General features: G+C 70.8%; 60 protein-coding genes and 1 pseudogene (2 of these 61 running past the window's edge). 32 read left to right on the top strand and 29 right to left on the bottom strand.

All coding sequences use genetic code 11. The features are described 5' to 3' along the window. The 3 genes from OG462_RS19610 to OG462_RS19620 form a co-directional block, all read left to right on the top strand. Positions 1–308 carry the 3' portion of a thiolase C-terminal domain-containing protein gene (locus OG462_RS19610; protein ID WP_406059260.1) on the top strand. Its footprint begins 868 nt before the window's first position, so the window shows 308 of its 1,176 coding nt (coding positions 869–1,176); the start codon falls outside the window, past its left edge; it ends in the stop codon at positions 306–308. A 108-nt stretch (positions 309–416) separates the two neighbouring features. Continuing rightward, positions 417–1,724 carry an FAD-dependent monooxygenase gene (locus OG462_RS19615; RefSeq protein ID WP_406059262.1) on the top strand — a complete coding sequence of 436 codons (1,308 nt, stop codon included), beginning with the start codon at positions 417–419 and terminating at the stop codon, positions 1,722–1,724. After that, complete coding sequence (locus OG462_RS19620) at positions 1,721–2,374, top strand: pyridoxal 5'-phosphate synthase (protein WP_406059264.1); 654 nt, start codon at positions 1,721–1,723, stop codon at positions 2,372–2,374. Before OG462_RS19615 ends, OG462_RS19620 begins: the two co-directional genes overlap by 4 nt. A gap of 3 nt (positions 2,375–2,377) precedes the next feature. Here OG462_RS19620 and OG462_RS19625 read toward each other — a convergent pair whose 3' ends face one another. The 5 genes from OG462_RS19625 to OG462_RS19645 form a co-directional block, all read right to left on the bottom strand. Then, the gene (locus OG462_RS19625) at positions 2,378–4,261 is read right to left on the bottom strand and encodes an AMP-dependent synthetase/ligase (RefSeq protein WP_406059265.1); all 1,884 of its coding nucleotides are present in this window, start codon (positions 4,259–4,261) and stop codon (positions 2,378–2,380) included. Between the two features lie 120 nt (positions 4,262–4,381). Next, the gene (locus OG462_RS19630) at positions 4,382–5,026 is read right to left on the bottom strand and encodes a TetR/AcrR family transcriptional regulator (RefSeq protein WP_406059267.1); all 645 of its coding nucleotides are present in this window, start codon (positions 5,024–5,026) and stop codon (positions 4,382–4,384) included. 221 nt (positions 5,027–5,247) lie between these two features. Beyond that, complete coding sequence (locus OG462_RS19635; RefSeq protein WP_406059269.1) at positions 5,248–5,556, bottom strand: hypothetical protein; 309 nt, start codon at positions 5,554–5,556, stop codon at positions 5,248–5,250. A 174-nt stretch (positions 5,557–5,730) separates the two neighbouring features. Continuing rightward, positions 5,731–7,050: a dicarboxylate/amino acid:cation symporter gene (locus OG462_RS19640; protein ID WP_406059270.1), complete on the bottom strand. Its 1,320-nt coding sequence runs from the start codon at positions 7,048–7,050 to the stop codon at positions 5,731–5,733. Positions 7,051–7,470: 420 nt separating this feature from the next. After that, positions 7,471–7,737 (bottom strand): DUF4229 domain-containing protein, encoded by a 267-nt coding sequence (locus OG462_RS19645; RefSeq protein WP_406059272.1) that lies wholly within the window; start codon positions 7,735–7,737, stop codon positions 7,471–7,473. Between the two features lie 144 nt (positions 7,738–7,881). Between OG462_RS19645 and OG462_RS19650 the strand changes: the two genes are divergently transcribed. Next, positions 7,882–8,415 (top strand): GNAT family N-acetyltransferase, encoded by a 534-nt coding sequence (locus tag OG462_RS19650; protein WP_406059274.1) that lies wholly within the window; start codon positions 7,882–7,884, stop codon positions 8,413–8,415. 80 nt (positions 8,416–8,495) lie between these two features. Further along, on the top strand, positions 8,496–9,377 hold the full coding sequence (locus tag OG462_RS19655; protein ID WP_406059276.1) for a helix-turn-helix domain-containing protein: 882 nt from the start codon (positions 8,496–8,498) through the stop codon (positions 9,375–9,377). Between the two features lie 61 nt (positions 9,378–9,438). On the opposite strand, the gene mqnE is transcribed toward OG462_RS19655, so the two are convergent. Together mqnE and OG462_RS19665 are read right to left on the bottom strand one after the other, a co-directional pair. After that, on the bottom strand, positions 9,439–10,617 hold the full coding sequence (gene mqnE / locus OG462_RS19660) for an aminofutalosine synthase MqnE (RefSeq protein WP_406059278.1): 1,179 nt from the start codon (positions 10,615–10,617) through the stop codon (positions 9,439–9,441). A gap of 62 nt (positions 10,618–10,679) precedes the next feature. Next, positions 10,680–11,135 (bottom strand): Lrp/AsnC family transcriptional regulator, encoded by a 456-nt coding sequence (locus OG462_RS19665; RefSeq protein ID WP_266893047.1) that lies wholly within the window; start codon positions 11,133–11,135, stop codon positions 10,680–10,682. 133 nt (positions 11,136–11,268) lie between these two features. Here OG462_RS19665 and OG462_RS19670 point away from each other — a divergent pair, with 133 nt between their 5' ends. Further along, positions 11,269–11,406 carry a hypothetical protein gene (locus tag OG462_RS19670; protein ID WP_406059280.1) on the top strand — a complete coding sequence of 46 codons (138 nt, stop codon included), beginning with the start codon at positions 11,269–11,271 and terminating at the stop codon, positions 11,404–11,406. Here the strand turns inward: OG462_RS19670 and OG462_RS19675 are convergent. The 3 genes from OG462_RS19675 to OG462_RS19685 are packed head-to-tail and all read right to left on the bottom strand — an operon-like array spanning position 11,403 to position 14,468. Beyond that, positions 11,403–12,080, bottom strand: a complete 678-nt coding sequence (locus OG462_RS19675; RefSeq protein WP_406066618.1) for a UbiX family flavin prenyltransferase — start codon at positions 12,078–12,080, stop codon at positions 11,403–11,405. The two genes, OG462_RS19670 and OG462_RS19675, sit on opposite strands and share 4 nt — an antisense overlap. A 31-nt stretch (positions 12,081–12,111) precedes the next feature. Beyond that, a complete protein-coding gene (gene mqnP / locus OG462_RS19680) occupies positions 12,112–13,014 on the bottom strand; it encodes a menaquinone biosynthesis prenyltransferase MqnP (RefSeq protein WP_406059282.1) in 903 nt (300 codons plus the stop codon). Further along, positions 13,011–14,468, bottom strand: a complete 1,458-nt coding sequence (locus OG462_RS19685) for a menaquinone biosynthesis decarboxylase (protein WP_406059284.1) — start codon at positions 14,466–14,468, stop codon at positions 13,011–13,013. The genes mqnP and OG462_RS19685 overlap by 4 nt, the downstream gene beginning before the upstream one ends. An 89-nt stretch (positions 14,469–14,557) precedes the next feature. Here OG462_RS19685 and OG462_RS19690 point away from each other — a divergent pair, with 89 nt between their 5' ends. Together OG462_RS19690 and OG462_RS19695 are read left to right on the top strand one after the other, a co-directional pair. Then, positions 14,558–14,956 (top strand): PLD nuclease N-terminal domain-containing protein, encoded by a 399-nt coding sequence (locus OG462_RS19690; RefSeq protein WP_406059285.1) that lies wholly within the window; start codon positions 14,558–14,560, stop codon positions 14,954–14,956. 1 nt (position 14,957) lies between these two features. Then, positions 14,958–15,842, top strand: a complete 885-nt coding sequence (locus tag OG462_RS19695; RefSeq protein ID WP_406059287.1) for a LysR family transcriptional regulator — start codon at positions 14,958–14,960, stop codon at positions 15,840–15,842. Here the strand turns inward: OG462_RS19695 and OG462_RS19700 are convergent. Continuing rightward, on the bottom strand, positions 15,745–16,674 hold the full coding sequence (locus tag OG462_RS19700) for a DMT family transporter (protein ID WP_406059288.1): 930 nt from the start codon (positions 16,672–16,674) through the stop codon (positions 15,745–15,747). The two genes, OG462_RS19695 and OG462_RS19700, sit on opposite strands and share 98 nt — an antisense overlap. Before the next feature lie 244 nt (positions 16,675–16,918). Here OG462_RS19700 and OG462_RS19705 point away from each other — a divergent pair, with 244 nt between their 5' ends. Then, positions 16,919–17,434: a cupin domain-containing protein gene (locus tag OG462_RS19705; RefSeq protein WP_406059290.1), complete on the top strand. Its 516-nt coding sequence runs from the start codon at positions 16,919–16,921 to the stop codon at positions 17,432–17,434. Between the two features lie 223 nt (positions 17,435–17,657). Here the strand turns inward: OG462_RS19705 and OG462_RS19710 are convergent, their stop codons facing one another. Continuing rightward, positions 17,658–17,852 (bottom strand): hypothetical protein, encoded by a 195-nt coding sequence (locus OG462_RS19710; RefSeq protein ID WP_406059292.1) that lies wholly within the window; start codon positions 17,850–17,852, stop codon positions 17,658–17,660. A 170-nt stretch (positions 17,853–18,022) separates the two neighbouring features. Here OG462_RS19710 and OG462_RS19715 point away from each other — a divergent pair, with 170 nt between their 5' ends. The 3 genes and pseudogenes from OG462_RS19715 to OG462_RS19725 all read left to right on the top strand — a co-directional run bounded on the left by OG462_RS19715 (position 18,023) and on the right by OG462_RS19725 (position 20,124). After that, complete coding sequence (locus OG462_RS19715) at positions 18,023–18,775, top strand: DUF6879 family protein (RefSeq protein ID WP_406059293.1); 753 nt, start codon at positions 18,023–18,025, stop codon at positions 18,773–18,775. 16 nt (positions 18,776–18,791) lie between these two features. Beyond that, positions 18,792–19,416, top strand: a pseudogene (locus OG462_RS19720) (Scr1 family TA system antitoxin-like transcriptional regulator). Positions 19,417–19,452: 36 nt separating this feature from the next. Next, positions 19,453–20,124: a class I SAM-dependent methyltransferase gene (locus OG462_RS19725; RefSeq protein ID WP_406059294.1), complete on the top strand. Its 672-nt coding sequence runs from the start codon at positions 19,453–19,455 to the stop codon at positions 20,122–20,124. Here the strand turns inward: OG462_RS19725 and OG462_RS19730 are convergent. Then, entirely contained in the window at positions 20,111–20,461 is a 351-nt protein-coding gene (locus tag OG462_RS19730) for a hypothetical protein (RefSeq protein ID WP_406059295.1), read from the bottom strand. The genes OG462_RS19725 and OG462_RS19730 overlap by 14 nt on opposite strands. A gap of 494 nt (positions 20,462–20,955) precedes the next feature. Between OG462_RS19730 and OG462_RS19735 the strand changes: the two genes are divergently transcribed. From OG462_RS19735 to OG462_RS19765, 7 genes are all read left to right on the top strand, one after another. Then, on the top strand, positions 20,956–21,258 hold the full coding sequence (locus OG462_RS19735) for a GntR family transcriptional regulator (protein WP_406059297.1): 303 nt from the start codon (positions 20,956–20,958) through the stop codon (positions 21,256–21,258). A gap of 374 nt (positions 21,259–21,632) precedes the next feature. Then, entirely contained in the window at positions 21,633–21,836 is a 204-nt protein-coding gene (locus OG462_RS19740) for a hypothetical protein (protein WP_406059298.1), read from the top strand. Continuing rightward, positions 21,833–22,051, top strand: a complete 219-nt coding sequence (locus OG462_RS19745; RefSeq protein ID WP_406059299.1) for a hypothetical protein — start codon at positions 21,833–21,835, stop codon at positions 22,049–22,051. Before OG462_RS19740 ends, OG462_RS19745 begins: the two co-directional genes overlap by 4 nt. Before the next feature lie 253 nt (positions 22,052–22,304). Next, complete coding sequence (locus OG462_RS19750) at positions 22,305–22,769, top strand: nucleoside deaminase (RefSeq protein WP_406059301.1); 465 nt, start codon at positions 22,305–22,307, stop codon at positions 22,767–22,769. Continuing rightward, complete coding sequence (locus OG462_RS19755; RefSeq protein WP_406059303.1) at positions 22,762–23,670, top strand: isopenicillin N synthase family dioxygenase; 909 nt, start codon at positions 22,762–22,764, stop codon at positions 23,668–23,670. The genes OG462_RS19750 and OG462_RS19755 overlap by 8 nt, the downstream gene beginning before the upstream one ends. A 107-nt stretch (positions 23,671–23,777) precedes the next feature. Beyond that, complete coding sequence (locus OG462_RS19760) at positions 23,778–25,838, top strand: hypothetical protein (RefSeq protein WP_406059304.1); 2,061 nt, start codon at positions 23,778–23,780, stop codon at positions 25,836–25,838. A 4-nt stretch (positions 25,839–25,842) separates the two neighbouring features. After that, positions 25,843–27,402 carry an ABC transporter substrate-binding protein gene (locus OG462_RS19765; protein ID WP_406059306.1) on the top strand — a complete coding sequence of 520 codons (1,560 nt, stop codon included), beginning with the start codon at positions 25,843–25,845 and terminating at the stop codon, positions 27,400–27,402. An 18-nt stretch (positions 27,403–27,420) separates the two neighbouring features. Here the strand turns inward: OG462_RS19765 and OG462_RS19770 are convergent, their stop codons facing one another. From OG462_RS19770 to hemL, 8 genes are all read right to left on the bottom strand, one after another. Further along, positions 27,421–27,954, bottom strand: coding sequence for an SRPBCC domain-containing protein (locus tag OG462_RS19770; protein WP_406059307.1), 534 nt, complete (start codon positions 27,952–27,954; stop codon positions 27,421–27,423). A 37-nt stretch (positions 27,955–27,991) separates the two neighbouring features. Further along, a complete protein-coding gene (ccsB, locus tag OG462_RS19775; RefSeq protein WP_406059309.1) occupies positions 27,992–29,074 on the bottom strand; it encodes a c-type cytochrome biogenesis protein CcsB in 1,083 nt (360 codons plus the stop codon). After that, a complete protein-coding gene (locus tag OG462_RS19780) occupies positions 29,071–30,942 on the bottom strand; it encodes a cytochrome c biogenesis protein ResB (protein ID WP_406066620.1) in 1,872 nt (623 codons plus the stop codon). Before OG462_RS19780 ends, ccsB begins: the two co-directional genes overlap by 4 nt. Beyond that, positions 30,939–31,676 carry a cytochrome c biogenesis CcdA family protein gene (locus OG462_RS19785; protein ID WP_406059311.1) on the bottom strand — a complete coding sequence of 246 codons (738 nt, stop codon included), beginning with the start codon at positions 31,674–31,676 and terminating at the stop codon, positions 30,939–30,941. The genes OG462_RS19780 and OG462_RS19785 overlap by 4 nt, the downstream gene beginning before the upstream one ends. Positions 31,677–31,680: 4 nt before the next feature. Next, complete coding sequence (locus tag OG462_RS19790; protein ID WP_406059313.1) at positions 31,681–32,286, bottom strand: TlpA family protein disulfide reductase; 606 nt, start codon at positions 32,284–32,286, stop codon at positions 31,681–31,683. A 77-nt stretch (positions 32,287–32,363) separates the two neighbouring features. Beyond that, positions 32,364–33,653, bottom strand: coding sequence for a hypothetical protein (locus OG462_RS19795; RefSeq protein ID WP_406066621.1), 1,290 nt, complete (start codon positions 33,651–33,653; stop codon positions 32,364–32,366). A 274-nt stretch (positions 33,654–33,927) separates the two neighbouring features. Then, positions 33,928–34,632: a histidine phosphatase family protein gene (locus tag OG462_RS19800; RefSeq protein WP_406059315.1), complete on the bottom strand. Its 705-nt coding sequence runs from the start codon at positions 34,630–34,632 to the stop codon at positions 33,928–33,930. Then, positions 34,629–35,975 carry a glutamate-1-semialdehyde 2,1-aminomutase gene (gene hemL / locus OG462_RS19805; protein WP_406059317.1) on the bottom strand — a complete coding sequence of 449 codons (1,347 nt, stop codon included), beginning with the start codon at positions 35,973–35,975 and terminating at the stop codon, positions 34,629–34,631. Before hemL ends, OG462_RS19800 begins: the two co-directional genes overlap by 4 nt. Before the next feature lie 230 nt (positions 35,976–36,205). Here hemL and OG462_RS19810 point away from each other — a divergent pair, with 230 nt between their 5' ends. Further along, on the top strand, positions 36,206–36,832 hold the full coding sequence (locus OG462_RS19810; protein WP_406059319.1) for a hypothetical protein: 627 nt from the start codon (positions 36,206–36,208) through the stop codon (positions 36,830–36,832). A 79-nt stretch (positions 36,833–36,911) separates the two neighbouring features. On the opposite strand, the gene OG462_RS19815 is transcribed toward OG462_RS19810, so the two are convergent. Beyond that, positions 36,912–38,885: an APC family permease gene (locus OG462_RS19815; protein WP_406059321.1), complete on the bottom strand. Its 1,974-nt coding sequence runs from the start codon at positions 38,883–38,885 to the stop codon at positions 36,912–36,914. Between the two features lie 127 nt (positions 38,886–39,012). On the opposite strand from OG462_RS19815, the gene OG462_RS19820 reads away from it, so the two are divergent. Beyond that, on the top strand, positions 39,013–39,432 hold the full coding sequence (locus OG462_RS19820) for a MerR family transcriptional regulator (protein ID WP_406059323.1): 420 nt from the start codon (positions 39,013–39,015) through the stop codon (positions 39,430–39,432). Positions 39,433–39,538: 106 nt separating this feature from the next. Here the strand turns inward: OG462_RS19820 and OG462_RS19825 are convergent, their stop codons facing one another. After that, positions 39,539–40,414 (bottom strand): ABC transporter substrate-binding protein, encoded by an 876-nt coding sequence (locus tag OG462_RS19825; RefSeq protein ID WP_406059324.1) that lies wholly within the window; start codon positions 40,412–40,414, stop codon positions 39,539–39,541. Between the two features lie 266 nt (positions 40,415–40,680). Between OG462_RS19825 and OG462_RS19830 the strand changes: the two genes are divergently transcribed. After that, a complete protein-coding gene (locus OG462_RS19830) occupies positions 40,681–40,929 on the top strand; it encodes a hypothetical protein (RefSeq protein WP_406059326.1) in 249 nt (82 codons plus the stop codon). Positions 40,930–41,083: 154 nt separating this feature from the next. On the opposite strand, the gene OG462_RS19835 is transcribed toward OG462_RS19830, so the two are convergent. Next, complete coding sequence (locus OG462_RS19835; RefSeq protein WP_406059327.1) at positions 41,084–41,686, bottom strand: TIGR03086 family metal-binding protein; 603 nt, start codon at positions 41,684–41,686, stop codon at positions 41,084–41,086. A gap of 84 nt (positions 41,687–41,770) precedes the next feature. On the opposite strand from OG462_RS19835, the gene OG462_RS19840 reads away from it, so the two are divergent. After that, positions 41,771–42,739 (top strand): DUF6597 domain-containing transcriptional factor, encoded by a 969-nt coding sequence (locus OG462_RS19840; RefSeq protein WP_406059328.1) that lies wholly within the window; start codon positions 41,771–41,773, stop codon positions 42,737–42,739. Positions 42,740–42,753: 14 nt separating this feature from the next. Then, positions 42,754–43,284 (top strand): GNAT family N-acetyltransferase, encoded by a 531-nt coding sequence (locus OG462_RS19845; protein ID WP_406059330.1) that lies wholly within the window; start codon positions 42,754–42,756, stop codon positions 43,282–43,284. Here the strand turns inward: OG462_RS19845 and OG462_RS19850 are convergent. Continuing rightward, positions 43,281–43,730, bottom strand: coding sequence for a GNAT family N-acetyltransferase (locus OG462_RS19850; RefSeq protein WP_406059332.1), 450 nt, complete (start codon positions 43,728–43,730; stop codon positions 43,281–43,283). The genes OG462_RS19845 and OG462_RS19850 overlap by 4 nt on opposite strands. Positions 43,731–43,853: 123 nt before the next feature. Between OG462_RS19850 and OG462_RS19855 the strand changes: the two genes are divergently transcribed. Both OG462_RS19855 and OG462_RS19860 read left to right on the top strand, forming a co-directional pair. Next, positions 43,854–44,705 carry an NAD(P)H-binding protein gene (locus OG462_RS19855; protein WP_406059334.1) on the top strand — a complete coding sequence of 284 codons (852 nt, stop codon included), beginning with the start codon at positions 43,854–43,856 and terminating at the stop codon, positions 44,703–44,705. 266 nt (positions 44,706–44,971) lie between these two features. After that, complete coding sequence (locus tag OG462_RS19860; protein WP_406059336.1) at positions 44,972–45,712, top strand: Mut7-C RNAse domain-containing protein; 741 nt, start codon at positions 44,972–44,974, stop codon at positions 45,710–45,712. Positions 45,713–45,798: 86 nt separating this feature from the next. On the opposite strand, the gene OG462_RS19865 is transcribed toward OG462_RS19860, so the two are convergent. Next, a complete protein-coding gene (locus OG462_RS19865) occupies positions 45,799–46,284 on the bottom strand; it encodes a MarR family winged helix-turn-helix transcriptional regulator (RefSeq protein ID WP_406059338.1) in 486 nt (161 codons plus the stop codon). 55 nt (positions 46,285–46,339) lie between these two features. Continuing rightward, positions 46,340–46,900, bottom strand: a complete 561-nt coding sequence (locus OG462_RS19870) for a TetR family transcriptional regulator (protein ID WP_406059340.1) — start codon at positions 46,898–46,900, stop codon at positions 46,340–46,342. A 115-nt stretch (positions 46,901–47,015) separates the two neighbouring features. On the opposite strand from OG462_RS19870, the gene OG462_RS19875 reads away from it, so the two are divergent. Then, the gene (locus OG462_RS19875; RefSeq protein WP_406059342.1) at positions 47,016–48,467 is read left to right on the top strand and encodes an FAD-dependent monooxygenase; all 1,452 of its coding nucleotides are present in this window, start codon (positions 47,016–47,018) and stop codon (positions 48,465–48,467) included. Between the two features lie 30 nt (positions 48,468–48,497). Here the strand turns inward: OG462_RS19875 and OG462_RS19880 are convergent, their stop codons facing one another. Then, positions 48,498–48,980: a hypothetical protein gene (locus OG462_RS19880; RefSeq protein WP_406059343.1), complete on the bottom strand. Its 483-nt coding sequence runs from the start codon at positions 48,978–48,980 to the stop codon at positions 48,498–48,500. Positions 48,981–49,056: 76 nt separating this feature from the next. On the opposite strand from OG462_RS19880, the gene OG462_RS19885 reads away from it, so the two are divergent. Both OG462_RS19885 and OG462_RS19890 read left to right on the top strand, forming a co-directional pair. After that, entirely contained in the window at positions 49,057–49,392 is a 336-nt protein-coding gene (locus tag OG462_RS19885) for a YnfA family protein (RefSeq protein ID WP_406059345.1), read from the top strand. A 65-nt stretch (positions 49,393–49,457) separates the two neighbouring features. Beyond that, on the top strand, positions 49,458–50,222 hold the full coding sequence (locus tag OG462_RS19890; protein WP_406059347.1) for an SDR family NAD(P)-dependent oxidoreductase: 765 nt from the start codon (positions 49,458–49,460) through the stop codon (positions 50,220–50,222). A gap of 70 nt (positions 50,223–50,292) precedes the next feature. Here the strand turns inward: OG462_RS19890 and OG462_RS19895 are convergent, their stop codons facing one another. Continuing rightward, on the bottom strand, positions 50,293–51,486 hold the full coding sequence (locus tag OG462_RS19895; protein ID WP_406059349.1) for an RtcB family protein: 1,194 nt from the start codon (positions 51,484–51,486) through the stop codon (positions 50,293–50,295). Between the two features lie 174 nt (positions 51,487–51,660). Here OG462_RS19895 and OG462_RS19900 point away from each other — a divergent pair, with 174 nt between their 5' ends. From OG462_RS19900 to OG462_RS19910, 3 genes are all read left to right on the top strand, one after another. Further along, positions 51,661–52,596, top strand: coding sequence for a DUF3558 domain-containing protein (locus OG462_RS19900; protein WP_406059351.1), 936 nt, complete (start codon positions 51,661–51,663; stop codon positions 52,594–52,596). 130 nt (positions 52,597–52,726) lie between these two features. Next, the gene (locus tag OG462_RS19905; protein ID WP_406059352.1) at positions 52,727–53,464 is read left to right on the top strand and encodes a DUF3558 domain-containing protein; all 738 of its coding nucleotides are present in this window, start codon (positions 52,727–52,729) and stop codon (positions 53,462–53,464) included. 155 nt (positions 53,465–53,619) lie between these two features. Further along, positions 53,620–54,575: the 5' portion of a DUF2637 domain-containing protein gene (locus OG462_RS19910; protein WP_406059354.1), read on the top strand. Its footprint extends 280 nt past the window's final position; 956 of the gene's 1,236 nt are visible here — the first part of the coding sequence; it begins with the start codon at positions 53,620–53,622; its stop codon lies off the right edge, out of view.

The raw sequence follows: 54,575 nt of genomic DNA on the forward strand, positions 1-54,575 counted from the left end.
ACGACGCCTTCACCTACATGACCCTGGTGACCCTGGAGGACCTGGGCTTCTGCGCGAAGGGCGAGGGCGGGGCGTTCTTCCGGGAGAAGGACCGGCTGCCGGTGAACACGGACGGCGGCGGACTCTCGGCCTGCCACCCGGGGATGCGCGGGCTCTTCCTCCTCGTCGAGGCGGTACGTCAGCTGCGCGGGGAGGCGCCGGGACTCCAGGTGCGGCGGCCGGACGGGAGCCTGCCGGAGGTGGCGGTGGCGTCGGGGACGGGGGGCTGGTTCTGCTCCTCGGGGACGGTGGTGCTGGGCCGCGGCTGAGCCCCATCCCGAGATCTATACAAGCGTCATAGACAAGCGTGTAGGACATCCGTATAGTCATGGCTGTGGGCAGGGGAAGGCCCACACCACCCGACAAGGAGTCCTGCCATGAGCACCGAGAACACCGCCGCCCGGAGCACCGCCGCCCGTACCGCGAAGACCGCCCGGACCGCCCGGACCGTCCTGATCTCCGGCGCCTCGGTCGCCGGCCCCGCCCTCGCCCTCTGGCTCCACCGCTACGGCTTCACCCCCACCGTCGTCGAGCGCGCCCCCGAACTCCGCGCCGGCGGCTACAAGGTGGACATCCGCGGCACCGCGATCGAGGTCTGCCGCCGGATGGGGATCCTCGACGAGATCCGCGCCAACTCCACGGACATGCGCGGTGGTTCGTACGTCGACGACCGCGGCCGCACCATCGGCGAACTGTCCGCCGACATCTTCGGCGGCCGCGTCGAGGAGGACGACGAGCTCATGCGCGGCGACCTCGCCCGCATCCTCTACGAGCGGACCCGCGACGACGTCGAGTACCTCTTCGACGACTCGATCGCCGCCCTCGACGAGGACGCCGACGGCGTCACGGTCACCTTCGAGAGCGGCACCGTACGCCGCTTCGACCTGGTCGTCGGCGCCGACGGACTCCACTCGCACACCCGGCGGCTGGTCTTCGGCGAGGAGAGCCGCTTCAAGCGCCACCTCGGCGCGTACATCTCCATCTTCACCGCCCCCAACCACCTGGGCCTCGACCGCTGGGAGACGTACCACGCGCTCCCCGGGAAGCTGGTCTGCGTCTACAGCTCGGCCGGCGAGACCGACGCGAAGAACCTCTTCATCTTCTCCTCGCCCGAGGAACTCCCGTACCACCACCGGGACATCACCACCCAGCGGCGCCACCTCACCGAGGCCTTCACCGGCGACGGCTGGGAGATCCCCCGGCTCCTCGGCCACGCCGCCGACGCCGACGACCTCTACTTCGACTCGATCTCCCTCATCGAGATGGACCGCTGGTCGAAGGGGCGCGTCGTCCTCCTCGGCGACGCCGCCCACTGCTCCTCCCCCGCCTCCGGCCAGGGCACCGGACTCGCCCTCACCGGCGCGTACGTCCTGGCGGGCGAACTGGCCCGGGCCGGCGGCGACCACCGCGTCGCCTTCGACCGCTACGAGGCGCACATGCGGCCGGGCGTGGAGCGGAACCAGAAGATGGCCGAGGGCTTCGTCAAGGAGATGACCGTCGGCTCGAAGTGGAAGATCGCCCTGCGCATGTTCATGGTGCGGACGCTGCCGAAGACCCCGTGGAAGAACCTCATCGCGAAGAAGATCCGCGACGAGATCCAGGCGGCGGCGAACGCGGTCCCGCTGGTCGACTACACCGTGCCGACGACCGCCGGCACCACCGCACGCCCTACCGTGAGCGCATGACCGACTTCCACCGAGCCCTCCACTCCCTCCGGGTCTGGGACACCGAGCTGCCCGCCTTCGACCCGGCGGGCGCTCCGCCCGAGCCGCTCCCCCTCTTCCACCACTGGTTCACGGCGGCGGTAGAGGCCGGCCAGACCGAGCCGCACACCCTCTCGCTGGCCACCGTGGACGAGGACGGCAGGCCCGACGTCCGTACGGTGATGCTGCACGACGCCGATGCGCGCGGCTGGCACTTCGCCTCGCACGCCACCAGCGCGAAGGGCCGCCAGCTCGCCGCCCGCCCCGAAGCCGCGCTCGGCTTCTACTGGCCGGTCCAGGGCCGCCAGGTCCGGATCCGGGGCCACGTCACCCTCGGGACTCCGGAGGAGGCGTACGAGGACCTCCACGCCCGCAGCACCGGCGCCCTCGCCTCGGCCCTGGTGGGCCGGCAGAGCGAGGTCCTGGACTCCCCGGAGACCCTGGCGGAGGCGAGCGCGAAGGCCTGGCTCCGGGCACAGGAGGAACCGGACGCCGACGCCCCCACCTGGACGCTCTACATCGTCGAACCGACCGAGGTCGAGTTCTTCCAGGGCGACGGACAACGCCGCCACCGCCGCCTCCGCTACCACCGCACGAACGGCACCTGGACCCGCGAACTCCTGTGGCCCTAGCGGCTATTCGTCCACCCCGGAGCCGTACATCTCGTCGACCTCCCGGGCGAAGTCCCGGAGCACCGCCCGTCGTTTGAGCTTGAGGGACGGGGTCAGGTGGCCGGAGTTCTCCGAGAACTCGGCGGTCAGGACCCGGAAGGCACGGATCGACTCCGCCCGCGAGACAAGCCGGTTGGCGTCGTCCACCGCACGCTGGAGGGCCCCGAGCAGCTCCTCGTCCCGGGTCAGCTCCCAGAGGGCGAGGTGGTCCTTGTGCCGCATCCGCCGCCAGTGCGTCAGGCCCTCGTGGTCGAGGGTGATCAGGGCCGTGACGTACGGGCGGTTGTCGCCGAGGACCACGCACTGCGCGACCAGCGGGTGGGCGCGCAGCCAGTCCTCCAGCGGGGCCGGGGCCACGTTCTTGCCGGCCGAGGTGATGAGGATGTCCTTCTTGCGGCCGGTGATCCGCAGATAGCCGTCGGTGTCGAGGGAGCCCAGGTCCCCGGTGGGGAACCAGCCTTCGTCGGTGTACGGCACGGCCGCCCCGCGCTGGGCGTCCCAGTAACCGGCGAAGACATGACCGCCCTTGAGCCAGACCTCGCCGTCGTCGGCGATCCGGACGGCCGTACCGGGCAGCGGCCAGCCGACGGTGCCGGTGCGGGGCCGCCGCGGCGGGGTGACCGTCGACGCGGCCGTGGTCTCCGTCAGGCCGTACCCCTCGAAGACCTCGACGCCCGCGCCGGCGAAGAACTCGGCGAGCTGCACGCCGAGCGGGGAGCCGCCGGAGATCACGTACCTGACCCGGCCTCCGAGCGCGGCCCGGATGCGCCGGTAGACGAGCGGGTCGTAGAGCGCCCGCGCGGCCCGCAGCGAGAGCGAGGGGGTGGCCTCCTGCCCGTACCGGCGGGCGACCCGGGCGGCCCGGTCGAAGGAGGCGGCCTTGCCGCCGCGTTCGGCGGTGGCGCGGGCGGAGTTGAAGACCTTCTCCAGGACGTACGGGATGGCCAGGAGGAAGGTGGGGCGGAACGCGGCGAGGTCGGTGAGGAGTTCCTCGCCCTCGACCGAGGGGGCGTGTCCGACGCGGACCCGGGCCCGCATGCAGCCGATGGCGACCATCCGCCCGAAGACATGGGAGAGCGGAAGGAAGAGCAGGGTGGCGGCGGGGTCCTTGCTCTCCGAGACGAAGACGGGGTGCAGGAGCCGGACGGCGTTGTCGACCTCGGCGAAGAAGTTGGCGTGGGTGAGGGCGCAGCCCTTGGGCCGGCCGGTGGTGCCGGAGGTGTAGATGAGGGTGGCGAGGGTCTCGGGGGTGAGCAGCCCCCGGCGGACGGTGACGGCCTCGTCGGCGACCCGGGCACCCGCCGTACGGAGTTGGTCGACGGCGCCGGTGTCGAGGACCCAGAGGTGGGCGAGACCGGGCAGCTGCCGCCGCTCGGCGGAGACCAGCCGGGCCTGGGCCGGGTCCTCGACGACACAGGCGGCGGCGCCGGAGTCCTGGAGGATCCAGCGGGTCTGGAAGGCGGAGGAGGTCGGATAGACGGGGACGGTGACGAGTCCGGCGGCCCAGGCGGCGAAGTCGAGCAGGGTCCACTCGTAGGTGGTCCGGGCCATGAGGGCGAGCCGGTCACCGGGCCGGAGGCCGTGGGCGATGAGGCCCTTGGCGACGGAGTGCACCTGGGCGGCGAAGGCGGAGGCGGTGACGTCCCCCCACTCCCCCTGCGGCCCCTTGCGGGAGAAGAGGACGGCCTCGGGGTCCTGACGGGCGTTGTCGTACGGCAGGTCGGCGAGCGAACCACGGCGGATCACGGGCACGAGCGCGGGCACGGAGACCTCCCGCACCACCCCGTCCACCAGCGTCTTCCGCGGCTCGACCGGTTCGCTCTCGGACAGTGCGGTGACGACGGACACGTGCGGCTCCTCGGTCTTCGCGATGAACTGAGGTCGTGCGTCGGTGAACTGCGGTGGCACGGAGGCGCGTTGACGTCTCGCATGGCGTAACTAGCCGGTAACCTTACTGTGAAGTAAGAGTCAACGGGGAGACCAGCGCTCGCTTTTCATGAGGTTCCCGAGCCCGGACCACGCGAAGTTCATGAGCGTCGCGGCCGCCTCCTTCGCCGTCACCCCCGGCGTCTCGTTGGCCCAGCTCGCCAGCGACTCGGCGGACCCGACGAGCGCCTGCGCGAGCGCGGCCACGTCCCGCTCGGTGATGTCGGCACCGACCCGCGCCTCCAGCGCCGCCTCACCGATCAGCCCGGCGACGAACGCCGTGATCTCGTCCCGCATCCGCGCCGCCTCCCCGGCGAACGGCTCCCCCTGCGTCCGCGCCTGCCGGCTGAGCACCGCCCAGGAGTCCGGGTGCTCGGCGGCGAACGTGAAGAAGGCCATGAGCCCCGCCCACAACCGCTCGTCGGGCGGCGCACTCCGGTCGACGACCGCCTCGGCCACCACCGCGAGCAACGCCTGCGCCTCCCGCCGGATCACGGCGGTGAAGAGCTCCTCCTTGGAGTTCAGATACAGATAGACGAGCGGCTTGGACACCCCGGCCAGCTCGGCGATCTCGTCCATGGAAGCCGCCTGGTACCCGTGCCGCGCGAAGCTCCGCACGGCCGCGTCCACCATCTGCCGCTCCCGCACCGCCCGCGGCAACCTCCGCGCCTTCGCCCCGTCGGCCATGGCGACCCACCCCTGCTTCCAAGATCCACTGGATGCCCCGCGAAAGCCTACGTGGCCCCGATCGCCGTCCACGCAGAACGCCCGGCCGGGAAACCCCGGCCGGGCGTCCGTCCACACGCCCGCCCGATCGATCGGATCAGAGCTGGCTGGTGGTGTAGCAGGGGAACCAGTTGCTGGCCTGCGATTCCGGCACGTCGCAGTAGGCCTCCCGCCAGGGGTTCTCACCCGGCCGGTGCGTCGTTCCGGTGGCCGATGATCTTCACGCGCCCGTGGAACCACCAGCCGGAGAAGTAGGTCCACGTCTCCGGGGTGTCCGTCCAGGGAGTGCAGACGTTCTCGCCGTTCTGGTTGAACCCGCACACGAAGATCATGTCGGAGTACGTGGTACCGATGGCCAGTTGCTGCCCGTAGCTGCCGGCGGCAGCCGGTGCGGCACCGGCCGCCAGGCCGGCACCGGCCATGGCGAACGCCGCTGCGAGGGCGCCCACCTTCCTCCTCAGGCCGCTGGGCGCGGCATTGCTCCCGAACATGGGCATGATTCCCCCCCTGTTGTCCGTGCGCTCCGCGAACTCGGAACGCACGCCGGGCCATTAAATACGATCTTGCCGCCGGAGCGTCCGACGTCCTCGCCTCCCGGGCCGCACGCCGAAGCGCCCCGGACCGTCGTGGGTCCGGGGCGCTTCCGTCGAGGCGACGTGCGGGTCCTACGCGGCGACGGCCACCGGCTCGCGGTCGTCGATCGGCGAGGAGGACGCCTCGTTGTACTTGTCGAGGTCGAGGATCTTCTCGCGGGCGGAGACGATCACCGGGACGAGCGCCTGGCCGGCGACGTTGGTGGCGGTCCGCATCATGTCGAGGATCGGGTCGATCGCCATGAGCAGGCCGACGCCTTCCAGGGGCAGGCCCAGGGTGGAGAGGGTCAGGGTCAGCATGACCGTCGCGCCGGTGAGACCGGCGGTGGCCGCCGAGCCGATGACCGAGACGAAGGCGATGAGCAGGTAGTCACCGATGCCGAGCTGCACGTCGAAGATCTGCGCGATGAAGATCGCGGCGAGCGCCGGGTAGATCGCGGCGCAGCCGTCCATCTTGGTGGTGGCGCCGAACGGGACGGAGAAGGAGGCGTACTCCTTCGGGACGCCGAGGCGCTCGGTGACCTTCTGGGTGACCGGCATCGTGCCGACCGAGGAGCGGGAGACGAACGCCAGCTGGATGGCCGGCCAGGCGCCCTTGTAGAACTGCACCGGGTTGACCTTGGCGACCGTCGCGAGCAGCAGCGGGTAGACGCCGAACATGACCAGGGCGCAGCCGATGTAGACGTCGGCGGTGAAGGTCGCGTACTTGCCGATCAGGTCCCAGCCGTAGTCGGCGATGGCGAAGCCGATGAGGCCGATGGTGCCGATCGGGGCGAGGCGGATGACCCACCACAGGGCCTTCTGGAGGAGCTCCAGGATCGACTCGGAGAGGGTGAGGATCGGCTTCGCCTTGTCGCCGAGCTTGAGGGCGGCGATACCGGCGACGGCGGCCATGAAGACGATCTGGAGGACGTTCAGCTCGGTGAACGGCGTGATGACGTCCGTCGGGATGATGCCGGTCAGGAAGTCGATCCAGGAGCCCTCGCGCTTCGGCAGCTTGCCGTCCTGCGGGGTGAGGCCGGTGCCGGCGCCCGGGTTGGTGATCAGGCCGATGGCGAGGCCGATGGCCACCGCGATCAGCGAGGTGATCATGAACCAGAGCAGGGTGCGGGTGGCGAGCCGGGCGGCGTTGTTCACCTTCCGCAGGTTGGTGATCGAGACCAGGATCGCGAAGAACACGAGCGGGGCGACGGCCAGCTTCAGCAGCTGGACGAAGATGTCGCCGACCTGACCGAGGGTCTCCTTCAGCCAGGAGACGTCCTGGCTGCGGGCGATCCATCCGAGCAGGGCGCCGAGGACCAGACCGGCGATGATCTGGGCCCAGAAGGGAATCTTCGGTATGCGCGAGGAAGCCGGGGACTGCTTCTCGGGCGCGGACGCGGACGCGGACACAGGCACACTCCACAGGTGCGTATCGGGCAATACGGGACGGGGGTGCGGCACACACGCGTTTTCACGCGGGCCGCTGCATGATGCCGGGTCAGAGCTCGCGGCAACAGACCGCGGACATACAGGGGGTCCCCCCTGCACGAGCGAAGCGAAGCGCTTGGGGGAGGCACAGATCGACGTGCAGGCGCGCCACGAGCGGGGGGCTCGCGGCAAGAGAGAGGCGCACTGCTGTCGTCATGTCGAACACGTTAACACTTGAACTTTGAGATCCTCAAAGCCCTTCTTTGAGGCGTACGGACACCTCTCCGCCTCCGAAACGCAGAACACCCCAGGCGGGAGCCTTGGAAGCTCCGGCTGGGGTGTCCGGGGTTGTACGGGTCTGTGACGAAGCTTACGCAGCCTTTACGGGGCCGCGGCGGCCTCCTACAGCGCGTCCTCCTGGGACTGGTTCGCGGCCAGGCGGCCCTTGGCGCGGTCGACCTTCGCCACGACCTCGGCGCTCGCCTCGTCGCGCACCTTGCGCAGGAAGACGAAGCTCAGCGGGGCGGAGATGACGATGGAGAGGACGAGGACCCAGAGCAGGTTCGAGTCGCCGAGTCCACGCGGCAGCGCGCCGACGTAGACGAGGCCCCACAGGGCGAGGAAGCATCCGGCGAAGATGCCGAGACGCATCAGCGTGTAGCGGAGCATGTCAGCCCACTCTTCCGTTCCGAGGTTCCGAAAAGTTCCCAAGATCCCATACGGGACAAGAGCCCCTCCAGTGAAGCACGGGGCACCGGACGCCTCGGGCCCGGGCCCCTTGAGCACCTCGAAAGTAATAGATACCCTACGCTCATGACCCTTACCTTCGAGGTGGATCCGGCGATCGACCCCGCCCTGCGCGACGGCGTGCTCTCCCTCTGGGCCGATGTCTCCAACGCCGGCGGCGCGGTCGGCTTCGTCCCGCCCGTCACTCCGGACGAGATCCGCCCCGCGCTGCTCAAGCACTTCGTCGCGATGAGCGAGGGCGGCACGCGTCTGCTCGTCGGCCGCGACGAGAACGGCGAGATCGCCGCCACCGCGTTCTTCACCTTCAACACCCACCCCCTGATGAAGCACTGGGTGTGGCTCTACACGGTCATGGTCGGCCCCCGTCACCAGGGCAGGGGATACGGCCGCGACCTCATGGCGGCGGTCGAGCACACCGCCCGTACCGCCGAGGGCTTCGAGGCGATCGAGGCGGTCCGGCTGACCTGCCGGGGCGGCACCGGCGTCGACGGCTTCTACGCCAAGTCCGGCTACAAGGAGGTCGGCCGCGTCCCCGACGCGATCCGGGTCGCCCCCGGCGACGACCGCGACGACATCATCATGCTGCTGCCGTTGACCTGACCGGAACGGGCACAGGATGTCGGGTGCGCGACTGCCCGCCCTTCCTACGGTGAGGACAGGAAAAGGGAAGGACGGACCACGTGCTGGAGCGGCTCAACCAGGCACTCGGCCACATCGAGGAGCATCTCGTCACCGAGCTCCACGGCGACCTCGACCCGGCCGAGCTGGCCCGGATCGCCGCGACCTCGGAGTATCACTTCCGGCGCATGTTCTCGGCGCTGGCCGGCATGCCCCTCTCCGAGTACGTACGGCGCCGGCGGCTCACCGTCGCGGGCGCCGAGGTGCTCGCGGGGGAGCGGACGCTCCTGGAGATCGCGGTCCGGTACGGCTACGGCTCCGGGGAGGCCTTCGCCCGCGCGTTCCGCGCGGTGCACGGGGTCGGCCCCGGGGAGGCCCGCCGCACCGGAGCGGCACTGCGCTCCCAGCCGCGGATGTCCTTCCGCCTCGTCGTCGAAGGGAACAGCAGCATGAAGTACCGCACCGTGGCCAAGGACGCCTTCCGGATCGTCGGCAGCAGGGCCCGGGTCCCGCTCGTGCACGAGGGCGAGAACCCGGCGATCGCCGCCCAGATCCGGGGCCTCGGCCAGGAGACCCTGGACCGGCTCGCGGGCCTGTCGGCCGGGGCGCCCGCCGGGCTCGTCTCGGCCGTCGTCCACCTCACCTGCAGTCGCGAGGAGGGCGCCGAGCTCGACCACTGGTACGGCGTGACCGGCGCGCCGGACGCCGCCCCGGAGGGCTTCGAGACCCTCGACCTCCCGGCCGGGACCTGGGCGGTCTTCGAGAACGAGGGCCCCTACCCGCAGGCGCTCCAGTACCTGTGGCGGGACGTCTTCACCCGGTGGTTCCCGTCCAACCCGTACGAGAGCCGGCCCGGCCCGGAGATCCTCTCGGTCCGGCCCTCGGCGGACTGGACGACCGCAGCGGCGGAGCTGTGGATCCCGGTGGAGCACACCGGAGCGTGACAGGAACGGGTGAAGGGCCGGTGGGAACTCCCACCGGCCCTTCACCGTGCCAAAGGCAGCGTCAGAACCGCATCGCCTGCGGCGACTCCCGCCGGTCCGCGTCCGGCCCCGGGTACTCGCGGATGATCTCGTACCGCGTGTTCCGCTCGACCGGCCGGAAGCCGGCGTCACGGATCAGCTCCAGCAGGTCCTCGCGGCCCAGCTTGTTCGGCGTGCCGTAGTTGTCGGCGTCATGCGTGATCTTGTACTCGACGACCGAGCCGTCCATGTCGTCGGCGCCGTGCTGCAGCGCGAGCTGCGCCGTCTGGACGCCGTGCATGACCCAGAAGACCTTGACGTGCGGCACGTTGTCGAAGAGGAGCCGGGAGACCGCGAAGGTCTTCAGGGCCTCGGCGCCGGTCGCCATCGTGGTGCGCGCCTGGAGCTTGTTGCGGACCTTGCCGTCCTGCATGTCCACGAAGTCGTGCTGGTAGCGCAGCGGGATGAAGACCTGGAAGCCGCCGGTCTCGTCCTGGAGCTCACGCAGCCGCAGCACGTGGTCCACGCGGTGACGGGGCTCCTCGATGTGCCCGTACAGCATGGTCGAGGGGGTCTTGAGCCCCTTCTCGTGGGCGAGCCGGTGGATCCGCGACCAGTCCTCCCAGTGGGTGCGGTGGTCCACGATGTGCTGCCGGACCTCCCAGTCGAAGATCTCGGCGCCGCCGCCGGTCAGCGACTCCAGACCGGCCTCGATGAGCTCGTCGAGGATGTCGGAGGCGGACATCCCGGAGATCGTCTCGAAGTGGTGGATCTCGGTGGCGGTGAACGCCTTGAGGGAGACGTTCGGCAGGGCCTTCTTGAGCTCGGAGAGGGAGCGCGGGTAGTACCGCCAGGGCAGGTTGGGGTGCAGCCCGTTGACGATGTGCAGCTCGGTGAGGTTCTCGTTCTCCATCGCCTTCGCGAGGCGCACGGCCTCCTCGATGCGCATGGTGTACGCGTCCTTCTCGCCCGGCTTGCGCTGGAAGGAGCAGTAGGCGCAGGAGGCGGTGCAGACGTTGGTCATGTTCAGATGCCGGTTGACATTGAAATGCACCACGTCGCCGTTCTTGCGGGTCCGGACCTCGTGGGCCAGACCGCCGAGCCAGGCGAGGTCGTCGGACTCGTACAGGGCGATGCCGTCCTCACGGCTCAGCCGCTCACCGTCCCGGACCTTCTGCTCAAGTTCGCGCTTGAGGCCCACATCTTTGATAGATGCAGTCATGTACGGCCGCCTCCCAGGTCTGACAAGTTCAAAGCTCCCCAACCGTACTCTCAGCCGATCCGTCAGCCTTCCTCGGGCAGCTCTCCGACGCGGTTCTCCCACTTCGTGGAGAGGACGATCGTCGTACGGGTACGGGAGACGCCCTTGGTGCCGCTGAGGCGGCGGATCGTCTTCTCCAGTCCGTCGACGTCGCCGACGCGCACCTTGAGCATGAACGAGTCGTCGCCGGCGATGAACCAGCAGTCCTCGATCTCCGCGAGGTCCTTGAGCCGGCGGGCCACGTCCTCGTGGTCGGCGGCGTCGGAGAGGGAGATGCCGATGAGGGCGGTCACGCCGAGGCCGAGCGAGGCGGCGTCGACGGTGGCGCGGTAGCCGGTGATGACTCCGGCGGCCTCAAGTCGGTTGATGCGGTCGGTGACGGAGGGGCCGGAGAGCCCGACGAGCCGGCCGAGCTCGGCGTACGAGGCGCGACCGTTCTCACGCAGAGCCTGGATGAGCTGCCTGTCCACGGCGTCCATAGGTATGAAGCCTTCCATTGTCCAGCGATACCGCGAGTTTAGGTGTAGAATCTAAGGTACACAGGGGCGACACCCTGTGAATCTTTCAGTATCTGTAGCTCACAACGAGCAGATCAAAAACGATCTTTCAGGAGTGGTGTTCACCGTGTACACGATCGAGATGGCCTACGCCCGTATGCGCGAGCTGCAGGAGATGGCCAACCGCTCGCGTGCCCACCAGTCGACCGCCGCCTCGAAGCGCGCCGAGAAGAAGCACGCCAAGAAGCGCTAATCCGACCGGGGGGACGCTCCACCGAGCTCTCCCTCCCACCGGCGGTACAGCCGATGCGGCACCCCTGCCGCATCGAGCACCCGCCCGGCGACGAAGTCCACCAGATCCTGGATGTGCGTCGCCCCCGCGTAGAACGCCGGAGAGGCGGGCAGCACCACGGCGCCCGCCTCGTCCAGCGTCACCATGTGCTTGAGCGTCTGACCGTTCAGCGGGGTCTCCCGCACGGCGACCACCAGTGGCCGCCGCTCCTTCAGCGTCACGCTCGCGACCCGCTGCAGCAGGTCCTTCGAGAGCCCGAGTGCCACTCCCGCCACCGCGGCGGTCGAGGCCGGCACCACCAGCATCCCCTTCGCCGGGTACGAGCCCGAGGACGGCCCCGCGGCCAGATCCCCGGCCGCCCAGTACCGCACGTCCCCCAAGGCATCCGCCACGTCGAACGTGCCGGGCTTCCCGTCCGCGCCCCGCGCCAGCCAGGCCGCCAGGTCCTCGCGCCAGTGCGCGTCCCGGAAGGGGAGCCCCGTCTCGTCGAGCAGCGTGAGCCGCGAGGCCCGCGACACGACGAGGTCGACGCTCTCCCCCGCGGCAAGGAGACCCCTCAACACGGCGGCGGCGTACGGCGTACCCGACGCCCCGGAAACCCCCACGATCCAGGGGGTGCGCTTGCCGTCGTTCATGCCGCCGAGCCTATCCGTCATCAGGCCGGGGCTACGGGGTGAGCCCGCGGACCAGCAGGTCGAGGAGGGCACATACGAAGAGCGCCATCCCGATGAAACCGTTCACCGTGAAGAACGCCCGGTTCAGCCGCGACAGATCGTGCGGCTTCACGATCGAGTGCTCGTAGCCGAAGGCCGCCACCACGATCACCAGACCGACCCAGAAGAAGACACCGGCATCGGTCACCAGGGCGTACCAGACGAGCAGCCCCGTGGTGACGAGCGCCGAGACGCGGGCACCCCACAGCGCGGCCGGGATGCCGAAGCGGGCCGGGACGGACATCACGCCGTGGGCCCGGTCCGCCTGGACGTCCTGGCAGGCGAAGATCAGGTCGAAGCCGCCGATCCAGACGCCCACCGCGAGGCCCAGGATCACCGCGTCCCAGGACCACTCACCGGTCACCGCGAGCCAGGCCCCGATGGGCCCGATCGCCTGGGCGAGGCCCAGGATGGCGTGCGGGAAGTTGGTGAACCGCTTGCCGTACGGATAGACGACCATCGGGATGACGGCGAGCGGCGCGAGCGCCAGACAGAGCGGGTTGAGCAGGGCCGCGGCGCCGAGGAAGACGACGACGGCGATCCCGGCCCCGGTCCACGCCGACCGCACGGACACGGCGCCGGTCACCAGCTCGCGGTGGGCGGTGCGCGGGTTACGCGCGTCGATCTCGCGGTCGATGATCCGGTTGCAGGCCATGGCGAAGGTCCGCAGACCCACCATGCAGACGGTGACGAGGAACAGCGTCCACCAGTGGATGTTCCGGTCGAGCTGGTACATCGCCGTGAGCGCGGCGGTGTACGCGAAGGGCAGCGCGAAGACCGAGTGCTCGATCATCACGAGCCGCAGGAAGGACTTCGTGCGTCCCGGCTGAGCGCCGGGTACGGCGGCCGTGGTCACAGGCCGTACTCCTTCCAGCGGCGGTCCACGAGGGCCGCCGTCGCCGGGTCCGACTCGACCATGTCCGGCCAGCCGCCGTCCCGGGTGTAGCCCTCCTCGGGCAGCTTCTTCGTGGCGTCGATACCCGCCTTGCCGCCCCAGAACTGCTGGTAGGAGGCGTGGTCGAGATGGTCGACCGGCCCCTCGACGACCGTGAGGTCACGGGCGTAGTCGGTGTTGCCGAGGGCCCGCCAGGACACCTCGTGCAGGTCGTGCACGTCGCAGTCCTTGTCGACCACGATGATCAGCTTGGTCAGCGACATCATGTGCGCGCCCCAGATGGCGTGCATGACCTTCTGCGCGTGCTTCGGGTACTTCTTGTCGATCGAGACGATCGCGCAGTTGTGGAAGCCGCCCGACTCCGGCAGGTGGTAGTCGACGATGTCCGGCACGATGATCTTGAGGAGCGGCAGGAAGAAACGCTCCGTCGCACGGCCGAGCGGACCGTCCTCGGTCGGCGGCCGGCCGACGACGATCGACTGCAGCAGCGGACGCTTCCGCATCGTCACACAGTCGATCTTCAGCGCGGGGAAGGGCTCCTGCGGCGTGTAGAAACCGGTGTGGTCGCCGAAGGGACCCTCCGGCAGCATCTCGCCCGGCTCCAGCCAGCCCTCGATGACGACCTCGGCCTGCGCGGGGACCTGGAGCGGGACGGTCTTGCAGTCCACCATCTCGATCCGCTTGCCCTGCACGAAGCCGGCGAAGAGGTACTCGTCGATGTCACCGGGCAGCGGTGCCGTCGACGCGTACGTGACGGCCGGCGGGCAGCCGAAGGCGATGGCGACCGGCAGCCGCTCCCCCTTCGCCGCCGCGACGGCGTAGTGATTGCGGCTGTCCTTGTGGATCTGCCAGTGCATGCCGATGGTGCGCCTGTCGTGGCGCTGGAGGCGGTAGAGCCCGAGGTTCCGCACACCGGTCTCGGGATGCTTGGTGTGGGTGAGCCCCAGGTTGAAGAAGGAGCCGCCGTCCTTGGGCCAGGTGAAGAGGGCCGGGAGCTTGTCCAGGTCGACGTCGTCGCCGGTGAGGACGACCTCCTGCACGGGCGCGGCGTCGGACTTCACCTTCTTCGGCGGCACGTGGATCATCGAGCCCAGCTTGCCGAAGGCCTCACGGACGCCGACGAAGCCGTGCGGAAGCTCGGGCTTGAGCAGCCCGCCGATCTTCTCGCTGATCTCGCCGTACGACTTCAGGCCGAGGGCCTTGAGCAGCCGGCGGTCGGTCCCGAAGACGTTCATCGCGAGCGGCATCGAGGAGCCCTTGACGTTCTCGAAGAGAAGCGCCGGACCCCCCGCCTTGTTCACCCGGTCGACGATCTCCCCGACCTCCAGGTACGGGTCGACTTCGGCCTTGATGCGCTTGAGGTCGCCCTCCCGCTCGAGGGCCCTGAGCAGCGAGCGGAGATCGTCGTAAGCCATAGGGGCCAGTATCCGCCACGGGCTACGCTTGACCTGTCACCGGGGCGGTCGAAACGAGCCCCATCGCTGCTTCCAGGGGGCTGTCCCACATGTTCAGGGCGCTGCTGTTCATCCTGCCTCTGGCTCTGATGATCTACGCCTTCATCGACTGCCTGAACACCCCGGAAGAAGAGGTCAAGCACCTTCCGAAGCCGGTCTGGGCCATCGTCGTCCTGCTGTTCTCCGTGGTCGGCGCGATCGGCTGGATCGTCGCGGGCAAGGACCGGCGGCCGCGGACCCGGGGCGGTGCGGGCGCGGGCAGCTGGGTGGCCCCAGACGACAACCCCGAGTTCCTGAAGTCCCTCAAGGACGAGAAGAAGACCGCTCGGCCGGACGCCCTGCCCGACGACGCGTCCGCCCTCGAGGACTGGGAGGCCGACCTCCGCCGCCGCGAGGAAGAGCTGAAGAAGCGCGAGCAGGACGGCGGCGACGCCCCCGAGAAGCCCTGACATGGAGCTACGTCTCCTGGCCACCTTCGAGAAGGTGGCGACGGTCCTCTCCTTCACCAGGGCCGCCACGGAACTGGGCTACGCCCAATCGAGCGTCACAGGCCAGATCCGGTCGCTCGAATCCTCCCTCGGGGTGGAACTCTTCGAGCGCCTGGGCAGCCGCATCCGGCTCACCGAGGCCGGGGAGCGCCTCCTGCCGTACGCCCGCGGGATGGCGGAACTGGCGGAGGAGGCCCGTACGGCAGTGACGGCCACCGCGGACCCCACGGGCACGATCGCGGTGGGCACGATGGAGTCCCTGACCTCCTACCGGCTGCCGCCCCTCCTGGAGTACTTCCACCACCGCTACCCGGGGGTGCGCCTCACGCTGCGGCCCACACTCGGCGACGAGACCCGGCAGGCACTGCGCCAGGGCACGTACGACGTCGGCTTCCTGATGGAACCGGAGACGGAGCACGAGGGCCTGGAGTCGGAGGTGCTGGCCCCGGAACCGCTGGTCCTGGTGGCGGGCCCCGGCCACCCCCTCGCCGGCCGTACGGAGCTGACCGCCGCCGATGTGGCGGGCGCGCAGCTGGTGGGCACCGAGCCGGGCTGCCCGTACCGCGACCTGTTCGAGCGCGAACTCCGGGAGTGGTCCCCGCCGTTCATGGAGTTCGGCACGATCGAGGCGACGAAACGAGGGGTGGCCGCGGGCCTGGGAGTGGCGCTCCTCCCCCGGGTGACGGTCACGGAGGAACTGACCTCCGGAACGCTGGTGGAACTGGCCTGGGAGACCCCGTTCACCCTCTTCACGCAGCTCGCGTGGCGGCGGGGGAAGCGTCTTCCGGCGCATGTCCGGCTGTTCGTGGAGCAGGCGCGGCGACTGGTGTCCGAGCAGCGAGGGTGACCTTGAGGCTGGCGAGGACGATCAGCGGAACGCCGAGCGCCTGGACGAGCCCGATGTGATGCCCGTACACGGCCCAGTCGACGCCCATGGCGACGGCGGGGTACGTGAAGGCGAGCACGGCGATCTTGGCGGTGGGCAGCTTGGCGTACGCGGCGTACATGAGCACGTACATCAGCCCGGTGTGAACGACCCCGAGCCCGACCAACCACGCCCAGCCGGCACCCAGTCCGGCGGCCTGACCGAAGTCCACGAAGGGCAGCAGCAGGGGAAGCCCCACGAGTACCTGCACGAGCGCGATGAGATGGGGCCGTACGCCGGTGATCCGCTTGGTGACGAAGGTGGCGAGGGCGTAGAGCACGGCGGCGGCAAGGGCGAACCCGAGCCCCTTGAGCGACGCGGTGTCCCCCGGCCGCACCCCGGACACGAGCACGAGCCCGACGAAGGCAAGCCCGAGCCACCCCAGCTTCCCGGCGGAGATCCGCTCCCTCATGAAGACCGCCCCGAGCAGCACGAGGAAGAAGGGCTGCGTGTGGTAGACGACGGTGGCGAGGGAGATCGAGGTGGCTTCGTAGGCCTCGAACAGAAACACCCAGTTGAAGACGATGAACCCGCCACCGAGCGCGGCGAGCCCGAACTTCCTGGCGGTGAACCCGTGCCCGGTGAAGAACCCCCGCACGGCGCTGTACACCCCGAGCGCGATCGCCCCGAACAAGCACCGGAAGAACACCACCTCGAAGGGCGATGCCCCGGACTCGACGACGAAGACGCCGAGCGTGCCGGAGAGCACCATGGCGAGGGTGAGTTCGACGGTTCCCCTGGTCTCGTTTCTCATGGGGACGACGCTACGAGCGGGGCCGGGGGCCGGTCCACGAGCCAGTGGGGCGTCCTCCCGATGGGGGCGATCGGCGGAACCGATGGGTGCCCGCGCGATCGGCTCGTCCGACGTACGCGACGACGTCGGCGTGCGGAGTCTCGGCCCGTGACGCGAGGTCGGATTCCCGCCAGCGCCGACGATCCCCTCCCCGTTCCCTTGGACCAGCGAGCAAGGACGCCAACGCCGCCTCAGAGGAGCCGAAGTGAAGACCGGGAACGGGAACGGGAACGAGAACAACGCGGCGACAGCGCTGGTCGTGCGGCCCGAGGAAGCCGAGCAGGTGGAGCTGCCCCACGGCGGAGGCTTTCGGCTGCTGGCGGACGCCGTCGACACGGACGGCGCGCTGGGCGCCAACCGCCTCACCCTCGGTGAGGGCGCCGACGGCGCGCGGCCGCACTACCACGCGCTGTCGACGGAGCTCTTCTACGTGCTCGACGGGACCATGGAGTTCCTTCTCGGCGAAGAGACGACCTCCGTGGGCCGAGGCAGCCTGGTCGTCGTGCCGCCGGGGATGCCGCACGCCTTCGGTGCGGCCGCCGGCTGCACCGCGGACCTGCTCGCGGTCCTGACACCGGGCGTCGACCGCTTCGGATACTTCCGGGCACTGGGCCGCATCCAGCACGGCCTTGACTCCTTCGACAGCCTCCTGCCCGAACAGAACCGCTACGACGTCCACTTCCTCGACCCGGCTGCATGGCAGTCCTTGCGCACGCCGTAGCCCTGCCGAGAGCTGCTGCTCCCACCCGCCGGGGCCGGCACGACTGCGTCCGGTGAGACCAACCACTCCCTGCCCCCGCGCTCGGGCCACAGGAACGCCGTGGGCCGCATCCGTCGCTCACCCGGCAGTTCTGCCGGGTCCTCGTAGTCCGCGATCACGTCACGCAGGATGCCGACCCTTCCGGCGCTGTCCTGGACTCGTCTGCCGATGTCCTGGGACGTGATCACGAGTGGCCCTGGGGGTGCCGCCGCAGGAAGACGTTGCAGTCGGACACGGTGGTGAGGTCCCCGCCGGCCCGCGCGCGGTCCCGCACATTCGCGAGTTCGACGCAGCCGGCACACCCTTCGACCGGCTCCGGGTCCGGGAAGGGAAGGGTGAGGTGTACCGGGTCGCTCATGGTCGTCTGGCGCTTCTTCATGAACCCGACGCTAGAAAGACGGAGTTGGCCCGGACGATGCAGTGTTCTCGATTGTTCTCACCTTCCGGCCCGATGTTCTCGTAAGTTCTCCGGCGGGGCCCTTCAGCAGGTGGTGCGGGCTCCGGGCTCCCGAGATGCTGAACGGACACCGCCCCGAGGAGAGGACGCCCATGCCGCGACGACTGCGCTTCAACGGGACCGACAGCATGAACGGCGCATGCCCCGCCGTGCACGAGGACCTCGACACCGGCGAGATCATCGTCCAGGGTGCGCCCGTCACCGGCCCCGAGGACATCGCCCAGTTGCAGCACTTCGGCGCCGGGGACGCCGCCGTGGTCGTTCCGCGCGAACTGCTCGTGAACCACGGGCCCAAAGAGGTCGAGCGCACACCCAAGTTGATCACCTCCAAGGAGTTCGGCAAGCTGTTCGAGACCTTCGAGCACTCGGCATGGCACCTCGAAACCCGACGGGGGTACGCGTCCGACCGCGCCGACGACTCCTATCGGGCGTTCGTGGAGACCGGCTCCGCTTCTTGGGACCTCGACAGCGCGTGGTCCACGAACATCCGGCGCCAGACCGAGGCGGGCAAGTACGTCGGCCGGGTACGCGTCGTCGACGACCCGCCCACCCAGGGGCAGCTGTTCCTGCTGGACTACGCGAAGTGCAACGCGGCCACGGGCGAGGACGTGCGGAGCCTGTGGCGGTCGGACGCCGACCGGGCTCGGCTGCCCGCCGAGGACTTCTGGATCTTCGACTCGCGCGTGGTCGCGGTCCTTCACTTCGACGACGCCGACAACCTGCTCGACTTCGAAGTGATCACGGAGCCCGCCGAGGTCCTGCGGTACGTCCAGGTGCGCGACGCAGCACTGCACCACGCCGTCCCGTACGACCGGTTCGCAGCGCAACTTCCCTCGCTGGACTAGCCGTTAGCGTGTACGGGTGAGCACGGACTACCAGCAGGCACGGGAAGCCCTCGGGGCAAGACTCCGGGAACTGCGCGTCTCCGGCCCTGGTGGCCGGCTCACCGGTACGGCGCTCGCTCAGCGGCTCGGCTGGCCGCGTTCCAAGATCTCCAAGCTGGAGGACGGACGCCAGACGGCGACGGCCGAAGACCTGAGGGCCTGGGCGGATGCGACCCATCAGCTGGAGGCGTACGAGGAGCTGAAGAGCCGGCTCAGGGGGGTTCGAGTCCCACATCCGCTCGTGGCGCCGCCAACTGGCTGCAGGCCATCGGCCGGTACAGGAGAACTGGAACGCCGAGGTCGCGCACGCCACGGTCATCCACGCGTGGGAGCAGGCCGTCGTCCCCGGCATGCTCCAGACGGCCGACTACGCGCGGCACGTCTTCACGCGCTTCGCGGAACTCCAGAACTCCGCACGGGACACCGACGCGGCGGTGCGTGCGCGGATGAGTCGTCGGGACTGGCACGCGGAGCTGTGGCTCGACGACTCCGATTCCCTCGCGCTCTACCTGCGGGCCTGGAAGAAACTCCGCGCATCCGCCGTCTTCGGAACAGACGCCCAGAACCTGATCAGAAGAGTGCGCACGACTCTGGACGGCTGAGAGGCCGGAGTGGACGTACACCTGGAGAGGGAGGCGATGGAAGAACAAGACGTCAGCGCGTGGGATGTGTGGGGCGCGTCCCGGTCGGGCCGTCAGGACCGGAACGCCGCCGGTGCGGACACCTGGTTCAACTGGACGCAGTGGCCCGATCACGGGCCCGACGAGAAGGTCCTCGGCAACCTCTCCGGCGCGCGAGTTCTCGACCTCGGCTGCGGAAGCGGTGGAAACCTCGCTCACCTGGTCGCGCTGGGTGCCGAAGCGATCGGCGTGGACATCTCGCCCGTCCAGGCAGCCAAGGCGCGTGAACGCTGGCCGCACCTCGATGTGAGGCAGCGGACGGCCGAGGGGTTCCTCGCGGAGGCCACGTACGAGTTCGAGGCCGTCTGCTCGGTCTTCGGCGCCGCCTGGTTCACCGATCCCGCCGAGTTGCTGCCCCTGGTCCACGCCCGCCTCGCACCCGGCGGCGTCTACGCCTTCTCCCACAACCCCCCGGCCCTGGACGGCTGCTACGGGCCGCAGGCGTCCCAGATGCAGCCGCCCGAGCGAGGTTCGGAACCCCTGTACGTGAAGCGCTGGGACTACCAGCCCGGCCGCTGGACGGAGATGCTCCAGCAGGCCGGGTTCACGGACGTGACGGCTGAGGTGATCGCGCCCCCGGAGGGGAAGCGAACGGGGACTCTGCTCGGCCGGGGCGTCAGGGCACGGTAGGCGGCGGCGCCGGATGACAAGGGCACTCGCACACGAGATGACGGACACCTTGTACGCCGCTGTCACGGGGGACGTGGTCCCGACAGTGGTCGTGGCGGCCGACGATGCAGCGCGGTGACCTGAACTCCGGCTCGGTGGGCGCGGTCGTAAGGGCGCGGGCCAGCAGGGACACGGTCACCGCGTCCGCGATCTCCGGCGTCACCCACCAGCCGTCGCCCGCGCGGTCGCGGTGCGAACCGTCATGCCCCAGGGCGAGCACACAGACCGAGCCGCCCCACACCGGCCGCACCACCTCCGCGACGGCGAACACGGACCGCCGCGCCCCGCAGCGGCTCATCGGGCGCTCCCGGCGTGGATGTTCCGGTGGTCGACATCCACCCCGACCGTCGCCAGCCACAGCGCCCGTCGACGTCGGCGTTGCACGGTCCGTGCCGAGGCCGCCGCCAGATAGGGGCGCTCCAGAGGCGAGCGGGAGCCGTCGAGAGGCGCCGTCTGCTCGCGGGCGTAGGGAGACCGCCGGGCGGGGGCTCGGTGGCGCGGCGCCTGGGGTCGGGGCGCCGGGCGGGGGTGGGTGATCGGACGGGGGCGGTGCCTGCCGGTGGGTGGCAGGGTCAGCATGAGCAGCCCCAGCAGGACGGGAATCAGAGCCCTGCCCAATACGCGCGCGATAGGGTTCCGCACGTCATCAACTCCGTTGGTAGTTGGTGGCCATGCCCCGGGAGGTCTAGCCACCTCGCCGGGGTCTTCGTGTCTCACGACCCTATGAGGCATGCATAGCTCTGCATAGCTCACCATTGGTTAGCACAGGTATTCGGTGCTTACGTTGGTCGTGTGACCGACCACGGCGAGATCCCCGAGTTCGACCCACAGGGCCCCCAGCTGATCTACGTCGCGGTGGCCGACCACATCGCCGCCCGTATCGCAGCCGGAGAGCTGGCCCCGGGCGCCCGCCTGCCCGCCGAGCGCGACCTCGCCGAGGAGTACGGAGTGGCCTACCTGACGGTCCGCCGCGCGGCACGAGTCCTGCGCGAACGCGGCCTGATCCTGACCGTTCACGGCAAGGGGACCTTCGTCGCCGATCCGCTGCCGGAAGGTCGGACAGACAACCCGGCGGCCCCCGACTCCGGCGCCTGAGAACGGAGCCGGGCCGGTTTATGCGAGGTCGCGCATAGCACGGACGGCCTCCCTGATGTCCATGATCACAGGGCAGATCCCCGGCCCGCTCCGCTGAACACGTTCACGATCTACGACGACCGCATCGCGACGGTCGAGCTGTCGTCCGGGGTGATGGTCTTCCGTGACCCGCGAGACGTGATGGGACACCTTCAGGAGTTCTCGCACCTGGAGGAGCGAGCCGTCTTCGGGCAGGACTCAGCCGCCTTCCTGAGTAACTGCGCTGCCGCCCTCAGGTGATCTTTGGTCGACGACGCGCATGATCGGCCTATTCCGCTGACCAGCGGAGAAGGATGACGCACCGGCCTTCGGGCAACGCCAGGAAGAGGCGCGACATGGCGCGTGCAAGTGCGGGGCCGTCCCCCGGCAGCGAACGATTCGACGACGAGTACGGCACGTACACCCCCAGGGGCTCCACATGCCACGTCTGCGCCTGGCCCATCGAGGAACTCCAACCGGCGCGACGCGGGACGCTGCCCCGCCCGGAGGGTCCGCCGGTCGTGGCCTACCGCCACTCGACCGCCTGCGCGCGTCCGTGATCAGCCGCGCGGACATCGGCCACCCCGTCCAGGACGAGCAGGGCCGCGTCGGCATCCTGCGAGACGTGATCGCCGACTACGAGGATCCGGCCGAGATGCCCGCCGAGCGCCGCAGGAAGCGTGTGGCGTTCCTGGGGCCCGAGAAGGGCGGACGAGAGTGGACGGCCCCACCGCAGACGGTCAGACGACTCCCCTCCCCAGGGTCACGCCCCTGAACTGCACCGGATGCGGCTGCCGAATCCTGGGTGTGAACGGCCGCTACGCCTGCGGCAGGTGCGGCCACGCCAACCCCTGGCACGAAGGCTCGATACCGCTCCCCACCGGGAACGACACCGTCTGAGGCCTCGCACGGGCAGGCCCTCCAAGGCTCCTGCCCGCGCTCCGCCGCCCAGCCGCTACCCGACGCTGAACGGGTAACGCGGGCCGTCCGAGGTGAGGCCTCGTCCGTGCCGGGGAAGAGATCCCGGCATGGACGAGCGTCTCAGCAGGGAGAGCGCCCGGCAGTGGCTCGCCACCGCCCTCGCCGAAGCCCGCGCCGGGCTCGCCGAGGGCGGGATCCCCATCGGCGCCGCGCTGTACGGGCCCGACGGGACACCGCTCGGGCGCGGGCGCAACCGGCGCGTGCAGGACGGGGACCCGTCGATGCACGCCGAGACCGCCGCCTTCCGGGCGGCCGGCCGGCAGCGCTCGTACCGGGGGACGACGATGGTGACGACGCTGTCGCCCTGCTGGTACTGCTCCGGCCTGGTCCGGCAGTTCGGGATCTCGCGGGTGGTCGTCGGGGAGGCGGAGACCTTCCACGGCGGGCACGACTGGCTGGCGGAGCACGGGGTCGAGGTCCTCGTGCTCGACGACCCCGAATGCGTGGCGCTGATGCGGGAGTTCATCGCCCTCCATCCGGCTCTGTGGAACGAGGACATCGGTGATGAGTGAGACGAACCTTCCGACGATCGATCTGGCCCGCGATCCGGCCCCACAGCTGCCCGCCGTCGACCGCGCCCTCCGCGAAGCCGGTTTTCTGCTCGTCGGCGGGCATGGCGTCGACCCGGACATCCGGGCCGAGATCCGGGCCGTCGCCCGCCGCTTCTTCCACCTCCCGCCCGCCGTCAAGGAGCCGTACGCGGTACGGGTCGGTGGCCGCGGCTGGCTCGGGCCCGGCGCGGAGGCCAACGGGTACGCGGAGGGTACGGCTACCCCGCCCGATCTGAAGGAGTCGCTGTCCTTCGCGGCGGACGAGCCGACCGGGGACCCGGCCGTGGACGCCGAGTGGTTCCTGCCGAACGCCTGGCCCGCCGAGGTCCCCGAGCTGAAGCCGCTGGTGGAGACGTATCTGGCGCAGATGAAGTCGCTCTCGGACCGGGTCCTGGACCTGCTCGGTGTGGCGCTCGGCGAGGAGCGGGACTTCTTCACCCGGCACACCGGGCACCCCACCTTCGGCTTCAACATCAACTGGTATCCGGGGCGGGAGCGGACGGGCGAGCCGGAGCCGGGCCAGTTCCGGATCGGCCCGCACACGGACTTCGGCACGGTCACGGTCCTGGACCGGGAGGCGGGCAAGGGCGGGTTGCAGGTCTTCACCGACGCGGGCGGCTGGCAGGACGCCCCGTACGATCCTGCCTCCTTCACCGTCAACATCGGTGATCTGATGGCGGGTTGGACCGGCGGGCGGTGGCGTTCGGGGCGTCACCGGGTGCTGCCGCCGCCGGCCGACGTCCCCACGGAGGAGCTGATGTCGCTCGTGTACTTCTACGAGTGCACGCCCGGGACGACGATCCACGGCATCGAGTCGCACGGATACCTGCGGGCCCAGCTCGACGCCATCGCCACGGACTGACAACTCCTCCACAACAGACTCGAAAAGCCGACCGCTTTCCCAACACACCGTCGATATCCTGAAGTTGACTGTGACGGGGGTAACGGGTGTAACGGGGGAGACGGGGCGTGGACAGGGAGCTGTACGGCCGCGAGGCGGCCTTGCACGATGCCGGACTGGTCGCGCGCCTCAGCGGCCTCACGAAGCACGGCGCCGCCCGGGTGCCGTTCGAGCACGGTGACGACCCACCGGTCACCGTCTTCACCGGCGGGCGCGGTACGGGCAAGACCGCCCTGCTCAAGGAGGTCCGCAACCGCTACAAGGGGTACACGCCGCTCGCCCTCCTCGACTGCGCGCACATCGAGCCGCCCGCCGACCACGGCCCCGGCTGGACCCCGCTCACCGGGGCCCTCGCCGAGCTCGCCGTACAGCTGTCGCCGAAGGTGCTCGGCGCGCGGCCGGTGAAGTTCCCGCGGGTCTCGCTCGGTCTCGTCGCGGTCGCCTCGCTCGGCTGGTCGCAGGAGGACGACGAGCGGGTCCGGCGCGACCTCCAGCGGCTCGGGCCGCTCCTTGCGACCGTCGACGCGACCAGGGGCGCGGCCACCCACTGGGTCGGCAAGGTCCTCGCCAAGCTGGCCGCCACCTTCGCCGAGGCCACCGTCCCGCTCGCCGGGCTGCTGGCCGAGGCGACCGTGGAGACCGTCCTCGAGGAGGTGTTCGGCCGCCTCCAGCGCACCTCGGAGAGCTGGTACGGGACGTATCGCAACGCGGGCGGGCGCGGCAAGGCCGGCCTCCAGCAGCTGGCGATCGACTTCGAGCAGGGCGGCCGGCGCCGCGCCGAGGCCGAGGGCTTCCTCGTCGGCGCGCTGACCGAGGACCTGCTCCACCCGTACGTGGGGATCCGGCGCGGCGGCCGGATCGGCCGCCCGCTCGTCCTCCTCGACAACGCCCACGAGCCGCTCGGCCGGCAGCTCGTCGAACCGGTTCTGCGCGCCCGCGCCGAGGGCCGCCGCGACCGGGTCGTCGTGCTCGCCACCTCCCGGGTCCGCGAGCACGAGGGGCTGCGGCACGCCACGAGGACCCGGCTGCCGGAGACCTCGCACCGGGCGCCCAGCCCGCGCGACACCCGGGTCGGCTCCGGCATCCTCGCCGTGGAGCTCATGCCGCTCTCCCCTTCCCAGACCCGCTCCGCGTTCGACCGTCACGACCCCGCCGGCCGGACGCCCACCGAACTCGCGCGTGCCGTCCACCGGTTGACCGGCGGCCGGCCCCTCGGAGTCGCCCTCCTCGGCCGGGCCGCCGGCGAGGCCCCGGAACACCTGCGGGCCGGTCTCACCCCGGGCGGGCTGCTCGACCTGATGGTGGAGCTGCGCGAGGACGCCCCGCCGGTACCCGTCGCCCCCGCCCTCCTCGCCGAACTCCTCCCGGTGCGGCGGCCCGGCCCGTACGCCGTGCTCGCCGCCGCCCACGACGAGGAGTCCGCCCGGATGCTCGCCCACGCCCGGCTCCAGGGCGAGTCCCTGGACGGGGACGTGGCGCTGCGCGTCCGCGACCAGCTGCGCTCCGAGGACTGGCCGGAGGGCCCGGGCCACTTCGTCGCGGACCCCCTGCTGCGCGCCCTGTTGCTGCACCGCCTCCGCTTCGAGGACGGCGATCATCCCCGGTACGCGGCCTGGCGTGCCGTTCACGAGACCCTGCACCGGCACTACGGGCCCGAGCCCGGCCCGTACCGGCTCCACCACGACCTGGCCCTCGGCCGCACCGAGGAGGCCGTCACCCATCTGCGGGTCACGTTCCCGGAGCAGGACGTCCTCGGCTGGCTGGGGCGGCTGCGGTTCATCGGCTCCGCCCCGTACCCGCGCGAGCGCGACCGGACCGGCCCCGACCCGCGCCGGGCGATCGCCCTCGGCCAGGGGCCGACCGGAGCCCTTCCGCCCGGCCTCGACGCCGACACCATCGAACTCCACCTGTCCGTACGGCGGTTGCTGCACGCCGTATGGCTGCTGACCGATCCGCTCGCGCTGCCCGACGACGAGGTGGCCGACCGCCTCGCGCACGAGCTGCGCCGGCTCTCCGGCCGTCATCTGACGGGCAGCGGTTCGCTCTGGGACGCGGCCACCCACTGGCCGCGCGACATCCGTGCCTGGCGGGAGCTGTCGCTTCCGCCGGGCCGCGAGGACGGAGTCTGACGCCATGCCCGACAGAGCATCCAGCCGACCGCTCGACCGGCTCCGACGCCACGTTCGTACGCCCCGCCAGAAGCTCGTCGCCTCCGTCGTCACCGCCGCCGTCGTCCTCGGCCTGGGCGGTTACGGCATCGCCCGGCTCACCACCCCGGAGGACCGTTCCTGCGCCGCGGGCGTCGAAAGGCCGGAGGGCAGCGCCGAATGCGTCGGCGTCAACGGCGACGGCCACGCCTTCGGCATCCCCGAACTCGCCGAGGTCGCCCATGCCATCGGCGCCGAGAACGCCACCCTCAAGGCCGGCGAGTACGCCACCGTCGCCGTCCTCCTGCCGCTGACCTCCACCGACAGCGGCATGCGGGTCAAGGTGCTGCACGAGGTCCAGGGCGCGTACGCCTACCAGCACCGGGCCAACCACGAGTCCAACAGCGAGACCCCGAAGATCCGTCTCGTCCTCGCCAACACCGGCAAGGGCAACGCCCATTGGCGCGACACCGTCGACCGGCTGATCGCCATGACCGGCGCCCCCGACCGGCTGCGGGCCGTCTCCGGCGTCGCCACCTCATCCACCGAGATGCGCGAGTCGGTGACCGCCCTCACCGGCGCCGGGATCGCCGTCGTCGGCACGACCATCACCGCCGACGACATCGCCAACGGCCCGGGCCCCGGACACAACCGCTACCCCGGCCTCGCCCGCGTCTCCCCCACCAACAACGACGAGGCCAAGGCCCTCGCGAACTTCGGCCGCGTCGACGCCGCCAAGGCGCTCCTCGTCCAGGACACCCGCAGCGGCGACCACTACACCGACACCCTCAAGGCCGCCTTCGCCGCGTCCCTCAAGGGCGCGCCGTACGAGCCGCAGCTCTTCACCTCGCCCGCCGACCCCACCGACGAGGGCACCACCGCCAACACCTTCCGCCAGATCACCCATCTGATCTGCGACACCCGCGCCGAGACGGTCTTCTTCGCGGGCCGCCACACACAACTGCGGCAGTTCATCAACGCGCTCGGCTCGCGCGGCTGCCTCGACCGCGCCTTCACCATCCTGACCGGCGACGAGGGCTCGTACCTGGGCGCGGACAAGAAGCTCGACAGGAACGCCCTGAAGGCGAAGCTGACCGTGCGGTACGCCGCCCTCGCCCACCCCGACGCCTGGAAGCCGGCGCCGGGGCGGAAGGTCCCGACGACGGGCGGTTCGGTGGTGGCGTACACGACCTTCGTGACGGACATCGCCCGCGCCTCGAAGGAGCCGGTGGCGCTCGCGGACGGCCAGGCGATCGTCGCGTACGACGCGATGGCACTGGCGGTCCACGCGATCCGGCAGGCCACCCCGCAGGGCTCCCAGTACCCGGAACTCGCGGACGTCGTCACCCAGTGGCCGCAGGTCAAGGGGTCGCTGCGGGTGCAGGGCGCGAGCGGCTGGATCTGCCTGGACAACTACGGCAACCCGTACAACAAGGCGGTCCCCATCGTGGAACTGGCCCAGGACGGCACCCAGCGCTTCGTCCAGACAGCGTGGCCGGAGAACCGCCCGCCGTCCGCTTCCTGCCTGCCGCCGAAGCGGGGGTAGGCAGGGCGCGCATCAGGCCTACGGCTCCCACTTGGGCCAGGGCGCCTCATCCCGCTCGTACAGCGCCCGCAGCTGCTTCCACCGCTCGGGCGACCACGATGCCCAGTCCGTCCGGTCACCGTCGAGCGCGTCGGCGAGCAGTTCGAAGTGGTCGTGCCACCCGGCAAGACAGTCCAGCCGGTACTCCCGGGTCGCCCGCAGTTCGTTCGTGAAACGCAGCACGGTCGACCCGCCGCCCCCGGGCGCCCCCGGTTCCAGATGGAACCGGATGCGTCCGTGCGTCGGATCGACCGTGTACTCGGCCACGTACTCGGGGTCCCAGGCGGTCACCCGCCCCGAGACCACCGTGTCACCGTTGAGCCAGCGGAGGGTGACCCGGCCGCCGAGCCGGGGTTCCAGCGGATCCGCCGCACAGAGCCAGCCCTCCAGGCCCTCGGGGGTGGCCACGGCCTCCCAGACCTCGGGCAGCGGATGGGACAGCTCGACGGCGAACCGCAGCAGGTGCGAGTCGCCGTCGTGGGTCTCGCACCTGCCCCGGGGTATCTCGCTCATACCTCAAGCGTGGCCCCGGGGCCCGTCACCCGCGAGCTCAGACGCCCGCGTACGAGTGCTTGCTGTTCACGAAGATGTTGACGCCGTAGTAGTTGAACAGGAAGCAGGCGAAGGCGATGAGCGCGATGTAAGCGGCTTTCCGCCCCTTCCAGCCGGCCGTCGCGCGCGCGTGCAGGTACGCGGCGTAACCGACCCAGGTGATGAAGGACCAGACCTCCTTGGCGTCCCAGCCCCAGTAGCGGCCCCACGCGTCGCCGGCCCAGATCGCGCCCGCGATGATCGTGAACGTCCAGAGCGGGAAGACGGCCGCGTTGATCCGGTACGAGAACTTGTCCAGCGAGGACGCCGAGGGCAGCCGCTCCATGACGGAACGGGCGAAGGCACCCGGGTTCCCGCCGGTCGCGAGCTTGTTCTCGTACGAATCGCGGAAGAGGTACAGCAGGGTGGCGACGGCGCCGAGGTAGAAGACCGCACCGCAGAAGATCGCGGTGGAGACGTGGATCCACAGCCAGTACGAGTCGAGCGCGGGGACCAGCTGGTCACTGGGGGTCTTCAGCCAGGTGGTGGCCATGCCCAGGTCGAGGAGGACGGTGGTCACCAGCGGCAGACCGATCCAGCGCACGTTCTTCTTGGCGAGGAGGAACGCGAGGTACGCGCCGACCGCCACCGTCGAGAAGGTGGTGGAGAACTCGTACATGTTGCCCCAGGGGGCCCGCTGCACGGAGAGCGCCCGGGTGACCACGCCCGAGGCCTCGACCACGAAGGCGAGGACGGTGAGCGAGACGGCGATCCGGCCGTACAGATCGCCCTTGACGGTGCCGCCGGCCGCGCCGGGACCGTCCGGTACGTCACGGGTGCCGGCCGCGGAACGCGTGACGACCTTCGGCTTCTCCAGGACGGCGGTGCCGCCGGCCTTCTTGACCTGGACGGTCACGGCGGAGGTGGCGGTGGCGGCGCGCGAGGTCAGGGCGGCGGCGGTACGGCCGACCTTGCTGCGGCTGCCCAGCACCCACTCGGCGATGTGGGCGAAGAAGGCGAGGGTGTAGACGGCCATCGAGGAGTAGACGAGCAGGTCGCTCATCCGAGCCAGGCTCTCGTTGGTCGTGGCGGCGAGGATCACTTGTCGGCCTCTCCAGAAGGGGCAGGGTCTTCTGCGGGTTCTTCCGCGGGTTCCGGTACGTCTTCCGGATCGGCTTCCGAATCGGCTTCGGGTACGGCTTGCTTCACGGCTTCGGGTACGTCTTGCTCTACGGGTTCAGTCACGGGCGCGGCTTCCGGATCGGCGTCCGGCACCGGCGGCGCGTCCGCCGTGAGCGCGACCGCGAGGTCGCCCAGCTCCTCGGGGAGCTTCGCGGACTCGCTCCGGCCCAGACCCGCCATCTCGACGACGGTCACACCGTCCGCGCCGCGCACGGCCCGGACCCAGACCCGGCGCCGCCGGATGAAGAGCGAACCGGTCAGACCGGCGATCGCGGCGATCGCGCCCGCGAGGGCGAGCCCGTTGCCGGGCTGCTGCGAGATCTGGAAGCTCGCCCACTCCTTGACGTCCTTCTCGAAGGTGATCGAGCCGGCGCCGCCGGGAAGCGTCATGGTCTCGCCGGGCAGCATCCGCTGGGCGAGCTTGTTGCCGGACGCGTCCGTGAACTGCTTCATCTTGGACTTGTCGAGCTGGTACACGTTCTGCGGCAGCCCCGAGTCGACCCGCAGGTCGCCGTGGAACCCGGTGAGCGCCATGACGGGGAAGTCCAGCCCCGGGAACTGGGAGAACATCGTGCCCTTGCCGGCGCCCGCGAACGTCGGCACGAAGAAGGCCTGGAAGCCCAGCTGCTCCTTCTTGCCGTTCTTGTCGCGGTAGCCGTCCATCACCTTGATGGCGCCGGTGGACGTGATGTTGTTGTCGATGGGCAGCAGCGGCGTGGCGCCGTGGAAGACGACCTTGCCGCGGCCGTCCTTGACGGTGACGACGGGCGCGTAGCCGTGGGCGATCAGATAGACCTTGGAGTCGCCGACCTTGAGCGGCTCGTTGACCCGGATGACGGCCTTCTTGTCCGTACCGCCCTGCGAGTAGGAGACCTTCGCCTCGAAGGTGCGCGGAGTGCCGCGCTGCGGGCCGTTCTTCTCGTACGTGCCGTCGAAGGCGTCGAGCTTGAAGCTGAACGGCTCCAGCTCGTCGATGCCGAACTGCGAGCCGGACTTGAAGTCGTCGTACTGGGTGAGCGTGTTGGAGAAGCCGTCGCCCTCGACGATCAGCTTGCCGCCCTCGGACTTGAAGAGCTGGCCCCAGGCGAAGGCGACGAGCATGACGATCAGGGCGACGTGGAAGGCCAGGTTCCCGGCCTCGCGGAGGTAGCCCTTCTCGGCGGCGATCGCGTTCCCGGTGGGGGTCCCTCCCTGCTCGAGCGAAGCCGAGAGCTTGGGGGAGTGGGCGCGGAAGCGGCGTCCCTTGAGGAGGGTGAGCGCGGCCTCCTGGACCTGCTCGGGCTCGGCCCCGGTGCGCCAGGTGGTGTACGCGGGGAGCCGGTCGAGGCGCTTGGGGGCGCCCGGCGGGCGGCTGCGCAGCTGGCCGACGAACTGCCAGCTGCGGGGCACGATGCAGCCGATGAGGGAGACGAACAGCAGTATGTAGATCGCGGAGAACCACACCGAGCTGTACACGTCGAAGAACTGGAGCTTCTCGTACAGCGGCGTCAGCGTCTCGTGGGCGTCCTTGAAGGCCTGCGCCTTCATCTCGTCCACGCTGGTCTGCGGGATGAGGGAGCCGGGGACGGCGCCGAGGGAGAGCAGGAAGAGCAGGATCAGCGCGACCCGCATGGAGGTCAGCTGCCGCCAGAACCAGCGGACCCAGCCGACGACCCCGAGGGTGGGACCGCCGATGACGGGCTCGCTCCGGTCCTCGATGGGGGCCGTGGACAGCTGGGCCCCGGCGTCACCGAGGTTCTCCTGCTGCTCCGTCGTGCCGGACGTGTCGGTCGTGCTCATGGAACTCAGATCCCCACCGTGAAACCGCTGGACCAGCCCTGCATCGTGGCGACCATGCTGTCCCACGCGCCCGTGAGGAGCAGGACACCGGTGACGATCATCATGCCGCCGCCGATCCGCATCACCCACGCATAGTGCTTCTTGACCCACCCGAACGCGCCCAGCGCCTTGCGGAACGCGATGGCGGCGAGCACGAACGGCACGCCGAGGCCGAGGCAGTACGCGAAGGCGAGTATCGCCCCGCGTCCGGCGCTGGCCTCCTGGAAGGCGAGCGCCTGGACCGAGGCGAGGGTCGGGCCGATGCACGGGGCCCAGCCGATGCCGAAGAGCGCGCCGAGCAGCGGCGCGCCGACCAGGCCGGCGACGGGCTTCTTGTGGAAGCGGAACTCGCGCTGGGTGAGCCAGGGCATCAGACCGAGGAAGAACACGCCCATGAGGATCATGAGGACGCCGAGGAACGTGGTGAGCCCGTCGCGGTACTTCATGAGGGTCGACCCGAAGTAGCCGAAGAGCGCCCCGCCGGACACGAACACGGCGGAGAAGCCGAGGACGAAGAGGACGGCGCCCGCGGTCATCCGGCCGCGGCGCTGTTCGGCGAGGTCGGTGCCGGTGACCCCGGTGACGTAGCTCAGGTAGCCGGGGACGAGCGGGAGGACGCACGGTGAGAAGAAGGAGACGAGCCCGCCGAGCACCGCGATGGGCAGGGCGAGCAGCAGGGCTCCGCTGGTGAGCGTCTCGTTCACCGGCTCACTTCTCCTTGAGGAGGGGCTCGATCATCGACCGGAGCTTCTCCTCGTTGAGCGCCATGAGCGAGCGTGCGGCGATCTTCCCCTCCTTGTCGAGGACGACGGTGGAGGGGATGGACTGCGGGGAGAGCGTGCCCTTGGGGAAGCCGAAGAGGATCAGCTTGCCCTGTGGGTCGTAGAGGCTCGGGTAGGTGACCCCGTAGTCCTCTTCGAAGGCGAGCGCGGGCTGCTTGTTGGGGTCGCGGGTGTTGAGTCCGACGAACTCGACGCCCTTGCCCGTGAGGTCCTTGGCGACCTTCGCGAAGTGCGGGGCCTCGGCGCGGCAGGGGGCGCACCAGGAGCCCCACACGTTGAGGACGACGACCTTGCCCTTGAGGTCGGCGACGTCGAGCTGCTCGCCGTCGAGGGTCTCGCCCGCGAGCTTCCCGGTGGCCGCGCGCTCGCCCTTGGCAGCGGTGGCGATACCACCCGTGTTGGTCACGAAGTTGGTGTTGCCACCGCCACCGGACTTGCCGTTGCTGTCGTCACTGCAGGCCGAGAGCGTGAGGGCTGCGGACAGCACTCCGACGGCGAGCAGGGTGCGTCGAGGGGCACGGCTAAGGCTCATGTGAAAAGTTTCGCATGGGCGTTTGGGGGATCTTGGGCACCCCCCTACGTGCCCGTAAAGCCCCTTGTCAAGATCGCCTAAGCAGACGGGGTGGACGAGTGGGCGGTCGGGGTGGACGAGGCGGGCTTGAGGAAAGTATTCCAGCCGCCGGCCGGCTTCTGTCCCACTTCCAGCGAGCGCAGCTTCGCGAGGATCTTCGGGTCCTGGACGTCGAGCCAGTCGACGAACTGCCTGAAGGAGACGAGCCGGACGTCCTTCTTTCCGGCCATGCCCTTGAGCGCGTCCTCGACGGCGTCCATGTAGATGCCGCCGTTCCACTGCTCGAAGTGGTTGCCGATGAAGAAGGGTGCGCGATTCGACTCGTACGCGCGCGTGAAGCCGCCGAGAAGGGCCTCGGTCGCCTGCTTGCGCCAGCCCGGGTAGCGCGAGGGCATGCCCTTCGTCGTGTTGTTCGACTGGTTGGCGAGCATGTTGTAGTCCATCGACAGGACCTCGAAGGAGTGCCCGGGGAAGGGCACGGCCTGGAGGGGGAGGTCCCAGATGCCCTGGCGCTTGGTGGGCCACGTCTGCCGGCCGCCGGGCGAGCTGGCGTCGTAACGCCAGTTGAGCCGCTTGGCGGTGGGGAGCAGGTTGTCCTGGCCGAGGAGGCAGGGGGTGCGGCCGCCGACGAGCTCCTTGGAGTAGTCGAAGGGCAGCGGGTCGATGTCGGTCCAGCCGCTGTTCGTCTTCCACTCGGTGACGAACTTCACGGCCTGGTCGATCTCGCTCTGCCACTGGGCCGGGGTCCAGTTGCCGACGGAGCCGGAGCCGCCGCAGAAGTGCCCGTTGAAGTGGGTGCCGATCTCGTGGCCTTCGAGCCAGGCCTGCCGGACGTACTTCAGGGTGTCCTTGATGTGGCCGTCGGTGAGGTAGCCGATGTCCGAGGCGCCGACGCGGTTGTTCGGCGGGCGGTAGAGGTTCTTCTTCGACTCGGGGAGGACGTAGATCCCGGAGAGGAAGAAGGTCATCGCCGCGTCGTGGTTCTTGGCGAGTTCGAGGAAGCGCGGGAAGAGCCCGTTGCCGACCTCGCCGGCGCCGTCCCAGGAGAAGATCACGAACTGGGGCGGGGTCTGGCCGGGTTCGAGCGGGACGGGGGCGTCGGGCTGGTGCGGCTGCTTCCCGGTGTCGGCGGTGGAACCGTCACCGATGAGCCGTACGTCGTCCTTGGTCGGGGTGTTCGTGCTCGGCTTCGCCGAGACGTCACCCCCCTTACCAGGTCCGGAACGTCCGGGCTTGTCCTGATTGCCGTTGCCACACGCGGCGATTCCCATCGCCGCCGCGGCACCAACGCCCGCCCCGAGCAGCCCCCTTCGACTGATCCCACTGATCCCGCGCATGACATCCCCATTCGCGCTGACGTATCACCGAAACGTCATCCAATCCGACAATGAGTGAGATGCCGGGAGGAACACGTAGGTTCCGGGAAATCGCACAAAAATTTCAGGGCGGTCGATTGGCATGAACACCACTCGACCGCCCTGAACTGTGGACCGCGCACTCCCGCACTGTCCAGTGGAGCCGTACTCCTTCACCGAAGGACTACACCTCGCCCCGGAACAACTACTGCCCGCTCCGGAAGAACTACCGCCCGCTCCGGAAGAATTACGCCCCGAAGGCCTTCGACTTCCCCTTGACCGGCTTCGCACCGGCAAGGAGATGCGCCGGAACGAGGTCACGGGCCGGCTCGCTGTACCCGACCGAGACGATCTTGTCGCCCTTGTACGTGAACGAGGTCAGCGAGGCGAGCGTGCACTGGCGCCGCCGCGGATCGTGCCAGAGCCGGCGCTTCTCCACGAAGCTGCGGACGATCCAGATCGGCAGCTGATGGCTGACCAGGACCGCCTCGTGCCCCCGGGCCGCATCCTTCGCCGCGTCGAGCGCGCCCATCATGCGGACGACCTGCTCGACGTACGGCTCGCCCCAGGACGGCTGGAACGGGTTGGTCAGGTGCTTCCAGTTCGCCGGCTTGCGCAGCGCCCCGTCACCCACGCCGAACGTCTTGCCCTCGAAGACGTTCGCCGCCTCGATGAGCCGCTCGTCCGTGGCCAGATCCAGACCGTGCGACTTGGCGACCGGCATCGCCGTCTCCTGCGCCCGCTCCAGCGGGGAGGCGACGACGTACGTGATGTCCCGGTCGGCCAGGTTCTCGGCGACCCGGTCCGCCATCTGCCGGCCGAGCTCGGAGAGGTGGTAGCCGGCGCGGCGCCCGTAGAGGACACCGTCGGGGTTGTGCACCTCACCGTGCCGCATCAGATGGACGACGGTGATGTCCTCGTCGCTCTTCGGAAGGCTCATCGCGTCGCTCATGCCGTCGCCTCCGCGGCGGCGCGGGCGGCGGCCGGCAGAGCGGCGGCGATCCGCTCGATCGCCCGCTCGTCGTGGGCGGCCGACACGAACCAGGACTCGAACGCGGACGGCGGCAGGTAGACGCCGTCGGCCAGCATCGAGTGGAAGAAGGCGTTGAAGCGGAAGGCCTCCTGCTGCTTCGCCTCGTCGTAGTTCCGCACCTCGTCGGCGGTGAAGAAGACCGAGAACATGTTGGACGCGGTCTGCAGCCGGTGCGCCACGCCCTCCTTGGCGAGCGCGCCCGTGACCAGGCCCTGGATCTCCGCCGAGACCGCGTTCACCCTGGCGTACGCCGCGTCGTCGAGCAGCCGCAGCTGCGCGAGCCCGGCGGCGGTCGCGACCGGGTTACCGGAGAGGGTGCCCGCCTGGTAGACCGGCCCTGCCGGGGCGAGGTGCCCCATGACGTCGGCGCGGCCACCGAACGCGGCGGCCGGGAAGCCACCGCCCATGACCTTGCCGAAGGTCAGCAGGTCGGCCTTGACGCCGTCGACGCCGTACCAGCCGGCCTTCGAGGTACGGAACCCGGTCATCACCTCGTCGGAGATGTACAGCGCGCCGTTCTCCCGGCACAGGTCCGCGAGGCCCTGGTTGAAGCCCTCGGCCGGCGGCACGACGCCCATGTTGCCGGGCGAGGCCTCGGTGATCACACAGGCGATCTCGCCCGGGTGCGCGGCGAACGCGGCCCGTACCGCCTCCAGGTCGTTGTAGGGGAGCACGATCGTGTCCCCGGCCTGGGCGCCGGTCACACCGGGCGTGTCGGGCAGCCCCAGGGTGGCGACACCGGAACCGGCCGCGGCGAGCAGCGCGTCCACGTGGCCGTGGTAGCAACCCGCGAACTTGACGACCTTCGCGCGCCCGGTGAACCCGCGGGCGAGCCGGATCGCGGACATCGTGGCCTCGGTGCCCGAGGAGACGAGCCGTACCTGCTCGACGGGTTCGATACGCGCCACGATCTCCTCGGCGAGCGCGACCTCGCCCTCGCCCGGCGTACCGAAGGAGGTGCCGCGGGCCACGGCCTGCTGCACCGCGGCGGTGACCTCGGGGTGCGCGTGACCGAGGATCATCGGCCCCCACGAGCACACCAGGTCGACGTACTCACGACCGTCCGCGTCGGTGAGGTAGGGACCGGAACCGGACACCATGAACCGGGGCGTTCCGCCCACGGCCCGGAAGGCACGCACCGGTGAGTTCACGCCGCCGGGCGTCACGAGGGAAGCGCGGTCGAAAAGCGTCTGTGAGACTGGGGCTTCGTATGAATACGGCACTGTGATCCTGACCTGCGAGAACGACTTCGGGCACGACATCGGGAACGGAGGGAGGGTGTGAACATCCTGAGTATTACGCCGGGGCGTTCGCCCTCCGCGTCTGCGAAACTGGGGCGTCATAGGGATGGCTCACGGAATCCATGGTGTCAGAGGCCACGGCGTTCTTGCGGACAGGTGTTTCACCGTACGAACGCGGGGGAGGTCACTGACACGATGATCGGGTTGCGCGGCGGGGTCGTGTTGCCGAGAAAAAGCAGTCGGGTGGAGATATGCATCGCGGTGGCGGACCGGGCGAGGGGACGGACGACCTGGGTCCGGAGTCTGCCCGCCGGGGCAGGCACCGGCGCCGGCGGAGCGAGGACCCGAGCTCGGGAGCCCCGGGCACTCCAGGCATTCCAGGCATCCCGGGAACATCGGGCCCTCCGGGAGAACCGGTCACCGGAAGCGGGAGCAGCCGGTTGGGGGTGACGTACAAGTACTTCGGCGCGCCCGATGGCGCCACGGCGGCCCGCGTCCCGATCTCGATGCGTCCGGAGGAGCTCGGTGGCGACGAGCTCGGCATGGGCGGCATGTTCACCAAGATCAAGCCGGAGACCATAGCGGCCATGGTCCTGACCGGCATCCAGGGCATGCCCCTGAACAAGGTGCCCCCGCTGGAGCTGGTGGTCCTGCACCCGGACTACGCGGTGGTGAAGCTGCCGATGACCGTGGTCGACCCGCTCCGCGCGATCGGCGAGGAGTCGGTCGGCGCCGCCGCCTTCATCTGGTCCACGGTCCCGGACCGCGGCGGCCCGCGCGACGCCTTCGACGTCTACCAGCTGCTCCACGAGTGGCAGGACTTCTCGGTCCGCCTCCACGAGGCGGGCCACCAGCCGTACTGTCTGGTGTGGCCGTGAGCCTCTGACCGGGACGGTCGGGGGCATCAGACCTGGGACGTCAGACCTGGGGCTGTCAGCGCCGGGGCCGTCAGGCAGGTCAGGGACGGTCCTCCGCCTCCTTCGCGGCCTGCGCCGCCTTCGCTCGCTCGGCCGCGAGTTCGCGGGCGGAGGCGAGACGGTACGGCACGTCGATGACGACGACGTTCTTCATGAACAGCAGCCGGGTCTTGAGGCGCAGCGCGCTCTGGTTGTGCAGCGGCTGCTCCCACCAGTGCCCCACCACGTACTCGGGGATCACCACCGAGATCACCGCGTCCCCCGTCCGCTCGGGCGCCTCCCGGACATGCCGCAGGACCGGCTGGACGATCGAGCGGTACGGGGAGCTGAGCACCCGCAGCGGTACGTCGATCCCGTGGGCCTCCCAGGTCGCGCGGAGCACCTCCGCCTCGGCCGGGTCCTCGGCGACGGTGACGGCCGTGAGGGAGGCGGGGCGCAGGGTCTTCGCGTACGACAGGGCCCGGAGGCTGGGCGCGTTGACCGAGGCCACCAGGACGAGGACATGGTTCTCGGCGAGGGCGTGGGGCCGCTCGTGGGTGCCGACGGCGACCTCGGCGGCGACCGCGTCGTAGTGCCGCCGCACCCCCTTCATCCCGGCGAAGAGCACCGGCATCGCAATGACGACGAGCCAGGCGCCGTGGGTGAACTTGGTGATGAGGACGATGACGAGGACGACCGCCGTCAGGCAGGCGCCGAAGGCGTTGATCGCGAGGCGGCGGTGGATGTTGTGACGGTCGGCGGCCCCTGCGGGTGTGGCGAGTTCTCGCCGCCAGTGCTTGACCATCCCGGCCTGGGAAAGGGTGAAGGAGACGAAGACGCCGAGGATGTACAGCTGGATGAGGCGGGTCAGCTGCGCGTCGAAGGCGACGATGAGGACGATCGCGGCGAGCGCGAGGAGGACGATGCCGTTGGAGTAGACGAGCCGGTCGCCGCGGTGGAAGAGCTGGCGGGGCGCGTAGCGGTCGCGGCCGAGCACGGAGGCGAGCATCGGGAAGCCGTTGAAGGCGGTGTTGGCCGCCAGGACGAGGACGCCCGCGGTGACGGCCTGGAGCATGTAGAAGAGCACGTGCCAGTCGCCGAAGGTGGCCCGTCCGATCTGCGCGAGCGCGGTGGACATCGGGGTGCCGGGCGCGAGGCCGAGTTCGGTGGGGTCCTCGGCGACATGGACCTCGTAGACCATGGCGAGCACGGTGATCCCGAAGAACATGGTCACGGACAGCACGCCCATGATCGCGAGTGTCATCGCCGCGTTGCGGCTCTTGGGCCTGGCGAACGCCGGTACGCCGTTGCTGACGGCCTCGACCCCGGTCAGCGCCGTGCAGCCGGAGGCGAAGGCGCGCAGGGCGAGCAGGACGAGCGCGATCCCCGAGTAGGTGGAGACGGCGTGGACGGGCAGGGTGGCGGACTCGGCGCGGATCGTCGAACCGGTCGCCATCCGTACGGCGGCCACCGCGAACATCAGATAGATGACCGCGATGAAGGCGTACGTGGGAAGGGCGAACCAGCGTCCCGACTCGCGTACCCCGCGCAGGTTCATCCAGGCGAGCACGGCCACGAAGACCACCGACATGGCCACGGCGTGCCCGTCGAGCGAGGGGACGGCCGAGGTGATCGCGGCGACCCCGGAGACGACGGAGACGGCGACGGTCATCACGTAGTCGATGAGCAGCGCGGAGGCGGCGGTGAGCGCGGCGGTCTGTCCGAGGTTCTCGGCGGAGACGACATAGGCCCCGCCGCCGCCCGGATAGGCGTAGCAGGTCTGCCGGTAGGAGGCGACGACGACCAGGAGCAGGATCACGATGCCGACCGCCGCGTACCAGGCCAGATGGAGCACGGCGAGGCCGCCGAGGGCCAGGATCAGCAGGATCTCCTCGGTGGCGTACGCGACCGAGGAGAGCGGGTCGCTGCAGAAGATCGGCAGGGCGACCCGCTTCGGCAGCAGGGTCTCCCCGAGCCGGCCGCTGTCCAACGGACGACCTACGAGCAGGCGTTTCGCCGCACTTCCAGCTCTCATAAGTGCTGAAGTTAGGACGAATGGTATGTAATGCGCGGAAGCCGCGCCCTGTGGGGACGCCCGTACGCCCTGTGGGAGCCCCGTACGAGGAAGGACCTGACGCGTGAGCGGAGTACGAGGAGTACGTATGGCCGGCGAGCCCATGCAGATCGGCGAGGTCGCCGCACGGACCGAACTGTCCCTGCGCACGATCCGGCAGTACGAGGACAGTGGCCTGGTCGTCCCGTCCGCGGCCTCGCCGGGCGGCTTCCCCCTCTACACGGACGCGGACGTGTCCCGGCTGATGGTGGTCCGCCGGATGAAGCCGCTCGGCTTCACCCTCGACGAGACCCGCGAACTCCTCACGGCCGTGGACCGGCTGGCCGCCGAGCGCGCGGGCACGGACACGGAGCTCGACCCGGACGAACGGGCCGCGCTCGTGGCCCGCGTCCGCGGCTACGAGCAGGCCGCCGCGGAGCGGGTCGCCGAGCTGCGGACCCAGCTCTCCCGCGCGGAGGAGTTCGCCGACTCGCTCCGCCGCACCCGCCTCACGGCGACCCCGGCCTGACCGACAGCCTGACGTCGGGCCTGACCGACGGCCCGGCTTGACCGACGGCCCGGCTTCGGCCTGACCGACGGCCCGGCTTGAGTCAGGCCGACGGCTCGGCTTGAGTTCAGGCCCCGAGCGCCTCGGCCAGCGCGCGGAAGAAGCGCGCGTAGGCGGCCGGGCTGGGCGGGGTCTCGGGATTCCACGGCGTGAACCGGACGCCGGACAGGGCCTCGTCCGGTGCCGTGGCGTGGGCCCGGCTGTCGAAGAGGACCAGGCCGGGACGGAGTTCGGCGGCACGGTCCCAGTCCCCGGTGAGCCAGTTCGCCCCGGGCCCGGGGCCAGGGTCGACGAGCCGGACGCCGAGCTCGGCGAGCCTCGCCAGCTCGGGCCAGGCGAGCGGCCGGGCCAGATGCACCTGGTCGGGACCGGCCCCGGAGAGAGCGAGCACGGCAAGCCCGGTCCGGGCGGCGACGTCCCGGAGCGCGTCCTCGGCGGCCCGGAGGTCGGCCGAGGAGGCCACGGCGGGCGTCTCGGCGTCCGGTGCGGCGGGGGCGGCCGGTGCGTCCGGGGCGGCCCCCAGGCTGACCGCCAGCGCGCCGAAGCGATCGAGAATGGCCGGCAGGGTGAGCTCGTTGCCGACGGAGAGGGCGACGAGCGGCACCCCGAGCCGTTCGGCGACGGCCTCGTCGAGCGCGTAGGGGCTCTTCCCGTCGTAGGTCACGTCGACGATCACGTCCGGCCGCAGCTCCCTCAGCAGCCCCTCGTCCAGGACCCTGCCCGGTCCGAGGTACGTCACCGCGGCCGCCGTCAGCCCACCCTCCTTCGCCGGGTCGAGGACCTCGCCGTCGTGCCCGGAGCCGTACACGGCGACCGGCGTCACGCCCAGGTCGCACAGAGCCGCCCCGGCCCGCACATACGCGATCACCCGGCGCGGCACTCGGTCCGCCCCCAGCTCCGTACCCCTGTCGTCCGTGAATCCCCAAGCCTGTGCCCCGGACATACGGCTGCTCCTCCCCGGCCGGAAATGTGCCTCTTCCGAGCACCTTGGAGCGGTTCCCCGGCCCGCACAAGAGGGCCTGTCGGTCGCACGTGCCACCGGGGCAGGGGGGCCGGGACCAAGGTCCCGGCCCCCCTGCCGAAAGTCCCCCAGGTTGGTGTTAACTGAACAGGTCGGGAGGAAGCAGTAGGAATCGTCGGCGCCCTCGTGCCCGCCCCACCTGCCGGGGCGCGCAGCGTACGGGCGGCCCTCACGCCCTGGAGTGAGTCATGTCCTTGCCCGGCCAGTTCTCGGACCCCCGTGTGATCACGCTCTTCGGCCTGCTCGCCGTCTCGGCGGTGGTGTGGCTGTCGCTCGGCCTGCGCGACCGCGCCCGTGATCGCCGCGACCGGGCGCGCGCCCCGCTGGAGCGGGTCTGGCATCCGCAGGAGTCGATAACGCTGACGCCCGCGGAGGAGCACGCCTTCGGCCAGGTCGTCTCGCGGCTCTCCCTGGGCTCTGCGGGCCGTCTGCGCTGAGCGGCTCCTCTCCCGGCGCCTGCGCGGAAGACGCGAAAGACCCGGGCCTCGGGCCCCCGGTTCTCAGGGCTCCGGTCTCAGGCCTCCCGAGCCTCAGGCCTCCCAGGCCCAGGCCTCGCGGTCTCAGGCCTCCCGGGCCCGGGCCTCCCGGTTCTCAGGCCTCCCGGGCGCGCGGATCGCGGCCCGTCGTCGCGAGCAGCCGCTCGAAGACGGTGGCGTCGCCGGGCAGGTCGACGGCGTCCCCGAAGACGCCCATCTTCCGGGCCATGGGCGCCATCCGCTCCACCTCCTCGACGAGCCCCTCGACCACCACCGGGTCGGGCGCGAAGCTCCGCCCGGTGGCCTGGGCCAGGTCCCAGGCGTGCACGGTCAGGTCGAGCAGCACCATGGAGCCGACGGTCCGCGCCGGCAGTCCCATGCCCCCGGTCGTGCCCTCCTCGGCACCGGGCGCCGACCAGGCCTCGATCAGCTTCCCGGTCTCGGCCTCGAAGCGGTCCCGCCAGTCGGTCTCGGCGACCCGGTCGGGCAGGTGGGAGAAGTCGGCCGGCTCCTTGGCGGCCAGGGCCTGGAAGTTCACGACGACGCCGAAGAGATGGTTCAGCAGGGCGCGCACGTCGTACTCGCCGCAGGGCGTGGGCGCGCCGAGCGAGGCGTCGGCGATGCCCCTGACCAGGGGCGTCGTCTGCGCGGCGACGCTACGGAGCAGGTCACCGATGCGGGGCGGGGCACCGATGCGGGTCGTGTCCTCGTTCGTCATGGGGGCGAGGCTAGGGGAGGCTGCCCACCCCCGTCTTGAAGAAACACGCCAGGGCGGAATCGCGTGCCGACCTAGCATCGGAGCATGTCCGACTCCGCGCCTCGCAGGGACACCCGGGGCATCGTCGACCCCTCCGAACTGCTCGCCCGCGTCCGCTTCCGCCGCCACACCCCGGCGCCGGAGCTGCGGTCCTACCTGGAGCACTACTGGCTGATCGACTGGGAGCTGCCGGAGCCGTACGCGACCCACGTCGTCCCGCACCCGTCGATGAACATCGTCTTCCAGCAGTACGGGGCCCTCGGCGCCCCGGCGGCGGAGGTGCGCGCGTCCGCGGAGGTCTCCGGGATCGGGCTCGGCCTGTTCACCCAGAAGCTGACGGAGGCGGGCCGGGTCTGCGGGGTGCAGTTCCGCCCGGGTGGCTTCCGCCCCTTCGCGCCCGCGTGGCCGGTGTCGACCTGGACGGGCCGCAGGGTCCCCCTGACCGAGGTGTTCCCGGAGACGGGCACTGAGGCCGGCGGGAGCAAGGCGGCGGGCGCGGGCGCGGAGGCAGGCGCCGGCGCGGGCGCCTGCCACGCGGGCGCGGACGCGGAGAGAGGCGCCGGCCACGCGGGCGCGGACGCCGAGCTGCTGTCCGCCGTCCTCTCCCCCGACACCGACCACGCGCGCGTTGCGGCACTCGACGCCTTCCTGCTGGCCCACGGCCCCACCGCCGATCCGGCCGCCGACCAGGCCATGGAGCTGGTGGACCTGATCCGGGGGGACCGCACCGTCCGCAAGGTGTCCCGACTGGTCGCGGCGACAGGCCTGTCGGCGCGCTCGCTCCAGCGCCTCTTCGCGACCCACGTGGGCGTCGGCCCGAAGTGGGTGATCCTGCGCTACCGCATCCACGAGGCCCTGGAACGCGCCGAGGCCGCGGGGGCGGCGGGCGGCCCGGACTGGGCGGCCCTCGCGGCGGAACTGGGCTACAGCGACCAGGCCCATCTCGTACGGGACTTCACGGCGACGATCGGGGTGCCGCCGACGGCGTACGCCCGGGGACTGTCAGCGCCCTGACCTAACGTACGGACATGGACACCGACACCACTTCACCCATACGGCTCGAAGCCTGGTCCGAGGACGACTCCGGCCTGCTGCGCGCCCTGAACGCACCGGAGTCGACGGAGCACCTCGGCGGCCCGGAGACGGAGGAGCAGCTCGCCCGACGCCACCGGAAGTACGTGGACCTGAGCGCCGACGAACCGGGCGCGGGGCGCATGTTCCGGATCGTGCTGCTGCCGGAGGAGGCCGTGGTGGGCAGCATCGGTTTCTGGGAGCGGACCGGGGACGGCGAGCCGGTGTACGAGACCGGGTGGGCCGTGCTGCCGGGCTTCCAGGGCCGGGGCGTGGCGACGGCCGCCACGCGGGCGGTGGCCGAGGAGGCCCGGATCGCGGGCCTCCACCGCTTTCTGCACGCATTCCCGTCGACGGACAATGCCGCGTCGAACGCGGTGTGCCGCAAGGCGGGGTTCGAGCTGCTCGGCGAGCGGGACTTCGAGTACCCGCCGGGGCGCCCGATGCGCTGCAACGACTGGCGCCTCGACCTGGAGAAGCCGGCCTAGGAGGCCTCGTCCGGCGCGGTGAGCGGCCGGGTGAAGTGGAAGGCCACGATGTCGAAGCGCTCGCGCAGGTAGAAGCGGTGGGCTCCGGTGCGGTGGGTGCCGGAGTCCAGGTTGAGCTCGTGACAGCCGGCGGCGCGGGCGTGGTCCTCCAGGTGGGCGATCAGCGCGTGGCCGACCCCGGTGGAGCGGGTGGAGGCGGCGGTCACGAGGTCGTCGACGTAGAGCTTGCGGAGGGAGCTGGTGTTGATGACGATCCGCCAGCCGGCCGCGCCGACGCAGCGGCCCTCGTCCGAGTAGGCGGCGCTGAAGCGCAGCCCCTGGGGGTGCCCGGTCTCGTACACCTCGCGGAAGAGCTCCGGGGTGAGGTGGGGGCGGAGTTCGGAGAGGACGGGCAGGAGGTCGTTCTCCAGCCGGGGGTCGCCGGGCTCAAGGTCGATGATCTTCATGCCGGGACCGTACCTCAGGGTTTTATCCGGGTTGACGCGGACGGCACGACCTTGGATATTTATCTGCGTGACGCAGATGATGTGTCACGAAGAGATGAGCGCTCGCTCCTGGAAGGAACCCTCATGACCGTTCTCGTCACCGGCAGCCGCGGCCGTGTCGCCTCCACCCTGCTCGACCTTCTCGGGACCGCCGGCATCAAGGCGAAAGCCGCCTCCAAGAACCCCACGGACCTCTCCCCACCGCCCGGGGTCGGGACCGTGCGCTGCGATCTCACCGACCCGACCACCTTCGACACCGCACTGACCGGCGTCGACTCCGTCTTCCTGTACGCCGAGGCCACCCAGGCCGAGGCTTTCGCCGAGCGCGCCCGCGCCGCCGGCGTCGAGCACGTCGTCCTCCTCTCGTCCAGCTCCGTCCTCGCCCCGGACGCCGCCGAGAACCCGATCGCCTCCTCCCACCTCGCGGCCGAGCGCGCCCTCTCCGCCGCCGCGGACACCGGCGCTTTCGAGGCCACCCACCTCCAGCCGGGCGCCTTCGCCACCAACACCCTGCAGTGGGCCTGGGCGCTCCGGGGCGGGCGGGGACCCGCCCTGCCCCACCCGCACACGTACGGCGATCCGATCCATGAGCGTGATGTCGCCGAGGCGGCCTTCGCGGTGCTCACCGAGCCCCGGCTGCGCGGTTCCTCGTACCTCCTGACGGGCCCCGAGTCGCTGACCTTCGTCGAGCAGCTGGCGATACTCGCCGAGGTGACGGGCCGGCCCGCGCCCCACACCGTCGTGGCCCCCGAGGAGTGGAAGGAGTCGGTCGCCGGCTTCATGCCGGAGACCTTCGCCGACGCCCTGCTCTCCTACTGGGCCTCGCACGACGGCCGTCCGGCACCGCTGACCCGCACGGTCGAGGAACTGACCGGCCACCCGGCCCGCACCTTCGCCACCTGGGTCGCCGACCACGAGGAGGCCTTCCGCCCCTGACGAGCGGACGAGCGGACGAGCGGACGAGCGGACGAGCCCACCTTCCGGGCAGCCGAGCAACCCGGCCGCCCACGCAGACCCCGCCTCGGCCCCACCCAGCCCAGCCCCAGCCCCCAGCCCTCCAACCCGCCCTGCCTCGCCTCACCTCACCTCACCTCGCCTCGCCTCACCTCACCTCACCTCACCTCACCTCACCTCACCTCACCTCACCTCACCGAGGACGAATTCCCTGGCCGCCCGTCCCGCCCCGGTGCGATCCTGTCCCCGTGAACGGACCGGAGATCCACATCAGCTTCGCCCCCGGCCTGGGGCTCTTCGTGTCGGCGGACCGCCGCTCGGGCAGGACACCCGTGACCACCGACGGCGCCTCCTCGCTCGGCCACGTCGTGGAGTCGCTCGGCGTGCCGCTCACCGAGGCCGGCCGTCTGCTGGTCGACGGTCGGCCCGTCGACGCCTCGCACGTCCCCGCGGCGGGCGAGACCGTCGAGGTGGAGGGCGTCGCCCGCCCGCAGCCGGTGCCACCGGGCGCGCCCCTCAGGTTCCTGCTCGACGTGCACCTCGGCACGCTGGCCCGGCGGCTGCGGCTGCTCGGGGTGGACGCGGCCTACCAGAGCGAGGACATCGGCGACCCCGCCCTGGCCACGCTCTCCGCGCGCGAGCGGCGCGTCATGCTCTCGCGGGACCGCGGCCTGCTGCGCCGCCGTGAACTGTGGGCGGGGGCCTACATCTACAGCGACCGCCCGGACGACCAGCTCCGGGACGTCCTTGAGCGCTTCGCGCCGCCGCTCGCGCCCTGGACGCGGTGCACGGCGTGCAACGGGCGGCTGAGCGACGCCGACAAGGACGCGGTGCGCGAGCGGCTGGAGCAGGGCACGGAGAAGTCGTACGACGTGTTCGCCGAGTGCGTGGAGTGCGGCCGGGTCTACTGGCGCGGCGCCCACCATGCCCGTCTGGAGGCGATCGTTTCCGAGGCGGTGAGCGAGTTCGGCGGCGCGACCACCGGCTGACGCACCACCCTGCCCCACCGCCGACGGCAGCCCCGCGCGGCCTCGCCCGGCCCCGGTCCGTCCAGGTCGATCCAGGTCGGTCCGGCTCAGTCCAGGTCGCCGCCGCGCAGCCGCTCGATCTGGACGACGCTGACCTCGACGGTGCGCCGCATATGGGCGATGAGCAGGGCGACCTCGGCGTCGCTGTAGACGTCGAACATCGTGCCCCAGGTCCCGTTGAGCTTGCGCCACAGCGCGCCGAGTTCGGCGATCCGCTCGGGCACGAGGGCGACCAGGACCCGGCGCCGGTCCTCGGTGTCCCGTTCGCGCGTCACGTATCCGGATCGTTCGAGGCGGTCGACGAGCCGGGTCGCGGAGCCCGTGGTGAGCCCGGTCAGCTCGGCGACCCGCCCGGTGGTCACCGGCCCCTCCTCCAGACTGAGCAGGTTCAGGCACTGCACATCGGTCGGGTGGAGCCCCAGGTGGTCGGCGACGGCCTGGTTGAACAGGGCGTACGCCGCCATGTAGCGGCGGGCCTCCCCGTACAGCTCGGTCATGAGCGCCTCACGCCGGGCTGAACTCTTCTGCGTCATGCAGAGATTGTACGAACCAGACACCGCCCCGCCCCGGCCCGCACCGCAGCTGCCCTCAGGGCGCCTCGGCCGTCAGATAGCGCTGCACGGTCGGGCCCAGCCAGGCCACGATCTCGTCGGTCGACATCTCGACGGCCGGCGGCAGCCGCAGCACATAGCGGGTGAGCGCCATACCGAGGATCTGGGAGGCGACGAGCGCCGCCCGCTGCGGGGCCTCGGCAGGATCGGGGCAGACGCCCCGGGTGACGGGCCCGAGCTGCTCGGCGAAGATCGCCTGCATCCGTTCGGCCCCGGCCGCGTTGGTGACCCCCACCCGCAGGAGTCCGGTGAGGACGTCGTCCCGCTCCCAGCGCTCCAGGAAGTGGGTGACCAGGACGGCCCCGATGTGCCGAGCGGGCAGGCCGCCCAGCTCGGGCAGGCTCAACTCGATCTCCGAGGCGGCGGCGAACAGGCCCTCCTTGTTGCCGTAGTAGCGCATGACCATCGACGGATCGATCCCGGCGTCACGGGCGATGGCCCGGATGGTGGCGCGGTCGTATCCGTCGGAGGCGAAGCGCTCGCGGGCGGCCTCCAGGATGGCGGCTCTGGTGACGTCGGAACGGCGGGCGGTCGTCATATCAACAACTGTAGGCCAACGGGCGTTGACATTCCATCCGAGCCGCCCCCACAGTTGCCAACAAGCGTTGACCAACACCTGTTGGCAAACAGTCGTGGGCACCCTGGAGGCAGCCATGAGCACCCCGGAGACACCGAAGATCACGGCCACCACAGAACCGACGGACACCCAGGTTCTCGTCATCGGCGCCGGCCCGACCGGTCTGCTCCTCGCCGGCGACCTCGCCTCCGCCGGTATCGACGTCACCCTCGTCGAGCGCCGCCCGCACGGCCTGGCCAACATGACCCGCGCCTTCGGCGTCCACGCCCGCACCCTGGAGCAGCTCGACGCCCGCGGCCTCGCGGACGAGCTCGTGGCCACCGGCACGACCCTCGGCAGCGCACGGCTCTTCGGCCGCCTGGACCTCGACCTCACCCGGCTGCCCAGCCGCTTCAACCATCTGCTCGTCACCCCTCAGTACGAGGTCGAGCGCCTCCTGGAGCGCCGGGCGGTGACCGCCGGGGTCACCTTCCGGTACGGGACGGAACTGCGCGGACTGCGCCAGGACGCCGACAAGGTGACGGCGGAGTTCGCCGACTGCGACGGAGCCCCGCTCACCCTCACCGCCCGCCACCTGGTCGGCACGGACGGCGTCCGCAGCGCGGTCCGCACCGCCCTGGGCCTGCCGTTCCCCGGCGGCTCCGTGATCCGCTCCCTCGTCCTCGCCGACGTCCGCCTCACGGAGAAGCCCGCCGACTCGTTCAGCGTCACCGGCTCCGACGACACCTTCGCCTTCCTCGCCCCCTTCGGCGACGGCTGGTACCGGGTGATGGGCTGGAGCCGCACCCGCCAGGTCGCCGACACCGAGCCCGTCGACCTGGACGAGGTCCGCGAGATCGTCCGCCGCGCCCTCGGCACCGACCTCGGCATGCACGACCCCCGCTGGATCTCCCGCTTCCACAGCGACGAGCGCCAGGCCCCCTCGTACCGCGTGGGCCTGGTCTTCCTCGCCGGCGACGCCGCCCACGTCCACTCCCCCGCCGGCGGCCAGGGCATGAACACCGGCCTCCAGGACGCCGCCAACCTCTCCTGGAAGCTCGCCGCCGTCCTGCGCGGCGACGCACCAGCCCCCGAAGCCCTCCTCGACAGCTACCAGTCCGAGCGCCACCCCGTCGGTGCCACCGTGCTGCGCACCAGCGGCGCGCTCGTGCGTCTCGCGATGGCCCACACCCCGCTCACCCGCGCCGCCCGCTCCCTCGCCACCCGCCTCCTGAGCGCGGTACGGCCCGCCTCCGCCCGCGCCATGGGCATGATCAGCGGACTCGGTATCGCGTACGCACCCCCGACCGGCTCCAAGCGCCCCGCCGGCCGCCGCGCCCCCGACCTACGCCTGCGCGAAGGCCGTCTCTACGAGCTGCTGCGCGCGGGCGAGTTCGTCCTCATCACCCCGGAGGGCAGGCCCACGGGCCTGCCCGACACCGCCCCGGTCTCCCCCGAGCGCCTGGTACGAGCCACTTGGACGGACCCGACACGAAGGACCGCGGTACTGGTCCGCCCCGACGGCTACGTCCACTGGACGAACGGCTGAGGCCGGCCCGTCACCCTGCCTCGGGCAGCGTCAGAAGACATACGGATCGCCGGTGGCGAGCACCAGAACCCGGTGCCGGTCGTTCCGCGGATTCCGGTCGGTCACCCCGTCCCGCCAGGCCGTGGTGATGTCCACGGTCAGCTCGTCCGGAAGGCCCGCCGTCCGCAGGTCGAGCGCCAGCTCACCGACGCCACCCGTGGCCGGCAGCTCGCCCGTCCGGCAGGAGACCACCCGGTCGCTGCTCCACAGACAGGCCTCCGGCAGTTCCTGGCCACCCGCCATCGGCACCGAGAAGGCGAGCCGGACCGTCGCCTGGGAGAGATCGGTGGGACCGAAGTTCTCGCTGACCAGCCAGACGCCGACCCGCCCGTCCCAGAGGGAGACATGACCGTGATGGGCCAGATCCGCCTCGGGCCCGACCACCGGCCCCACGGCGCCGGCACTCGCGCCCGCGCCCATCACCACCGTGGCCGCGAGAGCGACCCCGAGCACAGCCTTCCGCAATCCACGCATAGGCCCAAAATACCCACAGATCATCCGATCTTCTGACAACCCATCAGTCAGCGTGTCCCATGGCAGGCTGCCCCTCATGCTCACCGTCCGCTCCATCGCCCTCTTCGCACTCGCCGCGCTCTTCGAGATCGGCGGCGCCTGGCTCGTCTGGCAAGGCGTCCGCGAGCACCGCGGCTGGATCTGGATCGGCGGCGGAGTCCTCGCCCTCGGCATCTACGGCTTCGTCGCCACCCTCCAGCCCGACGCCGAGTTCGGCCGCGTCCTCGCCGCCTACGGCGGAGTGTTCGTCGCCGGGTCCATCGCCTGGGGCATGGCGGCCGACGGCTACCGGCCCGACCGCTGGGACGTCATCGGCGCACTGGTCTGCCTCGCGGGCATGGCCGTGATCATGTACGCCCCGCGAGGCCGCTGACCGGCGCCGCCTATCCTGGCCGGGCGATCGACGTAATCGACCACCTGCGCGAGGAGCACCACGTCATGACTGCCCCCGGTACCCCCATCGCCGTCATCACCGGAGCGAGCAGCGGAATCGGCGCCGCCACGGCCAGGCAGCTGGCCGCCGCCGGCTACCGCGTGGTCCTCACGGCCCGGCGCAAGGACCGCATCGAGGACCTGGCCGCAGAGATCAACGAGGCCGGCCACCAGGCCGCCGCCTACGCCCTCGACGTCACCGACCGCGCCGCCGTCGACGAGTTCGCCACCGCGTTCCAGAGCCTCGCCGTGCTGGTCAACAACGCCGGCGGCGCGCTCGGCGCCGACCCCGTCGCCACCGGCGACCCGGCCGACTGGCGCCAGATGTACGAGGTCAACGTCATCGGCACGCTGAACGTGACCCAGGCGCTGCTCCCGGCCCTCACCGCGAGCGGCGACGGCACGGTCGTCGTCCTCTCCTCGACCGCCGGCCACTCCACCTACGAGGGCGGCGCCGGCTACGTCGCCGCCAAGAACGGCGCCCGCGTCATCGCCGAGACCCTCCGCCTGGAGATCGTCGGAACCCCGGTCCGCGTCATCGAGATCGCCCCCGGCATGGTCAAGACGGACGAGTTCGCCACCACCCGCTTCCGCGGCGACACCGACAAGGCCGCCAAGGTCTACGCCGGCGTGGCCGAGCCCCTGACGGCGGACGACGTCGCCGACACCATCACCTGGGCCTGCACCCGCCCCCCGCACGTCAACATCGACCTGCTCGTCGTCCGCCCCCGCGCCCAGGCTTCCAACACCAAGGTCCACCGCGAGCTCTGAGCACACGGAAGGGGCCGGCGCACCGCACCGGCCCCTCTCGCTCTCGCTCGCACCCCCGTGAAGGAGCGGCTCATCCCTTCACACAGATGACCTGCTTCAGCTTGGCGACGACCTCCACCAGGTCCCGCTGCTGATCGATGACCTTCTCGATCGACTTGTACGCGCCCGGGATCTCGTCCACGACGCCGGAGTCCTTACGGCACTCCACACCCCGTGTCTGCTCCTCCAGGTCCTGCGTCGAGAAGCGCCGCTTCGCCGCGCTCCGGCTCATCTTCCGGCCCGCGCCGTGCGAGGCCGAGTTGAACGACGCCGCGTTGCCCAGGCCCTTCACGATGTACGAGCCGGTGCCCATCGAGCCCGGGATGATCCCGAACTCCCCGGAGCCGGCCCGGATCGCGCCCTTCCGCGTGACCAGCAGGTCCATGCCCTCGTACTGCTCCTCCGCCACGTAGTTGTGGTGGCAGGAGATCACCTGGTCGAAGGACACCCGCGCCTTGCGGAACTCCCGGCGGACGACCTCCTGGAACAGCGCCATCATGATCGCGCGGTTGTACTTCGCGTACTCCTGCGCCCAGAACAGGTCGTTCCGGTAGGCCGCCATCTGCGGGGTCTCCGCGACGAACACCGCCAGGTCACGGTCGACGATCCCCTGGTTGTGCGGGAGCTTCTGCGCCTCGCCGATGTGGTGCTCGGCGAGCTCCTTGCCGATGTTCCGCGACCCGGAGTGCAGCATCAGCCAGACCGCGCCCGACTCGTCGAGACAGAACTCGATGAAGTGGTTGCCGCCGCCGAGGGTTCCCATCTGCTGCCGCGCCCGCTCGTGACGGAACTTGACGGAGTCCGCGACCCCGTCGAAGCGCGACCAGAAGTCGTCCCACCCCGACGTCGGGAACTGGTAGAGCCGCCCCGGGTCCACCTCCGACCGGTGCAGCCCCCGGCCCACCGGAATGGCCTGCTCGATCTTCGACCGGAGCCTCGACAGGTCGCCCGGAAGGTCGTTCGCCGTCAGCGAGGACTTGACCGCCGACATGCCGCAGCCGATGTCCACCCCGACCGCGGCCGGACAGACCGCCCCCTGCATCGCGATCACCGAGCCGACCGTCGCGCCCTTGCCGTAGTGCACATCGGGCATCACGGCGAGGCCCTTGATCCACGGCAGCGTCGCGACGTTCTGCAGCTGCTGCATGGCACCGCCCTCCACCGTGGCGGGGTCGGCCCACATCCTGATGGGTACTTTCGCCCCAGGTACCTCTACGTACGACATACTTCCTCGATTCCCCCGAAAAGTCTGATAACGCAAAAACCGGAGCCAAAGCCCGTACAGGTGACAGCGGACCGGCATCAACGGCTGCGTGTGCGATAGACATTGTGTCCATCGGCCGGGTTCGCGCGGCAAACAGTTTTCGGGAAAGACTTCGGGATAAGGGAGCCTGGGACCGTGCAGCGAAAGAGGTACACCCCCGGCCGCACCGGGTCCGCGGCTCGCACCGCCGTCGTCCTCACACTCGGCCTCGGCCTCGGAATCGGCGTCACCGGATGCTCGGCCGGCACCCCGGCCGACGACATCCCCGTCGACGCCAAGGCCGGCCCCGCCGCGGCCGTCGCGCCCCCGGGCCGCTACCGCACGCTCTTCGAGCCCTGCGGCGCCGTCCCCCAGGCCACGCTCAAGGACCTGCTCCCGGGCGCCACCGCCCTGCCCGACCCCGAGCGCGACACGGCGTACCGCGGCGTCGCCGCCGTGACGTACGACACCGACCGTCGCGTCGGCTGCACGTGGAAGGCCGACACCCCGGACATCTCGCACCGGCTCGTCCTCGACATCGAACGGGTGGTCTCGTACGACACCGCCGTCAGCGACGCCGACCGGGCGCAGGAGGTGTACGTCCGCAAGCAGCTCGCCGCGGGCATCCCGCTGCCCCCGACCGCCCCGCCCACGACCACCCCGCCCGCGGCCACGACCACGCCGGCAGCCCCGGGCACCCCCACGGCGAGCGGCGGGCCCTCGGGCACGACCCCGCCGCCCGCCACGACGGCGGGCAACGCCCCCTCGGGCAAGCCCCTGACGGGCGCCACCGCCCCCGCCTCCGGAGCCACCCCCTCCGGGGGCACTCCCTCCGGCCCCTCCCCCACCGGCCTCGAACCGCGCCTCCTGGACGGCCTCGGGGACATCGCGTACCTCGACGACGCCCTCAGCACGGTCGGCGCGAACGGCCATCAGCGCGCCGTCAGCGTGGTGTTCCGCACATCCAACGTCATCGTGACCGTCTCCTACCAGGAGCAGACCGTCGGCTCCGCCGAGGCCCCCGACAGCCAGGAGCTGCAGGAAAAGGCCCGGAATCTGGCCCGGCTGCTCGCCGAACGGCTGGAGGAGTAGCCGTCCGCACCCGCTCCGTGAGCGGAGGGACACCACGTAACGTGTCGGCGTACCCGTGGCCCCACGCCGTGGCCGTACCCGTGGCCGCCGGACCACCGGCCGGACCGTACGACAAGCGACTGAAGGAACCATGCAGCGAACAGCCCCGCGACTCACCCGCATACTCGCCTGCGCCGCCGTCCCGGTGATGCTCGTCGTCGCCGGCTGCTCCTCGGACTCCGGCGACAGCGGCTCCGGCGCGACGGGATCGAAGGACAAGGCGGCCGCGTCGACGTCCGCCACCCCCTCGCCCTCGCAGACGACGAAGACGGTCGAGCCGGCGAAGTTCGCGAAGCTGCCGGAGGCCTGCAAGGCGATCGCCGCCAAGACGGTGTCCTCGCTCGTGCCCAAGGCGAAGACGAAGAACGGCACGCCGGCCGCCTCCAGCGACCTCGGCAGCCGTAGCGGCTGCTCGTGGAACGGTCTCGACGACAAGGGCGTGAAGGGCTCGCAGTACCGCTGGCTCGACGTGTCCTTCTACCGCTACGAGTCGGACGCCGCCCTCGGCAGCGGCCAGGAGCGCGCGCAGGAGAACCTCGCGAAGGAGCTCGCCAAGATCGAGGAGACCCCGGGCGCCAAGGAGCTCCGCACCAGGACGGCCACGGGCGTCGGCGACGAGGCGAAGTCGGTCTCGTACGAGCTGCGGAAGACCGGCGAGGACTTCGTCTACGGCGCGATCGTTGCCCGTACGGGCAACGTGCTGGTGCTGCTCTCGTACAACGGCGCCGGGTACGCGGGCGCGGCGACCCCGAGCGGGAAGACGGTGCTGGAGGGCGCGGTGAAGGCGGCCGGGGAAGCCGTGGCCGCGGTCGCCGCCGCCAACAAGTAAGCGCGTAGTGACTCCCGACAACTAGTCACAAACCAGCGCAGAGTGGCACGTCGGCGCGGAGCCCGGCCCTCCCCCGAGGGCCGGGCTTCGTGCGCATGTGCCACTCTGTGCGCGCGAGATGTCGAATGACGGGGAGGGGATCGCGGGTGGCCGCGATGCAGCTGACACGCACACACCGGATACTCATCGGCCTCGTCATCGCCGGTGCGCTGATCATCGCGGGGATCGGTTTCGCGGGTTCGTACGCCGCCGTGCGCGAGCTCGCCGTACAGAAGGGCTTCGGCACCTTCTCGTACTTCTTCCCGATCGGCATCGACGCGGGCATCTGTGTGCTGCTCGCCCTCGACCTGCTCCTGACCTGGCTGCGGATCCCCTTCCCGCTGCTGCGGCAGACCGCCTGGGTACTGACGGCGGCGACGATCGCGTTCAACGGCGCGGCCGCCTGGCCCGACCCGCTGGGCGTCGGGATGCACGCGGTGATCCCGATCCTGTTCGTCGTGGCCGTCGAGGCCGCGCGGCACGCGGTGGGCCGGATCGCGGACATCACGGCGGACAAGCACATGGAGGGCGTCCGGCTGACCCGCTGGCTGCTCTCCCCGGTGCCGACGTTCCGGCTGTGGCGCCGGATGAAGCTCTGGGAGCTCCGCTCGTACGAGCAGGTCATCAAGCTGGAGCAGGAGCGGCTGATCTACCAGGCGCGTCTCCAGGCCCGATACGGCCGGAGCTGGCGCCGCAAGGCGCCGGTGGAGGCACTGATGCCGCTGCGTCTCGCGCGGTACGGGGTACCGCTGGCGGAGACGGCGGCGGCGGGCCTCGCGGCAGCCGGCATCGAACCGGCCGTCCTGCCCCCGCAGCCGCAGGGCACCTCGCCCCTGCTGCCGCAGCAGCCCCAGCCGCTTCAGCCGGCTCAGCAGCTTCAGCCGGCCCAGCAGCCCCAACCCGTGCAGCTCGCGCCCGCGCAGCAGCCGCTTCCCGATGCGCCGGAGGGTCCCGATGGGAGCCCCTGGTTCGCGGGTCAGGCGCGCCCGGACGGCTACCAGGGCTCGTACAACCCCCAGATCGTCGACGGCCTGGAGCCGATCCCGGTGCCGGTTCCGCTCGGCCCGGAGGA

The organism is Streptomyces sp. NBC_01077 (genome assembly GCF_045162855.1).
Lineage (GTDB): Bacteria > Actinomycetota > Actinomycetes > Streptomycetales > Streptomycetaceae > Streptomyces.

Excerpts from the sequence above, each read along its gene's own strand:
- OG462_RS19765 (WP_406059306.1), top strand. The coding sequence starts at position 25,843 with ATGCCCGACAGAGCATCCAGCCGACCGCTCGACCGGCTCCGACGCCAC.
- OG462_RS19790 (WP_406059313.1), bottom strand. The coding sequence starts at position 32,286 with ATGAGCCTTAGCCGTGCCCCTCGACGCACCCTGCTCGCCGTCGGAGTG.
- OG462_RS19740 (WP_406059298.1), top strand. The coding sequence starts at position 21,633 with ATGGCGCGTGCAAGTGCGGGGCCGTCCCCCGGCAGCGAACGATTCGAC.
- OG462_RS19875 (WP_406059342.1), top strand. The coding sequence starts at position 47,016 with ATGAGCACCCCGGAGACACCGAAGATCACGGCCACCACAGAACCGACG.
- OG462_RS19695 (WP_406059287.1), top strand. The coding sequence starts at position 14,958 with ATGGAGCTACGTCTCCTGGCCACCTTCGAGAAGGTGGCGACGGTCCTC.
- OG462_RS19685 (WP_406059284.1), bottom strand. The coding sequence starts at position 14,468 with ATGGCTTACGACGATCTCCGCTCGCTGCTCAGGGCCCTCGAGCGGGAG.
- OG462_RS19815 (WP_406059321.1), bottom strand. The coding sequence starts at position 38,885 with ATGAGAGCTGGAAGTGCGGCGAAACGCCTGCTCGTAGGTCGTCCGTTG.
- OG462_RS19710 (WP_406059292.1), bottom strand. The coding sequence starts at position 17,852 with ATGAAGAAGCGCCAGACGACCATGAGCGACCCGGTACACCTCACCCTT.
- OG462_RS19630 (WP_406059267.1), bottom strand. The coding sequence starts at position 5,026 with ATGGCCGACGGGGCGAAGGCGCGGAGGTTGCCGCGGGCGGTGCGGGAG.
- OG462_RS19880 (WP_406059343.1), bottom strand. The coding sequence starts at position 48,980 with ATGCGTGGATTGCGGAAGGCTGTGCTCGGGGTCGCTCTCGCGGCCACG.
- OG462_RS19885 (WP_406059345.1), top strand. The coding sequence starts at position 49,057 with ATGCTCACCGTCCGCTCCATCGCCCTCTTCGCACTCGCCGCGCTCTTC.
- OG462_RS19855 (WP_406059334.1), top strand. The coding sequence starts at position 43,854 with ATGACCGTTCTCGTCACCGGCAGCCGCGGCCGTGTCGCCTCCACCCTG.
- OG462_RS19835 (WP_406059327.1), bottom strand. The coding sequence starts at position 41,686 with ATGACGAACGAGGACACGACCCGCATCGGTGCCCCGCCCCGCATCGGT.
- OG462_RS19895 (WP_406059349.1), bottom strand. The coding sequence starts at position 51,486 with ATGTCGTACGTAGAGGTACCTGGGGCGAAAGTACCCATCAGGATGTGG.
- OG462_RS19725 (WP_406059294.1), top strand. The coding sequence starts at position 19,453 with ATGGAAGAACAAGACGTCAGCGCGTGGGATGTGTGGGGCGCGTCCCGG.
- mqnE (WP_406059278.1), bottom strand. The coding sequence starts at position 10,617 with ATGACTGCATCTATCAAAGATGTGGGCCTCAAGCGCGAACTTGAGCAG.
- OG462_RS19830 (WP_406059326.1), top strand. The coding sequence starts at position 40,681 with ATGTCCTTGCCCGGCCAGTTCTCGGACCCCCGTGTGATCACGCTCTTC.
- OG462_RS19755 (WP_406059303.1), top strand. The coding sequence starts at position 22,762 with ATGAGTGAGACGAACCTTCCGACGATCGATCTGGCCCGCGATCCGGCC.
- OG462_RS19665 (WP_266893047.1), bottom strand. The coding sequence starts at position 11,135 with ATGGACGCCGTGGACAGGCAGCTCATCCAGGCTCTGCGTGAGAACGGT.
- OG462_RS19865 (WP_406059338.1), bottom strand. The coding sequence starts at position 46,284 with ATGACGCAGAAGAGTTCAGCCCGGCGTGAGGCGCTCATGACCGAGCTG.
- OG462_RS19810 (WP_406059319.1), top strand. The coding sequence starts at position 36,206 with ATGCATCGCGGTGGCGGACCGGGCGAGGGGACGGACGACCTGGGTCCG.
- OG462_RS19675 (WP_406066618.1), bottom strand. The coding sequence starts at position 12,080 with ATGAACGACGGCAAGCGCACCCCCTGGATCGTGGGGGTTTCCGGGGCG.
- OG462_RS19650 (WP_406059274.1), top strand. The coding sequence starts at position 7,882 with ATGACCCTTACCTTCGAGGTGGATCCGGCGATCGACCCCGCCCTGCGC.
- OG462_RS19770 (WP_406059307.1), bottom strand. The coding sequence starts at position 27,954 with ATGAGCGAGATACCCCGGGGCAGGTGCGAGACCCACGACGGCGACTCG.
- OG462_RS19840 (WP_406059328.1), top strand. The coding sequence starts at position 41,771 with ATGTCCGACTCCGCGCCTCGCAGGGACACCCGGGGCATCGTCGACCCC.
- OG462_RS19700 (WP_406059288.1), bottom strand. The coding sequence starts at position 16,674 with ATGAGAAACGAGACCAGGGGAACCGTCGAACTCACCCTCGCCATGGTG.
- OG462_RS19690 (WP_406059285.1), top strand. The coding sequence starts at position 14,558 with ATGTTCAGGGCGCTGCTGTTCATCCTGCCTCTGGCTCTGATGATCTAC.
- OG462_RS19905 (WP_406059352.1), top strand. The coding sequence starts at position 52,727 with ATGCAGCGAACAGCCCCGCGACTCACCCGCATACTCGCCTGCGCCGCC.
- OG462_RS19620 (WP_406059264.1), top strand. The coding sequence starts at position 1,721 with ATGACCGACTTCCACCGAGCCCTCCACTCCCTCCGGGTCTGGGACACC.
- OG462_RS19850 (WP_406059332.1), bottom strand. The coding sequence starts at position 43,730 with ATGAAGATCATCGACCTTGAGCCCGGCGACCCCCGGCTGGAGAACGAC.
- OG462_RS19730 (WP_406059295.1), bottom strand. The coding sequence starts at position 20,461 with ATGAGCCGCTGCGGGGCGCGGCGGTCCGTGTTCGCCGTCGCGGAGGTG.
- OG462_RS19635 (WP_406059269.1), bottom strand. The coding sequence starts at position 5,556 with ATGTTCGGGAGCAATGCCGCGCCCAGCGGCCTGAGGAGGAAGGTGGGC.
- OG462_RS19825 (WP_406059324.1), bottom strand. The coding sequence starts at position 40,414 with ATGTCCGGGGCACAGGCTTGGGGATTCACGGACGACAGGGGTACGGAG.
- OG462_RS19715 (WP_406059293.1), top strand. The coding sequence starts at position 18,023 with ATGCCGCGACGACTGCGCTTCAACGGGACCGACAGCATGAACGGCGCA.
- OG462_RS19820 (WP_406059323.1), top strand. The coding sequence starts at position 39,013 with ATGGCCGGCGAGCCCATGCAGATCGGCGAGGTCGCCGCACGGACCGAA.
- OG462_RS19890 (WP_406059347.1), top strand. The coding sequence starts at position 49,458 with ATGACTGCCCCCGGTACCCCCATCGCCGTCATCACCGGAGCGAGCAGC.
- OG462_RS19870 (WP_406059340.1), bottom strand. The coding sequence starts at position 46,900 with ATGACGACCGCCCGCCGTTCCGACGTCACCAGAGCCGCCATCCTGGAG.
- OG462_RS19750 (WP_406059301.1), top strand. The coding sequence starts at position 22,305 with ATGGACGAGCGTCTCAGCAGGGAGAGCGCCCGGCAGTGGCTCGCCACC.
- OG462_RS19845 (WP_406059330.1), top strand. The coding sequence starts at position 42,754 with ATGGACACCGACACCACTTCACCCATACGGCTCGAAGCCTGGTCCGAG.
- OG462_RS19615 (WP_406059262.1), top strand. The coding sequence starts at position 417 with ATGAGCACCGAGAACACCGCCGCCCGGAGCACCGCCGCCCGTACCGCG.
- OG462_RS19645 (WP_406059272.1), bottom strand. The coding sequence starts at position 7,737 with ATGCTCCGCTACACGCTGATGCGTCTCGGCATCTTCGCCGGATGCTTC.
- OG462_RS19800 (WP_406059315.1), bottom strand. The coding sequence starts at position 34,632 with ATGAGCGACGCGATGAGCCTTCCGAAGAGCGACGAGGACATCACCGTC.
- hemL (WP_406059317.1), bottom strand. The coding sequence starts at position 35,975 with ATGTCGTGCCCGAAGTCGTTCTCGCAGGTCAGGATCACAGTGCCGTAT.